General features: G+C 49.2%; 41 protein-coding genes and 5 tRNA genes (2 of these 46 cut by a window edge). 23 read left to right on the forward strand and 23 right to left on the reverse strand.

The window, feature by feature from the left end; all coding sequences use genetic code 11:
• Together fadA and fadB are read right to left on the reverse strand one after the other, a co-directional pair.
• On the reverse strand, positions 1 to 911 hold the 5' portion of the coding sequence (gene fadA / locus ACN0T0_RS08865) for an acetyl-CoA C-acyltransferase FadA (RefSeq protein ID WP_417225202.1). It extends 268 nt beyond the left edge of the window; 911 of the gene's 1,179 nt are visible here — the first part of the coding sequence; it begins with the start codon at positions 909 to 911; its stop codon lies off the left edge, out of view.
• Between the two features lie 13 nt (positions 912 to 924).
• Positions 925 to 3,084 (reverse strand): fatty acid oxidation complex subunit alpha FadB, encoded by a 2,160-nt coding sequence (gene fadB, locus ACN0T0_RS08870; protein ID WP_417225204.1) that lies wholly within the window; start codon positions 3,082 to 3,084, stop codon positions 925 to 927.
• A 397-nt stretch (positions 3,085 to 3,481) separates the two neighbouring features.
• Here fadB and ACN0T0_RS08875 point away from each other — a divergent pair, with 397 nt between their 5' ends.
• On the forward strand, positions 3,482 to 4,072 hold the full coding sequence (locus tag ACN0T0_RS08875; RefSeq protein WP_417225206.1) for a 1-acyl-sn-glycerol-3-phosphate acyltransferase: 591 nt from the start codon (positions 3,482 to 3,484) through the stop codon (positions 4,070 to 4,072).
• Positions 4,073 to 4,107: 35 nt separating this feature from the next.
• Here ACN0T0_RS08875 and ACN0T0_RS08880 read toward each other — a convergent pair whose 3' ends face one another.
• From ACN0T0_RS08880 to ACN0T0_RS08915, 8 genes are all read right to left on the reverse strand, one after another.
• The gene (locus tag ACN0T0_RS08880) at positions 4,108 to 4,878 is read right to left on the reverse strand and encodes an enoyl-CoA hydratase (RefSeq protein WP_417225208.1); all 771 of its coding nucleotides are present in this window, start codon (positions 4,876 to 4,878) and stop codon (positions 4,108 to 4,110) included.
• Between the two features lie 51 nt (positions 4,879 to 4,929).
• The gene (locus ACN0T0_RS08885) at positions 4,930 to 5,502 is read right to left on the reverse strand and encodes a DUF2889 domain-containing protein (RefSeq protein ID WP_417225210.1); all 573 of its coding nucleotides are present in this window, start codon (positions 5,500 to 5,502) and stop codon (positions 4,930 to 4,932) included.
• Between the two features lie 14 nt (positions 5,503 to 5,516).
• Positions 5,517 to 7,181 (reverse strand): AMP-binding protein, encoded by a 1,665-nt coding sequence (locus tag ACN0T0_RS08890; protein ID WP_417225212.1) that lies wholly within the window; start codon positions 7,179 to 7,181, stop codon positions 5,517 to 5,519.
• Between the two features lie 142 nt (positions 7,182 to 7,323).
• A complete protein-coding gene (locus ACN0T0_RS08895; protein WP_417225213.1) occupies positions 7,324 to 7,779 on the reverse strand; it encodes an SCP2 sterol-binding domain-containing protein in 456 nt (151 codons plus the stop codon).
• A gap of 19 nt (positions 7,780 to 7,798) precedes the next feature.
• Positions 7,799 to 9,598 (reverse strand): acyl-CoA dehydrogenase C-terminal domain-containing protein, encoded by a 1,800-nt coding sequence (locus ACN0T0_RS08900; protein ID WP_417225215.1) that lies wholly within the window; start codon positions 9,596 to 9,598, stop codon positions 7,799 to 7,801.
• A gap of 274 nt (positions 9,599 to 9,872) precedes the next feature.
• A complete protein-coding gene (locus ACN0T0_RS08905) occupies positions 9,873 to 10,709 on the reverse strand; it encodes a universal stress protein (protein WP_417225217.1) in 837 nt (278 codons plus the stop codon).
• Complete coding sequence (locus ACN0T0_RS08910) at positions 10,696 to 13,089, reverse strand: efflux RND transporter permease subunit (RefSeq protein ID WP_417225218.1); 2,394 nt, start codon at positions 13,087 to 13,089, stop codon at positions 10,696 to 10,698. The genes ACN0T0_RS08905 and ACN0T0_RS08910 overlap by 14 nt, the downstream gene beginning before the upstream one ends.
• Positions 13,082 to 14,188, reverse strand: coding sequence for a WD40/YVTN/BNR-like repeat-containing protein (locus tag ACN0T0_RS08915; protein WP_417225220.1), 1,107 nt, complete (start codon positions 14,186 to 14,188; stop codon positions 13,082 to 13,084). The genes ACN0T0_RS08910 and ACN0T0_RS08915 overlap by 8 nt, the downstream gene beginning before the upstream one ends.
• Positions 14,189 to 14,577: 389 nt before the next feature.
• On the opposite strand from ACN0T0_RS08915, the gene ACN0T0_RS08920 reads away from it, so the two are divergent.
• The 10 genes from ACN0T0_RS08920 to ACN0T0_RS08965 all read left to right on the forward strand — a co-directional run bounded on the left by ACN0T0_RS08920 (position 14,578) and on the right by ACN0T0_RS08965 (position 25,773).
• A complete protein-coding gene (locus tag ACN0T0_RS08920) occupies positions 14,578 to 15,696 on the forward strand; it encodes a high-affinity branched-chain amino acid ABC transporter substrate-binding protein (RefSeq protein ID WP_417225222.1) in 1,119 nt (372 codons plus the stop codon).
• Between the two features lie 116 nt (positions 15,697 to 15,812).
• On the forward strand, positions 15,813 to 16,739 hold the full coding sequence (livH, locus tag ACN0T0_RS08925; RefSeq protein ID WP_417225224.1) for a high-affinity branched-chain amino acid ABC transporter permease LivH: 927 nt from the start codon (positions 15,813 to 15,815) through the stop codon (positions 16,737 to 16,739).
• The gene (locus ACN0T0_RS08930; RefSeq protein WP_417225226.1) at positions 16,736 to 17,998 is read left to right on the forward strand and encodes a high-affinity branched-chain amino acid ABC transporter permease LivM; all 1,263 of its coding nucleotides are present in this window, start codon (positions 16,736 to 16,738) and stop codon (positions 17,996 to 17,998) included. The genes livH and ACN0T0_RS08930 overlap by 4 nt, the downstream gene beginning before the upstream one ends.
• The gene (gene livG / locus ACN0T0_RS08935; protein ID WP_417225228.1) at positions 17,995 to 18,762 is read left to right on the forward strand and encodes a high-affinity branched-chain amino acid ABC transporter ATP-binding protein LivG; all 768 of its coding nucleotides are present in this window, start codon (positions 17,995 to 17,997) and stop codon (positions 18,760 to 18,762) included. The genes ACN0T0_RS08930 and livG overlap by 4 nt, the downstream gene beginning before the upstream one ends.
• A 1-nt stretch (position 18,763) precedes the next feature.
• Complete coding sequence (locus ACN0T0_RS08940) at positions 18,764 to 19,465, forward strand: ABC transporter ATP-binding protein (RefSeq protein ID WP_417225230.1); 702 nt, start codon at positions 18,764 to 18,766, stop codon at positions 19,463 to 19,465.
• A gap of 653 nt (positions 19,466 to 20,118) precedes the next feature.
• Positions 20,119 to 21,480 carry a sigma-54 interaction domain-containing protein gene (locus tag ACN0T0_RS08945; RefSeq protein WP_417225232.1) on the forward strand — a complete coding sequence of 454 codons (1,362 nt, stop codon included), beginning with the start codon at positions 20,119 to 20,121 and terminating at the stop codon, positions 21,478 to 21,480.
• Positions 21,481 to 21,675: 195 nt separating this feature from the next.
• On the forward strand, positions 21,676 to 23,319 hold the full coding sequence (locus ACN0T0_RS08950) for an acyl CoA:acetate/3-ketoacid CoA transferase (RefSeq protein WP_417225234.1): 1,644 nt from the start codon (positions 21,676 to 21,678) through the stop codon (positions 23,317 to 23,319).
• Positions 23,320 to 23,391: 72 nt separating this feature from the next.
• Complete coding sequence (locus ACN0T0_RS08955) at positions 23,392 to 23,886, forward strand: SixA phosphatase family protein (protein WP_417225236.1); 495 nt, start codon at positions 23,392 to 23,394, stop codon at positions 23,884 to 23,886.
• A gap of 90 nt (positions 23,887 to 23,976) precedes the next feature.
• Entirely contained in the window at positions 23,977 to 24,933 is a 957-nt protein-coding gene (locus tag ACN0T0_RS08960) for an AEC family transporter (protein WP_417225238.1), read from the forward strand.
• Positions 24,934 to 25,146: 213 nt separating this feature from the next.
• Positions 25,147 to 25,773 carry a hypothetical protein gene (locus ACN0T0_RS08965; protein ID WP_417225240.1) on the forward strand — a complete coding sequence of 209 codons (627 nt, stop codon included), beginning with the start codon at positions 25,147 to 25,149 and terminating at the stop codon, positions 25,771 to 25,773.
• 14 nt (positions 25,774 to 25,787) lie between these two features.
• Here the strand turns inward: ACN0T0_RS08965 and ACN0T0_RS08970 are convergent, their stop codons facing one another.
• From ACN0T0_RS08970 to hemA, 6 genes are all read right to left on the reverse strand, one after another.
• Positions 25,788 to 26,141: a RidA family protein gene (locus ACN0T0_RS08970; RefSeq protein WP_320136034.1), complete on the reverse strand. Its 354-nt coding sequence runs from the start codon at positions 26,139 to 26,141 to the stop codon at positions 25,788 to 25,790.
• 168 nt (positions 26,142 to 26,309) lie between these two features.
• On the reverse strand, positions 26,310 to 26,705 hold the full coding sequence (locus tag ACN0T0_RS08975; protein WP_417225242.1) for a CoA-binding protein: 396 nt from the start codon (positions 26,703 to 26,705) through the stop codon (positions 26,310 to 26,312).
• A gap of 16 nt (positions 26,706 to 26,721) precedes the next feature.
• Complete coding sequence (locus tag ACN0T0_RS08980) at positions 26,722 to 27,477, reverse strand: HesA/MoeB/ThiF family protein (protein WP_417225244.1); 756 nt, start codon at positions 27,475 to 27,477, stop codon at positions 26,722 to 26,724.
• Entirely contained in the window at positions 27,467 to 28,333 is an 867-nt protein-coding gene (gene prmC, locus ACN0T0_RS08985) for a peptide chain release factor N(5)-glutamine methyltransferase (protein WP_417225246.1), read from the reverse strand. The genes ACN0T0_RS08980 and prmC overlap by 11 nt, the downstream gene beginning before the upstream one ends.
• 11 nt (positions 28,334 to 28,344) lie before the next feature.
• Positions 28,345 to 29,433 carry a peptide chain release factor 1 gene (gene prfA / locus ACN0T0_RS08990; protein WP_417225248.1) on the reverse strand — a complete coding sequence of 363 codons (1,089 nt, stop codon included), beginning with the start codon at positions 29,431 to 29,433 and terminating at the stop codon, positions 28,345 to 28,347.
• 6 nt (positions 29,434 to 29,439) lie between these two features.
• The gene (gene hemA, locus ACN0T0_RS08995) at positions 29,440 to 30,708 is read right to left on the reverse strand and encodes a glutamyl-tRNA reductase (RefSeq protein WP_417225250.1); all 1,269 of its coding nucleotides are present in this window, start codon (positions 30,706 to 30,708) and stop codon (positions 29,440 to 29,442) included.
• Positions 30,709 to 30,901: 193 nt separating this feature from the next.
• On the opposite strand from hemA, the gene ACN0T0_RS09000 reads away from it, so the two are divergent.
• The 12 genes from ACN0T0_RS09000 (at position 30,902) to ACN0T0_RS09055 (ending at position 40,109) form a co-directional block, all read left to right on the forward strand.
• Positions 30,902 to 32,641: a tetratricopeptide repeat protein gene (locus ACN0T0_RS09000; RefSeq protein WP_417225252.1), complete on the forward strand. Its 1,740-nt coding sequence runs from the start codon at positions 30,902 to 30,904 to the stop codon at positions 32,639 to 32,641.
• 3 nt (positions 32,642 to 32,644) lie between these two features.
• Positions 32,645 to 33,238 (forward strand): lipoprotein insertase outer membrane protein LolB, encoded by a 594-nt coding sequence (gene lolB, locus ACN0T0_RS09005; RefSeq protein ID WP_417225254.1) that lies wholly within the window; start codon positions 32,645 to 32,647, stop codon positions 33,236 to 33,238.
• 96 nt (positions 33,239 to 33,334) lie between these two features.
• Positions 33,335 to 33,409: transfer RNA gene (locus ACN0T0_RS09010), tRNA-Gln, on the forward strand.
• A gap of 153 nt (positions 33,410 to 33,562) precedes the next feature.
• Positions 33,563 to 34,504 (forward strand): ribose-phosphate pyrophosphokinase, encoded by a 942-nt coding sequence (locus ACN0T0_RS09015; protein WP_417225256.1) that lies wholly within the window; start codon positions 33,563 to 33,565, stop codon positions 34,502 to 34,504.
• 129 nt (positions 34,505 to 34,633) lie between these two features.
• The gene (locus tag ACN0T0_RS09020; RefSeq protein WP_417225258.1) at positions 34,634 to 35,233 is read left to right on the forward strand and encodes a 50S ribosomal protein L25/general stress protein Ctc; all 600 of its coding nucleotides are present in this window, start codon (positions 34,634 to 34,636) and stop codon (positions 35,231 to 35,233) included.
• 21 nt (positions 35,234 to 35,254) lie between these two features.
• The gene (pth, locus tag ACN0T0_RS09025; RefSeq protein ID WP_417225260.1) at positions 35,255 to 35,848 is read left to right on the forward strand and encodes an aminoacyl-tRNA hydrolase; all 594 of its coding nucleotides are present in this window, start codon (positions 35,255 to 35,257) and stop codon (positions 35,846 to 35,848) included.
• Positions 35,849 to 35,864: 16 nt separating this feature from the next.
• Positions 35,865 to 36,956 carry a redox-regulated ATPase YchF gene (gene ychF, locus ACN0T0_RS09030; protein WP_417225262.1) on the forward strand — a complete coding sequence of 364 codons (1,092 nt, stop codon included), beginning with the start codon at positions 35,865 to 35,867 and terminating at the stop codon, positions 36,954 to 36,956.
• A gap of 189 nt (positions 36,957 to 37,145) precedes the next feature.
• Positions 37,146 to 37,222, forward strand: a tRNA-Met gene (locus tag ACN0T0_RS09035).
• Positions 37,223 to 37,230: 8 nt separating this feature from the next.
• Positions 37,231 to 37,305: transfer RNA gene (locus tag ACN0T0_RS09040), tRNA-Gln, on the forward strand.
• A gap of 112 nt (positions 37,306 to 37,417) precedes the next feature.
• A tRNA-Met gene (locus ACN0T0_RS09045) sits at positions 37,418 to 37,494 on the forward strand.
• Positions 37,495 to 37,502: 8 nt separating this feature from the next.
• A tRNA-Gln gene (locus tag ACN0T0_RS09050) sits at positions 37,503 to 37,577 on the forward strand.
• 396 nt (positions 37,578 to 37,973) lie between these two features.
• Positions 37,974 to 40,109, forward strand: a complete 2,136-nt coding sequence (locus tag ACN0T0_RS09055) for an EAL domain-containing protein (protein ID WP_417225264.1) — start codon at positions 37,974 to 37,976, stop codon at positions 40,107 to 40,109.
• A 56-nt stretch (positions 40,110 to 40,165) separates the two neighbouring features.
• Here the strand turns inward: ACN0T0_RS09055 and serB are convergent, their stop codons facing one another.
• The 7 genes from serB to ACN0T0_RS09090 all read right to left on the reverse strand — a co-directional run.
• A complete protein-coding gene (serB, locus tag ACN0T0_RS09060; protein WP_417225266.1) occupies positions 40,166 to 41,392 on the reverse strand; it encodes a phosphoserine phosphatase SerB in 1,227 nt (408 codons plus the stop codon).
• 166 nt (positions 41,393 to 41,558) lie between these two features.
• Positions 41,559 to 42,305 (reverse strand): efflux RND transporter periplasmic adaptor subunit, encoded by a 747-nt coding sequence (locus ACN0T0_RS09065; protein WP_417225268.1) that lies wholly within the window; start codon positions 42,303 to 42,305, stop codon positions 41,559 to 41,561.
• Complete coding sequence (locus tag ACN0T0_RS09070; protein ID WP_417225270.1) at positions 42,302 to 44,296, reverse strand: prepilin peptidase; 1,995 nt, start codon at positions 44,294 to 44,296, stop codon at positions 42,302 to 42,304. The genes ACN0T0_RS09065 and ACN0T0_RS09070 overlap by 4 nt, the downstream gene beginning before the upstream one ends.
• Entirely contained in the window at positions 44,289 to 46,436 is a 2,148-nt protein-coding gene (locus ACN0T0_RS09075) for a peptidase M50 (RefSeq protein ID WP_417225272.1), read from the reverse strand. The genes ACN0T0_RS09070 and ACN0T0_RS09075 overlap by 8 nt, the downstream gene beginning before the upstream one ends.
• 33 nt (positions 46,437 to 46,469) lie before the next feature.
• On the reverse strand, positions 46,470 to 48,293 hold the full coding sequence (locus ACN0T0_RS09080) for an HlyD family efflux transporter periplasmic adaptor subunit (RefSeq protein ID WP_417225274.1): 1,824 nt from the start codon (positions 48,291 to 48,293) through the stop codon (positions 46,470 to 46,472).
• Between the two features lie 93 nt (positions 48,294 to 48,386).
• The gene (locus tag ACN0T0_RS09085; protein ID WP_417225275.1) at positions 48,387 to 48,692 is read right to left on the reverse strand and encodes a DUF3467 domain-containing protein; all 306 of its coding nucleotides are present in this window, start codon (positions 48,690 to 48,692) and stop codon (positions 48,387 to 48,389) included.
• 38 nt (positions 48,693 to 48,730) lie between these two features.
• Positions 48,731 to 57,671: the 3' end of a DUF4347 domain-containing protein gene (locus ACN0T0_RS09090; protein ID WP_417225277.1), read on the reverse strand. It continues 28,832 nt past the right edge of the window; only the last 8,941 of its 37,773 coding nucleotides appear in the window; its start codon lies off the right edge, out of view — the gene reads right to left on this strand; the stop codon is at positions 48,731 to 48,733.

Genomic DNA, 57,671 nt, shown 5'->3' on the forward strand with positions numbered 1-57,671 from the left:
TCAATGCGCAATCCAGCTCGTTTCAAAGCTTTCTGGCTTGCGGGTACCGGACCATAACCCATGATTGAAGGATCACACCCCGCGACCGCCATTGAACGAATCTTCGCCCGTGGCTTGAGTCCCAACGCCTGCGCTTTGGCCGCCGACATAATTAACATCCCAGAAGCACCATCAGAAAATGCCGAGGAAGTTCCCGCAGTCACCGTACCAACCTTCGGTACAAACACGGGTTTTAGCTGTCCTAGGGTTTCCACAGTAGATTCGGGACGGATAACTTCATCCTGCTCCAGCAACGATTTAAAACCGTTTTCATCATGCCCTTCAACTGGCACGATCTCATTATCAAAACGGCCTTCACGGCGAGCTTCATCAGCTAGACGGTGAGAACGGGCACCAAAGGCGTCCTGCTGTTCCCGACTGATACCGTTCATTTTACCCAGCATTTCAGCAGTTAGACCCATCATCATCGCCGCTTTGGCAACCTGAGTGCTCATCTGCGGGTTGATATCGATCCCGTGAAGAATATCTAAGTGGCCCATATGCTCGACGCCACCAACCATAAACTGATCGCCGTTGCCGGTCATGATCGCTTGGGCCGCGGTATGCAGCGCCGCCATAGAGGAGCCACACAGACGGTTAATCGTCTGCCCTGCAACACTATGAGGTAAGCCCGCTAATACCGACGCATTACGCGCAATATTAAAACCCTGCTCTTTGGTTTGGTTAACACATCCCCAGATCACATCCTCAATATCAGCAGGATTGACGTTCGGGTTACGTGTCAGCAAGCCATTCATCACGCTGGCCGATAATGCTTCAGCCCGGACATTCCGGAAGGAACCGCCTTTGGACTTACCCATTGGGGTACGTACCGCATCGACGATGACTACATCATTTGGATTCAGACTCATCTTCGATTCCTCCTTAGTGAGCTGTGTTATTTAAGTAAGTCGAGCCAGCAGCGGCCATCTTCTGCATCGTCTCAGTAGGCTGATACAGGGGTCCTAACTCAGCGTACTTAGCCGTCATTTCACAGAATGCTGCAAGTCCCATCTCATCAAGGTAATGGAACACACCGCCGCGGAATGGCGGGAAGCCAATACCGTAGATCATTGCCATATCGGCTTCTGCCGGAGAGGCAACAACACCCTCTTCTAGACAACGTACCGTCTCGATACACAGAGGAATCATCATCCGTTCAATAATTTCTTGTTCATCGAAGTCGCGTCCAGTTCCGACTACACCTTCGATTAATGAATCGACTTCAGCATCCGGCAGCTTAGCCTGCTTGCCTTTTCGATCCAGTTCGTAGCGATAGAAACCTTTGTTATTCTTCTGACCGAAACGCTCCAGTGAGAACATCCGGTCAATGACCGATTCGCCCTCATGGGACATACGCTCAGGGAACCCTGCGGCCATCACCTGATCCGCATGATGGGCCGTATCGATACCGACCACATCCAATAGATAAGCAGGCCCCATTGGCCAACCAAAACGTTCCATCACCTTATCCACCTGACGGAAATCAGCACCATCCTGCAATAAGCCACTGAAACCACCGAAATAAGGGAATAGCACTCGGTTCACCAAGAACCCAGGACAATCATTAACCACAATCGGAGTTTTACCCATCGCCGAGGCATAAGCGACCGTTCGTGCGATGGTCGCATCGGAGGTTTTTTCACCCCGAATGACTTCCACCAGCGGCATCATATGCACCGGGTTAAAGAAGTGCATACCGCAGAAATTTTCCGGCCGCTTAAGTGATTTAGCCAAGGCATTAATAGAGATCGTCGAGGTGTTAGATGCCAATACCGCATCTTCAGCGATATGCTGCTCGGTTTCTGCCAGCACCATCGCTTTAACTTTTTGGTTCTCAACCACGGCTTCAACCACCAGATCGACCGTCGCAAAATCACCATAGCTCAAGGTCGGACGAATACGGTTGATGGTCGCAGCCATCTTCGCAGCATCAATCCGGCCCCGTTTAAGCTGACCGGCGAGTAATTTATTTGCCTCATCCAGCCCCAATTGAATGGCCGCTTCATTGATATCCTTCATCAAGATCGGCACCCCTTTAGAGGCCGACTGATAAGCTACGCCGCCGCCCATGATACCGGCACCCAAAACCGCCGCCTGCTGCACTTTGTCTGCTTTCGCTTCAAAGCCACGACTAACTTTTTTGACATACTGGTCTTTCATAAACAGACCCACCAGCGCTTTCACAACCGGACCGGAGGCCAGTTTAGCAACGCCTTGGGCTTCTGCCAGAATCGCCTTATCACGACTCATGCCGCAGGATTTCTGGATCGTTTTAACCGCTTGTAAAGGTGCTGGGTAATGTGGGCCCGCTTTTGCACCGATCATGCCTTTAGCGGTTTCAAACGCCATCATCTGCTCAATCTGATTGAGCTTCACAGGACTTTGTTTAACCTGACGACGCGCGGCGTAATCAAACTTACCGGCAGCGCACTGGTGCAATAGGTTAATACCCGCTTCGCGCACTTGATCTTGTTCTACAACCGCATCCACCGCACCATCTTTCAGAGCCGCCGCCGCGCGTTTTTCAACGCCGGTGCAGATCCACTCATGGGCGTTATCAATACCGATCAGACGAGGCAAACGAACAATACCTCCCCACCCTGGGTTGATGCCTAATTTCACTTCCGGCAAGCCAACTTTCGCCTTGTTGCCCATCACTCGATAATCGGTCGACAAACATAATTCAAAACCACCACCGAGGGCTAAACCATTGATCGCTGTTACCGTCGGACAAGGCAGATCTTCTACCGCATTAAAAATCCCGTGGGTTTCCAACAAAGCGGCAATCAAGCCCTCTTCGCCTTGATCGAACAGCGAACTAAATTCTGTGATATCTGCGCCAACGATGAAGCAGTCTTTAGCACTACTGAACAACACCCCTTGGATGCCTTCAACTGCGCTGAGCTGAGTCACCGCCTCTTTCAACTCACCTAGGGTCAGTCGATTAAACTTATTAACTGGCTCATTGTTCAGATCGAATGTCAGCTCATAAAAACCGCTGTCGATCTCCTGAACCCGAATAGCCTTTCCTTCAAATTGCATGGTGCACTCCATACTCAGGATAATTATTGTTAGTCATAGTAAGGAACCTGACTCCTCTTCCGTACGCCGGACTGCCACATCAAAAAAACAGGGAGATAACACTGCGTACAGCTCAGGCTTATTAATACTAGTCTCAGGTGATTTTCCAGCAATAACAAAAATGGCCTTATTCAATAACATAATCGTTTATACGAGCTTTATACCTATAAAAAACAGTGTTTTAGATAAAAAGATATAAATAACATTTTTGAGCAACAAAGACATAAACAGGTTATTTACACGATTTTGGCACGCAGCCTAGGGGTTCCACGACGGACAATAAAGGGCATTTCGTATCCGATTAGGCCAAATAACACTACAATGCTTGATAAAGTCGCTAACGTTTCCTGATCATTCCATGCATTCAACTATTTTTAACAGCACACTGTTTCATCCGCCACTGCGTTGGTTATCGCGCCAATTTCTAAAAATGAAAGGCTGGCAGGTGGATTTTTCAGCGATTGAAGGGATCGATAAATGCGTTCTCATCGGGGCACCCCACACCAGTAACTGGGATCTTCCCTATGCCCTGATGCTGGGGTTTAGTCAGGATCTACCGATCTATTGGATGGGAAAGGTACAGATTTTCAAATTTCCCTTCCGGCACCTTATGATGTGGCTCGGTGGTATCCCCATCGATCGCTCAAAGTCGGTGAATGTCGTCTCTCAGGCGGCAGCTCAGCTACAACAGGCAGATCAGCTCTACCTCGTGATCGCTCCAGAAGGCACCCGCTCGCAGGTGGATGAATGGAAGAGTGGTTTTTATCATATTGCTCATCAAGCCGGGGTTCCGGTGATGGCGACCTATATCGATTGGCGCACCCGCCGTGCAGGTATCTACACGGCGTATTACACCAGCGGTGATGCGGACAAAGATATTGCCGAAATTAAAGCCCTTTACGGTGACTTACTGCTGCGCCACAAGGGCAATCAGCAGGGTCATTCGTAAGGACGATACAGCATGCGAGCAACCGAGACTGACGGTTAAAAGCGGGAGAAGTCCGGCGCACGTTTCTCCATAAAGGCCATCAATGCTTCGCGGGCCTCATCGGAGGTAAGCCGCTCGGCAAACTGATTAACCTCGGCAACCAACACCGCTTCCAACTGCGATTGAGTGTGGCTACGCAGCATCGCTTTACTCTGGCGCACCGCTTCCGGCGCCAACGCAGCCAATTTGGTCGCTTCATCCAACGCCCGTGTTTGCAGCGTATCCGGTGTCACAACCCAGTTGACCAACCCCAAGTCACTAGCGGTCTCCGCACTGAAGGAATCCCCCAGCACCAGTAGCTCAAAAGCGCGGCGATGACCGACTAATTGAGGCATCAACAGACTCGAGCCTCCCTCAGGCACCAAGCCCAAGCGAGCAAATGGCAGCTGAAAACGCGCCTGATCACTGGCAACTACCAGGTCGCAATGCAATAACACCGTGCTACCGATACCCACCGCAGCTCCCGGCACCGCCGCAATCAGCGGCGTTTTCAATGCGGCGAGAGTCTGCAAAAAGAACAACGGCACTTTAATGGCATCCGGACGGCTCACCGCCGCGATAAAATCGGCGATATCATTACCGGCACAGAAACTATCGCCAGTCGAGCCAAGGATAATAACCCTAACCTCCGGATTGTTATCCGCGGCGATCATCGCATCCGTCAGCCCCTGATACATCTCAAGGGTCAGGGCATTTTTTTTCTCTGGGCGGTTCATTAAAACCTGACAAACACGATCCTGAAGGGTTACTTTTAATATGTCGTTCACAGAGAGCTCCTAGTTAATTCGCGGCTTGATTGGCACTATCAATTAGCGCTATCAATCAGCACTATCGGGGGCAACGCTTTCGGGGGCCACAGCATTATAATGTTCCGGCAATAATACCTTAATCACCTCACTGTTTTGCGCCCAACTATGGCAACTATTGATCATCAACGGCGCGCCTAATTTCATAACATCAGCATCAATGCTAGGCCAAAGGGTCTGCACCGCGGTCGTCGCAACAACCGGCAACAACTCATTCAGATGAGTACAGCCTCGATGCCCTCCCAATAGTGTTTTACACTGCCGCGACCAACCCGCCCCGATACGCGTGCCTTCCAGTTTTTTAAAAGCAACAGCAATATTAGGACAGATCGGAAAAGGTGAGGCATCAATAAACGCCTCAACCTCATGGATTAAAAATTGTTGATCGAGGGTGATTCGTAAACCCAAATCATGAAAGGGCTCACCCGCAGCCACATCCCCACGGATAGGCAGCGCCACAGTGTCGGTTTTAATATCGGTCATACGCGCTTCGATATCCCACAGACCATCATCGCGAGCATAACCATAACATTCGACGTTACGACGGTGCTGCAGCGCCCGTCGCACAGGCTTCGATAAAGACATGATCACCTCCGGTTTTAGGCTGCACTACTACCGGGGCTATCTTTACGCAGACAACGTCGCAGTATTTTACCCACATTGGACTTGGGCAGGTCATCGGTAAATTCAATGATTTTCGGAACTTTATAAGGTGTCAGTCGCTCTTTACACCAGTCACGGATATCCTCACTACTGAGTTCATCCTTTGCCACCACAAACAGCTTAACGATTTCGCCACTATGCTCATCGGGCATACCGATCGCAGCACACTCAATCACACCCGGATGCAGGGTAACAATATCTTCAATCTCATTGGGATAGACGTTAAAACCAGAGACATTGATCATATCTTTAGCCCGATCAACAATCCGCAAATAACCATCGCTATCCATAACGGCCACATCTCCGGTGATAAAATAGCCATCATCGGTAAAGCAACTACGGGTCGCCTGCTCTTTCTGCCAGTAACCCAGCATCACCTGAGGCCCCTTCACGCAGAGTTCACCCACTTCACCGACCGCCATCGATTGACCATCAACCCCAACGATTTTCACATCGGTCTCAGCCACCGGAGGCCCTATCGTACCGACCCGGATATTAGCCGGTGGGTTCATCGCTACCGCAGGTGAAGTTTCCGTCAGACCATAGGCTTCTAATACCTCACAACCGGTCATTTTTTGCCACGCTGTGGCGGCTGACAACGTCAGCGCCATGCCGCCGGACAGAGTCACCTTCAAGCGACTAAAATCAATTTTATCGCTGTCTTGGTGATTACAAATCGCCACAAACAGGGTATTCAGGCCAATAAAGGCAGAAAATGCATTCTTTTGCAGCTCTTTGACAAACCCGTTGATATCCCGGGGGTTGGCAATCAGTAGATTATTCCCCCCCAGTTCCAACACGGCCATCGATAGAGTAAAGGCATAGATATGATACAGCGGTAATGGTGAAACCACCGTTTCGGCCCAATGTTTATCCGCATCAGAGATCAACTTGACCCCCTGCAAGAAATTCGAGATCAGATTGGCATGAGTCAGCATCGCGCCTTTCGAGATACCTGTGGTGCCACCGGTATATTGTAGAACAGCAATATCACTGCACTGCTTAGCCACGGTCTGTGGTTTCTGGCCCGCCTTTTTCGCTAACGCTTGACGCAATTCAATCGCCTGGGGCAAATGATACGCAGGCTCCATTTTTTTGACGTATTTCGCCACCGAATTAATCAACAGCCGCTTTAGCGGAGGATGCAGATCGGCAATTTGGGTGGTGAATACATATTTGAGGTTGGTATTGGCAATAATTTTATCGACGTTATGTGCCACCCCCTTAAAGACCACCAGCGCTCGCGCACCGGAATCCTTAAACTGATTTTCCAGTTCACGGGAAGTGTACAGCGGATTAGTATTCACAATCACCAACCCAGCCTTCAACGCACCAAACATAATCACGGGATATTGATTAAGGTTCGGTAACTGGATAGCAATCCGGTCACCCGGCTGTAGATCGGTTTCCTGCTGCAGATATACCGCAAACGCATCCGATAGCCGTCCCAGCTCGGCATAGCTCATCGCATAACCAAAACTGGTAAATGCGGTTTTATCGGCATAATCGCCCACCATCCGCGCAATAACGTCGGTCAGTGTTTGATAGCCCCGTGGATTCAGACTGTCAGGAATCCAATCGCCACGTGTTTTATGATCCATGTTCAGATCCTGTCTGTTGTTATTTTTTTATCTTGTTTATGCAGGATTCAATGTCCAACCCGTTTACTGCAGCATAAATGCTCAGATAAAAAAGTCGAATAGAATCAGCAGCAACTATGATCTGATGCTGCTGATAATGCCATTAGCTAACGGGAAATAACGATTCCAGTCGAGTTGCCAGCATAATGTCGCCTTCGGCACGGATACGACCGGCCATAAAGGCCTGCATGCCGTTCGTCTCGCCATTCAGAACCTCTTTAAAGGTTTCTGTATCCATCAATAAAATCACGCTCGGCTCATCATGTTCACCTTCGCCAAGTGTGCATTCACCGTTAGAGATCGCGGCATAATGTGCATCGCCCTCATCTAGGCGGTACTGAAAGACAGCTTCTAGGCCGGCCGCAGCGGCACTATCAAAACGTCCCACCATCTGCTCGAACAATCCTTGAATATCACTCATATTTGCACTCTCCTGACTTTCGCTCGTTTGCGCGGAACCCTTGGTCAACCGTCGCAAACGATAATTTAATGTTAGCAGGCCAGAAATGACTGCTCGGCCTACTTTACTTTTTATGGCTTTAGATTGAAGTCGCTGCATCAGATTCGATTCAACGGGATCAATTAGAGAATTCAGCGATATCCATCGCCAACAGATTGTCCGCGCCGGAATCGATGGTCGCTTCTAAGGTTTTGGTTCGCGGCAAGATACGTTCAAAATAGAAACGTGCTGTTTTCAGCTTGGCCTGATAAAAACGCTGATCACCTACGCCGGCATCCAGTTTTTCCTGCGCTACAACGGCCATTCGAGCCCATAGGTATGCCATGGTGACATAGCCGGAATACATCAGGTAATCGACCGATGCAGCACCTACTTCTTCGCGGTTTTGCATCGCTTTCATACCAATACGCATGGTTAGATCACCCCATTCACGATTCAAGCGCGCCAGCGGGCTGATAAACTCGGTAACGGCGCTGTTGCCAGCCTGCGCTTCGCAGAAACGATGCACCACTTTCGTGAAAGATCGCAGCGATTCCCCCTGAGTCATCAACACTTTACGACCCAATAGGTCGAGTGCCTGGATGCCGGTGGTACCTTCATACAGCATCGAAATACGGCTATCACGAACGTTCTGTTCCATTCCCCATTCACTGATATAGCCATGACCACCAAAGATCTGCATACCGAGGTTAGCGGATTCAAAACCGGTTTCAGTTAAAAATGCTTTCGCGATGGGAGTCAGGAATGCCAACTGGGTTTCTGCTTCCTGTCGAGCATCATTATCCGCCGTAAGATGCGCTTTATCGACCAACTGAGCACAGTAGTAAATCAGCGCCCGACCGCCTTCAGCAAAGGCTTTCTGGGTTAGCAGCATACGCCGCACATCAGGGTGTACGATAATAGGGTCGGCGGCTTTGTCCGGGTACGCAGGGCCATTGAGTGCTCGCATCTGTAACCGATCACGCGCATACGCTAGTGAATTCTGATAACCCCACTCTGTGTGCGCCAAGCCCTGCAGCGCCGTACCGATACGGGCGGTGTTCATAAAGGTGAACATGCAGTTCAGGCCTTTATTTTCGGGTCCAATCAGATAACCGGTCGCACCATCGAAATTCATCACGCACGTGGCGTTACCGTGGATACCCATTTTATGTTCCAACGCACCACAACTGAGGCTGTTACGTTCACCCACCGCACCGGCGGTATCAGGCACAAACTTAGGCACGATAAACAGCGAGATACCTTTAGTGCCTTGTGGCGCATCCGGTAGCCGCGCCAGTACGATATGGACAATGTTATCAGCCATGTCGTGCTCACCAGCGGAGATAAAGATTTTAGTGCCGCTAATTTTATAGCTGCCATCGGCCTGAGGTTCCGCTTTGGTGCGCAACATGCCCAGATCGGTGCCGCAATGGGATTCGGTCAAGCACATGGTGCCGGTCCATTCGCCACTGATCAGCTTGGTCAGATAGGTTTGTTTCTGCGTTTCAGTACCATGGGCTTCAATCGTATTCATTGCTCCGTGACTTAGACCAGGATACATACTCCATGACCAGTTAGCCGAGCCAACCAACTCATTTAAGATAATACCAATCGATTCAGGCAACCCTTGTCCACCCCATTGAGGGTCATGGGGCAGTGACGGCCAGCCGCCCTCAACAAACTGCTGATAAGCTTCTTTAAAGCCGGTTGGCGTGGTCACAACGCCATCATTCAACTGACAACCTTCTTGATCACCCACCTGATTCAATGGAGCTAAGACACGCTCTGCAAATTTAGCACCCTCATCTAGAATAGCAGCCACCATATCGGGGGTTGCTTCTTCACAGCCAGGCAGGCTCTGATAATGTTGTTCGCTTTGCAGCATTTCATCCAGTACGAACTGAATATCTCTTAAGGGCGCTTTGTATTCCGGCATGATGACACCTCGATAGATCCTGTAACGCTACCTGTAGCTTAGATACAGATGTATCGTTGATACAGGTAAGTTTGGTTATTTATTGTATGCACCAAGGATCTATTAACCGTCCGCCTTTACCAATAACAAAACCTTCCATTATCACTAACACAAAAAATCACGACCTTGATAGCGGAAAATTAATCTTTAAAAATCAATATATTAAAAACAATCAACCGTTAAACTTTATTAACAAAAAAGCCCGGAAAAACGGGCTTTTAAGAAAACATTAACATCATTGTTTTAATACGGGCACCACCTCATCCGCGAGCCCAATCCTCAAGACTAAGATATCGCAATCGAGCCGCGATAAGATCCGTTCCGCCGTGTTACCAATCAACGCCCCTTTCAAGCCGCCACGGGCTCGCGTGCCAATCACGATCAGCCGAGCCGTGAGCTGCGCGGCGGCTTCCGGAAGCCAATACTCCGCTGGACCTTCCCCCACCGCCACCGCTTTAGCCGTCAAAGACAACCGACTTAACTGCGCCTCGAGAGCTTGCTGAGCCTTCTCTTGAATTAGATTCTCAGACTGCAATACCGGATCGGCTCCCATCATCGCCGAAGGGCATGCCACCGCTGCCGTCAACGCCGATTCAGTGGCCTCGGCAATCTGCGCCGCGATAGTTAACACATCATCATTAAGCTGCCGTTGATGCGCATCTTCGGTCAAAGCATCAACCGCCGCCATCACTACACCCGCCTGCCATAGCTGGTCTCCTTTAACCAACAACACCGGACAGGGAAGATCACGCAAGATATGCCCATCCAGCGACGTCATAAAGCCCGATTGACGCGGATCAGAACTTTTAATTAATAGACCAAACGGCTGCTGTGACAACAACTTAGCGAGCAGCTTTAACAGTTTATTACGTGGGCACTGATGCAGTGTGACGTCGATGCCATCCGCTTCAAGCTGTGCTACCGCCTGTTGCGCCTTAGCCGGATCATCGCCTAACCAGACCATCGTCACTGGACTATGAAGACGACTGGCGATGAGATGACAACGCTGTAGCGCCAGACAGGCTTGATTTTGTTGATCAAGCACTAGTAATAATCGCTTATTTAACAGCATCTTTTACCTCCCGTTGAGTCGCGCCTGCGGCCCCGACACCGGTGGCACCACAGTTAAGCAAACAAGCCAGCGCTGGAATCAATACCAGTGCGCCGAGCATATTCCAAAGGAACATAAAGGTTAGCAAAATGCCCATATCCGCCTGAAACTTAATCGGCGAAAAGACCCAAAGCACCACGCCAATACCCAATGTTAAGCCCGTAAAGGCAACCGACTTACCGGTGGTTTTAAGGGTATTGAGATACGCTTCTGGCAGTGCCATGCCCTGCACCAGGTAGGTGTTCAGTTTAGAATAGATATAGATACCATAGTCCACTCCGATACCCACCCCCAAGGCAATCACCGGCAGTGTTGCCACCTTCACGCCAATACCGAGACTTGCCATCAGCGCCTGACACAACAAGGAAGTCAGCGCTAAGGGAGCAATAATACACACCAATGTTTTAAATGAACGGAAGGTCAGCAAGCAGAGTAAACCCACCACGCCATAGACCCAAGCCAGCATTTGATACTGGGCGGTGCCGATCACCTCATTGGTGGCCGCTTCAAAGCCGGAGTTGCCTGCCGCCATTTCAAAACGTATCTGATCAGAATCATAGCGGGCAGCAAACTGCTCAATCTGCGCGGTTAGGCCTTGTAAGGTTTCGGCCTTGTGATCATCGAGAAAGATAATAACCGGCAGCAGCGAGCAGGAAGGATTCATCAGACCTGCAGGCACATAAGACAGCGAGGCATTGATCACCAACTGGTTACGGCTGATGGTCCGCCATTTAAGATTGCCTTCGTTAAGACCCGACGTTACCCGTTTGGATACATCCACCAATGAAACACTCGACTGCACCCCGTCTATATTGGTCAGGTAGTACTGAAAGCGATCCACCAGCGCCAGCGTATTAAAGCTCGAACAGTGATCTTTTTCTGTCCCCACCATCACCACGAAAATATCGCTGGAGGTTGAATAATGTTGGGTAATAAAGCGGTTATCGACGTTATAACGGGAATCGGCTCGCAACTCCGGCGCACCACTATCCAAGTCGCCAATTTGCAATTTTTGCCCCTGATATAGACCGCCGACCAGCAACACGGCCGCCACAATGACGGCAGTCCAAGCACCTACCGGAGTCGCAAACCATGTAAGACGATCCCAGACGCTATTCTGTTTCTGTTCGGCACTCAAGGCACGTTGCGTTGCCCGCTCCCCAATCCCGAGCAATGACATGATTACCGGCAGCAAGAACAGGTTCGTCAGAATAATGACCGCTATACCCAGTGAAGCGGCGATGGCTAAATCCTGAATCACGCGGATATCGATTACCATCAGCGTTACAAAACCGATGCCATCAGACAGCAACGCCGTTAATCCAGGAATATACAGTGCCCGAAACGCTCGACGGGCGGCCAGCCAACTGTCGGCCCCGCGGGCGCTTTCCAAAGCGATCGTATTGACGATTTGCACCCCGTGACTGACGGCGATGGCAAACACCAAAAACGGCACCAGCATGGAATAGGGATCTAGGCCAAAACCCAATAGTTTCAGCAACCCTAGCTGCCAGATTACCGCAATCACCGAGCAAGCTAACGGCACCAAGGTGCCAGTAATACTGCGGGAATAGAGATACAGCAGCACGAGAGTAATCAGCAACGCGATACCAAAGAATACCGCCACCTGCGCGGCACCATCGATCAGATCGCCAACAATTTTGGCAAAACCAGTAATATGAACGGTGATTTTATCAGACTGATATTTATCCCGAATAAGAGTCTCTAACTGTTGTGATAACGCCTGATAGTCGAGTTTTTCGCCGGTATCCGGGTGTTTATCAAACAGGGGGACCTGCACAATCGCCGAACGAAAATCGTTCGCTACCAGTCGGCCAACCTGTCCAGAACGCAAAATATTCAATTTCACCTGTTCAAGGCTGGCTGCAGAACCATCATAATCCGGTGGAATCACAGGTCCGCCGACAAAGCCCTCTTCGGTGACTTCAGTCCAACGGACGTTCGGCGTCCAGATGGATGTCAGTGCCGAGCGATCAACGCCCGGAATAAAAAACAGTTCGTCAGTGATTTTTTGCAGCGTCTGTTGATACTCGGCGGTAAAGATATCCCCCTCATTAACCGCCACCGCAACCCGGACACTATTGCCCAGTCCAGCTAAATCATCACGGTTTTTAAGATAGTTCTCCACATAGGGGTGAGAGGTAGGGATCATTTTTACAAAACTGGCATCGGGACGAATCTGCACCGCCTGCCAAGCGAGAAATAGCGTCAGCGCTGCAAACACCAATAACACCGGCAAACGCCGATGAAACAGAAACCGTTCGGCAAACTCTTCAGAACTTTTAATCGGCGCCAGCAATAACTTGGATAACTTATTCATCTGCGGCCTCCAGGCTCAGCAATCCACCTTCACCCACGAGAATATAGGCGCCATCAACCGCAACACCGGCACTGAGGGAGCGCCGCCCACCACTGTCTATGGGTGTGAAGTGCTGACCATCCGAACTTTCTAGAATCAAGCCACCCTGTCCTAATAACACCAGTTTTTGCGTATCCGCAACGGCGCTCAGCAGGGTCGCGTTATAGCCGGTATCAACCGTCTGCCAATCCAGACCATCGACAGAACGATACAGATGTCCCCGTAACCCCATCAAAAACAGCTGCTGTTTAAATTCAGTGATACTAAAAAATGAACCATCATAAGGGGTTTCAATACGGCTCCAACTATCGCCACCGTCCTGTGAGCGAAACAGTAGTCCCGCTTCTCCGGCGATATACAGATCACCTCGGTGATCCGCCATCATCGCATTGAGGTGGAAATTATCGGGATTATCGAGACGATCTCCCCAATACGCCCAGTGTTGACCGCCATCCTCGGTTTTTAACAATAAACCATAGCCACCCAGCGCAAAGCCTCGATGTTCATTGGCAAACCAAACATCCAACAAGGGCACGCTAGGCCCCTCTTCCACCGCCACCGCAGCATCATCGGCATACCATAAAGCATTATCCAATTGCTCCGCTAACAAGGCGTTATCCGGCTCGGCATCCGCCAAGCTTTGCAGCTCGGCGACCCGTTCTTGCAAGCGCTGCAGGCGTAGTTGGTTAACTTGATTGCCATCTAATAACGGTGTCCAGCTAATACCACCGTCGCGACTCGCAGCCAGCAGCCCATCATGTCCGGTTAACCAGGCATGTTGTGCATCTGAGAAAAAAATCGAGGTAAGCATGACGCTGAACGGTGTTGGCTGCTGCTGCCAATGCTGCCCCTGATCGGTGGAGCGCATCACCACCCCCTGATCGCCTACTGCGACCAACGCCTGATCGGCGGCGATATCGAGCATCAATGCCTGCCCCGCGCGATAGGAGATCAACGACGGGGTTTTAAGGCGGTCAGCGGCCTGCTCAGCGGAGGCGCTCGCGGCAAAAACAAATATTGCTAGCACCACACTGTGAATTAGTGATCTGATCGGATCCATACTCTTCCCAATTCTTATCATTATATAGGAACCTGCTTTTTCTCTGTCGTTAGCATGATCTAACGCCGGGGAAATATTCTGCTTAGTGTAGGAATCATTAACAAAAACGGTCAGATGCTCAATAACAAATACTGGCAATATTATTAACACTTTTTGCCAACCGCTCTAAAAACTACTTCAACAGTAACAAAATCTTGATAAAACCTCGTTACTTAGATTGCATTTACCAGATCGGCAGAGGTAGAGTTAGAGACTGCGACAGAGGACGATATGTCTGGTATAAAAACGGCTAGGTTGCTCAACCCATTTATGGGCCGATTAGCTAGCCACAGACGATTACATTGCCCATAAGGGGTCCTCTGCAAGAACAATAAATGGAGATAAGCTGGATGAATCAATTTCGCAAAACATTACTGGGCCTGAGTACCGCTGTTTGTATCATGGGCTTAACTGCCGCAGCACAAGCTGAAACGCTTAAAATTGGTCTTGCAGGCCCGGCTACAGGCCCTGTTGCACAGTATGGCGATATGCAAAAAATCGGTGTAATGGCCGCGATTGACGATATCAACAAAGCGGGCGGCATCAACGGTATGATGCTTGAAGGCGTTATCTATGATGATGCATGTGATCCTAAACAAGCAGTCGCTGTTGCCAACAAGATCGTTAATGATGGTATCACTCAAGTTGTTGGTCACCTGTGCTCTTCATCAACTGAACCCGCTACCGACATCTATGATGAAGAAGGTATCCTGATGATCACTGCGGCGTCTACCTCGCCATCGATCACTGAGAAAGGCTACAAAACAATCTTCCGTACTATCGGTCTAGACAGCCTGCAAGGCTCTATGGCTGCTGAGTACATCCTCAACAATGCCAAGCCTAAGCGTATCGCCGTTATCCATGATAAGCAGCAATACGGTGAAGGCCTTGCCACTTCTGTACGTGACCTGCTCGCCGAGAAAGGCGTTAAAGCAGCGATGTTTGAAGGTGTTACACCTGGCGATAAAGACTTCTCAGCACTGATTGCCAAGCTGAAAAAAGAGAACGTTGACTTCGTTTATTACGGTGGTTATCACCCAGAACTGGGGCTGATCCTGCGTCAATCTGCTGAAAAAGGCTTTAATGCTCAGTTTATGGGACCTGAAGGTGTCGTAAACTCTGATCTCGCCAAAATTGCGGGTAAAGCGTCTGAAGGTGTTCTGGCTACAGCGCCAAAAAGCTTCGATCAAAACCCAATCAACGAAACCCGCGTAGCGGCGATCAAAGCGAAGGGTGAAGACCCAACAGGCCCGTTCGTATTCACTGCCTACGCTGCCGTTGAAGTAATGACCGATGCGATGACCGCGACTAAATCAACCGATGCTGAAGTACTGTCTGACTACATCCGTGGACACGACTTCGATACCGCTATTGGTAAAGTCAAATACGACGAGAAAGGCGACCTGACTGAATCTACCTTCTTAGTCTACCGTCTGCATCAGGATGGCTCTAAGACGCCAGCTGAGTAATCTGTCTTAATAACAATGGTTTAACGAGCCTCGGCATGATCCGTTGAGGTTCGTCAATCCCGACTCCCTGGTGCCGTGATCCGGCACCGGGGATTCGTTTTATTGGGTCCCTGCAAATGTCAGAATTTTCGCTTTATCTGTTGCAACAGCTCATTAACGGGCTAACCATCGGTTCCACCTATGCTCTGATAGCCATCGGCTACACGATGGTTTACGGCATCATAGGTATGATTAACTTTGCCCACGGCGAGATCTATATGATCGGCTCCTACGTGACATTTATTGTTATCGCAGGTTTGATGGGTATGGGAATAGCAAGTCTCCCTATCCTCCTTGTCATTGCCTTGGTCGTTGCCATTTTCATCTCAAGCACTTATGGCTGGACGGTGGAACGTGTGGCTTACCGCCCCTTACGAGGCACGAACCGACTTATTCCGCTGATCTCCGCGATCGGTATGTCTATTTTCCTGCAGAACTTTGTGGTTCTGTCTCAGGGTTCACGTGATGTCGCTTTACCACCGCAAATTACCGGCGGTTGGAACTTTGGCGACCCGAGTCTATTTGAAGTGTCGCTCTCCTATATGCAGGTGCTGATCTTTGCTATCACCTTCATCAGTATGACGCTCTTAACCCTGTTTATCTCCCGTTCACGCATGGGCCGCGCCTGTCGCGCTTGTTCGGAAGATTTGGGCATGACGAACCTGCTGGGAATTGATACCAATAAGATTATCGCCCTAACCTTTATTGTTGGTGCAGCACTGGCCGCTATTGCCGGTTTATTGCTCGGCCTGTATTACGGTGTGGTGAACCCCTTTGTCGGCTTTATCGCTGGTTTGAAGGCCTTTACCGCTGCGGTATTAGGCGGCATTGGCTCGATTCCAGGCGCAATGCTCGGTGGTTTGATTCTCGGTGTTACCGAGGCAATGACCTCGGCGTTCTTCCCATCAGAATACAAAGATGTTGTCTCATTCGGGTTATTGGTCACCATCCTACTGTTCCGTCCAAGTGGACTTCTAGGTAAACCGGAGGTAGAAAAAGTATGACCTCTAGTAAACTTTATAATGCGATATTTGCCGCAGGTATCTCACTGATACTGGCATGCCTGATGATCGGCGTAAAACTGGATACCGATGGCTCTACACTGGCGGTTAAAGGTGCTACCACCGAGCAGTGGATGTGGATTTTCGGCGGTATTAGTGTGGTATTCCTATCACAGCTATTCAGCGCTCAGGTCGACGCTCTGTTTGGCGTGATACCTAAACCTAACTTCAAGGCCATTCTTCCCCAGGGCGAAAAAATGGCCGCGCTGAAACCCTGGCTGATCGCCGCCATTATTGTGGTGATGCTGGTCTGGCCATTTATGGTATCTCGGGGTTCGGTTGATTTAGCCACACTGACGCTGATCTACATCATGTTGGGGCTAGGCCTCAATATCGTGGTTGGCCTCGCGGGCTTGCTCGACCTCGGTTTTGTTGCCTTCTATGCCGTAGGCGCTTACACCTATGCCTTGCTGTCACAGTATTTTGGTATGTCCTTCTGGGCCTGCTTGCCAATTTCTGCGGCCATGGCGGCAGCTTTCGGCTTTGTGCTCGGCTTCCCGGTACTGCGGTTGCGCGGTGATTATCTTGCCATCGTGACCCTAGGCTTCGGGGAAATTATCCGAATATTACTGAATAACTGGACCTCCCTCACCGGCGGTCCGAATGGTATTTCAGGCATCGCCAAACCAGGCCTATTTGGCTTAGAGTTTAACCGTCGGGCGAAAGAAGAAGGCGCGGTCACCTTCCATGAATACTTTGATATGGATTATTCCAGCTCATACAAAGTAATCTTTCTTTACCTGATCGCGGTATTGCTGGTGATTGGTGTAATCTACCTGATCAACCGGCTGATGCGGATGCCCATCGGACGCGCATGGGAAGCTCTGCGTGAAGATGAGATCGCCTGTCGCTCGCTAGGTTTAAACCGTACCGCGATAAAACTATCCGCGTTTACCTTAGGAGCATCGACCGCAGGCTTTGCCGGCTGCTTCTTTGCCGCTCGACAGGGCTTTATCAGCCCGGAATCCTTCGTCTTTATTGAATCAGCCATTATTTTGGCGATTGTGGTACTCGGCGGGATGGGATCGCAGATGGGGATTATCTTTGCCGCCATCATAATGACCATTCTGCCCGAGCTAGCGCGGGAATTCTCCGAATACCGCATGCTACTTTTCGGCCTATTGATGGTCGTAATGATGCGCTGGCGTCCTGAAGGACTGGTCCCCATGAAACGTCCACATCTGGAGTTGAAACAACAATGAGTCAGTTACTGCTAGATGTAAACGGCCTGACTATGCGCTTCGGCGGTCTGGTAGCGGTAAACGGCGTAAACCTGAAGGTTAAGAATCGCCAGATTGTTTCTGTTATCGGCCCTAATGGTGCGGGTAAAACCACGGTATTTAACTGTTTATCCGGTTTTTATATCCCCACCGAAGGCAGCGTCATGCTGAAAGACAAGCAGATTGCCGGCTTGAAGGACTATCAAATTTCCCGCAAGGGGCTGGTACGTACCTTTCAGCATGTCCGCTTGTTTCAGAAAATGACCGTGATTGAGAATATGCTGGTCGCTCAGCACCGTCATATGAATACCAATCTTCTGTCTGGTCTATTAAAAACGCCTAACTATCGTCGTTTAGAAAAAGACGCGATGAACCATGCTGCCCACTGGCTAGAAGAAGTCGGTCTGCAGGAGTTTGCCAACCGGGAGGCCGGCAACCTGTCTTACGGCCAGCAACGTCGCCTTGAAATTGCGCGCTGCATGGTCACTCAGCCGGAACTGCTTATGCTGGATGAACCGGCCGCGGGTCTAAACCCGAATGAGACCAAAGAGCTGGATGAACTGATCATCAAGCTACGTGACGAGCATGAAATTTCCATTCTGCTGATTGAGCATGATATGAGTCTGGTGATGGGTATCTCCGATCATATCTATGTGATTGCACAGGGCACCCCCTTGGCTAACGGCACTGCCGAACAGATCAAAGGGAACCCCGACGTTATCAAAGCCTATCTCGGAGAGGAATAAGATGCTGCTGATCGAAAATGTAAACACTCATTACGGGCAGATTCAGGCGCTCCACGATGTTAGCGTCCAGATTAATCAAGGTGAGATCATCACCCTGATTGGCGCCAACGGTGCGGGTAAAACAACCCTGATGATGACCATCTGTGGCGACCCTAAAGCATCCTCCGGCAAGATCACCTTTGAAGGTGAAGAGCTCAGTGGGTTCAATACTCCGGATATCATGCGCAAAGGCCTCGCCATTGTGCCTGAAGGACGGCGGGTCTTCAGTGCCATGACAGTTGAAGAAAACCTCTTTATGGGATCTTACTTCCGCACCAACGAGCAGGCGGCAGAAACAGCCAAATATGTGCTCGACCTGTTCCCTCGTTTGGAAGAGCGCTATAAGCAGCGGGCCGGCACTATGTCTGGCGGTGAACAACAGATGTTGGCGATTGGCCGAGCGCTCATGAGTAAACCGCGCTTGTTGCTCTTAGATGAGCCCTCCCTCGGACTAGCACCGATTATCATCCAGCAGATTTTTGATATTATCGAACGTCTGCGGGATGAGGGCGTCACCATCTTCCTCGTTGAGCAAAATGCCAACCAAGCGTTACGCATCGCCGACCGGGGTTATGTGCTTGAAAACGGGCGAATTGTTAAAACCGATACCGGCACCAATCTGTTAACGGATGAATCCGTTCGCCAGGCTTATTTAGGGGGATAACCCCAACTAAACACAACGCTCATGTCACTGAACAGCGACAACAAAACCAGCCAGTCGGCTGGTTTTTCTATTTATAGTCTATAATTTAACCAATGTGATTAAAAAAGCCATCGGGAAATATTACCTAGTAATATTTATTCATTTATAAACAGACACTTAAGCAAATTTTCTTAAACTGTCCTTTTATGCTAAAATTAGTCGCATAACTACGACACAAAAAGATCACCTAGTGACGCTTTTTTATTACAAACACAAAAATAATGAGCCCTTCACCATCGCTATTTGAATGTCTGCGAGTACGAGGACTCCTCCCTATCCAATATCAGTTTTGAGGTCACACAAATGACATGTCTATGCCCACAGTGCAAGTCACTACTGGAACATCAAAGCATCAGCCTACACAGCGGGCTGGTTGAGGTTAAACATATACATAACAATACCCTGTATATGTGCAGGGACTGCACGGCCCAAATTGGGCTGATCAGCGTCCCCCATAGTTGGCAGCTGCTCAATTACACGCCAGGCCAACAGGTCGCCTGAAAGCCCCCTAGTGAGCCACCGCTTCACTGATGTTCACAACACGCTCATGCCTCTGCCATTAGCCGTTTAAATCTGGCACACTGTACTGCCTCGATCAGCAGTGCAGGTATGCTATGAGCCAGCTTGAAACCCTCATCAAAAACAGCAATGAAAACCTGTTTACCCTGCTCTCTAGCCTCTGCCAGGGAGCCATTGCTGTCGACCAACAATGCCGTATAGTCTGGTTAAGTAAACCTTATCGCGAATTACTTGAGCTGGCCGACGACAGTGTGCTCACCGGTCAGCCGGTCGAAAACATCTTACCAACGACCCAACTCCCCCGGGTTGTCAAAACCGGCCTGCCCAGTTTTTTAGATCTCATGCAGATTAATAATCGCTGGTGCGCAGTGACCCGCTTGCCGCTGAAAAACCCTGACGGCTCAGTCTTTGGCGCTATCGGCTTTATCTTTTATGACAACCTAAACAACCTTCAGCCACTGTTCGATAAGTTCGCGCGGCTAAAAAAACAACTCGTCTGTGAAAATCTGCTGCGTACCAGTAAATATGAACTGGACGACCTCGTCGGCCACTCAGCCCCCTTGCTTAAAGTGAAGCGCCAAGCGCTCAGGGCAGCACAGCTCGACACCACTATTTTATTACTGGGCGAAACCGGCACCGGAAAAGAGCTGTTAGCTCAGGGAATTCATACCGCCTCCCCCCGTCGCGATGGCCCTTTTGTCGGTATCAATATGGCAGCCCTCCCTGAATCACTAGTTGAATCAGAGCTATTTGGGGCGGTGGCTGGGGCTTTTACTGGTGCCAGTAAGAATGGCCGCCAGGGAAAAATTCAGCTAGCTGCGGGTGGCACCCTATTCCTCGATGAAATCGCCGATATTTCCGCCGCCATTCAGGCGAAACTTTTACGGGTATTACAGGAAAGGGAAGTCGAAGCACTGGGATCAAACCGATTAGAAAAGGTTGATGTCAGAATTATCGCTGCAACCTCCAAGAACCTTAAACAGCTGGTTGATGATGGGCTTTTCCGGGAAGACCTATACTACCGCCTCAATGTGCTACCACTCCAACTACCGGCGCTTCGCGATAGAGATAGCGATATCCCCGACCTCTGCCACCATCTGATGCAAAAAATCGCTCAAGAATCAGGTCTACCCGCACTGCAGTTGAGCACCGAGGCGATGGCTTGGCTACAACAATATCACTGGCCGGGTAATGTCCGAGAACTGCATAATCGACTGGAGCGCGCCTGTGTCATGGCTGAAGCAGACGCTATTTATCCCCAAGACCTTGGCGCCGAGGAAGTAATACTATCAAGCCGGCCACTGGTCGATGACTTGGCTCATAGCCGAAACGCTGCCGAGCGAAACGCCTTACAACAAGCGTTGCGCCAATGTCAGTACAATAAAACCAAAGCGGCAAAGTTACTGGGCATCTCCAGAGCGACCCTCTACAATCGCATTAAACGTCTAAAACTGTAACAACCTGCACAGATCAGACAGACAAAACAATACAAACTGTCTAACAAAATAGACAAAACTTGTTTAATTACATCGAAACCTCGCCACAAGACAGCATTAAGCCATTGATTTAATACGACTAATAACTAATGGCCTAAGCTTTGCTACGTTATTCCAACCCGCTCAAACAACAATAATAATGACAGGCCCAGCAATATGTCCAAGCAGATTAGTGCAGCACAAGCCGCACAGCTCATCCCGGATAACGCCACTATCGCCACCGGCGGCTTTATCGGCATCGGTTTCGCCGAAAGCCTAGCCATTGCCATCGAACAACGCTTTATCGCTTCACAGCACCCTCAGCAACTGGCATTGGTCTACGCCGCCGGACAGGGCGATGCTCAAACCCGCGGGCTGAATCATTTTGCCCATGAGGGTATGGTACGCAAAGTGATCGGTGGTCACTGGGGGTTAGCGCCAGGGCTTGGCAAACTCGCCACCGACAACCGTATCGAAGCCTATAACCTCCCCCAAGGGGTTATCTGCCACCTTTACCGCGATATCGCCGCCGGACGACCCGGCACACTCACTAAAGTAGGCTTAAATACCTTTGTTGACCCGCGCCAAGACGGCGGAAAAATAAACACCTGTACCCGTGCCGATCTCGTCGAATTGATCGATCTAAACGGCCAAGAGTATCTATTCTACAAAGCCTTTCCAATTGATATTGCACTGCTACGTGGCACTACCGCTGATGCCGACGGTAATATATCCATGGAGCGAGAAGCCCTGCCACTGGAAGCACTGGCGATCGCCCAAGCGACTCATAACAGTGGTGGCTTAGTGATAGTGCAAGTTGAACGCACCACCCACCAACATCACCTCACACCCGACCGGGTGAAAATCCCCGGTATACTGGTCGATCACATTGTCGTCGCCGACGCGGTAGATCACCCGCAAACCTTTGCAGAACCGTTCAATCCGGCTTACTGTGGCGATATCGTTGCCGTTATGGGGCAAGAGAATGTACCGCTATCGGTACGCAAAGTCATTGGTCGCCGAGCACTCATGGCACTGCAACCTAACGCGGTGGTCAACCTCGGCATCGGCATGCCCGAGATGGTGTCGACGGTGGCCGCAGAAGAAAAAATGCTCAACGATTTCACCCTCACAGTTGAGCCCGGCGGCATTGGCGGCCAACCCGCCAGTGGCCTTAGCTTCGGCGCCGTCAGTAACGCCGCGGCGATTATCGACCAACCAGCCCAGTTTGATTTTTATGATGGCGGCGGCTTAGATCAAGCGTTTTTAGGGCTGGCGGAAACCTGTCCCGAGGGACATATCAACGTGAGTCGCTTTGGCAGTAAGCTGGCCGGCGCCGGCGGGTTTATCAATATTACCCAGAACACTCGCGATCTTTACTTTCTAGGCACCTTTACCTCTGGGCCACAACAGATTGACATTGATAATGGCGCGATAAAAATCATAAGCAACGGGCCGATCAAAAAATTTCTAAAACAAGTACAGCAAATCACCTTCAATGGTGAATATGCGATTCAGCAAGGCCACCGCGTCACCTTTATCACAGAACGAGCCGTGTTTGTGCTCACGGCCCAAGGACTCAAGCTCACTGAGATAGCTCCCGGCATTGATCTGCAAAAAGATATTCTCGATCAAATGGACTTTATGCCCATCATGAATGACCAACCAATACTCATGGACCCTCGCCTCTTTAACCCGGGACCGATGAACCTACAACATTCTGGCAGCCATCCTGCAGGACATATGCGTAAAGTCTGGTGCCAACTCATCGCCGACAAACAGGATGATCAGGATGCAGGCGATAACTGTATTGCCAGCTAACCAATGGCTTTTCCGGCAGCCTTAGTTAATACTGAGACTACCATTGCTGAGATAAGAGTTAAGGAACAGTCCATGAGAATGCTGACACTGGTACGACACGCTAAATCCAGCTGGAAAGACCCAGAGCTGTCTGACTTTAACCGCCCACTCAATAAACGTGGCAAACGTGATCTTCCACTTATGGCCACCCGCTTACAGGCGTTGCAGATTCAACCGGACCTGATACTTAGCAGTGGCGCCCGCCGCGCGATCACTACTGCTGAACAGATAGCCCTGACGCTGGACTACCCTGCCAGTAAGATCATTGAAGTACCTGAACTCTACCACGCGCGAGTAGAGACGCTAATCAACCTACTGCAGGGCCAGTCCGATCACTATCGTCATATTATGGTGGTTGGCCACAATCCGACATTAGAGCTGGCAGGCTATTACCTGACCCAAGAAAATATCAATAACCTACCCACCTGCGGCGTTATGCAGATCGCCTTGAGCGTTACCCGCTGGGAAGAGTTATCGGAATCCTGCGGCACCCTTGAGCGCTTCGATTATCCAAAACTTTATCAATAAAGCGTTAACTGAATATCAGCATAAGACCAGAAAATGGTAGACTCCTGCTAACGCCCACCGATCAGCAGTTAGCGTAACGGACATACAGCCTTGAACCTCTATCTAGATACACTGATTTTTACTAGCAACATTGTTACGCCCATCTTTTTTATCGTGTCACTGGGCTATCTGCTCATACGGCTCGGGGTTATTGATCAGGGTTTTGTTGATACCTCATCTAAACTCGTGTTTAACATCACCCTACCGATGCTCGTTTTTATGAGTATCTCCACAATGGATTTTCAGGCCGTTTTCAACCCCGGCCTGCTCGGGTATTTCATCATCACCACACTGATCAGCGTAGTGGTCATCTGGCACATCAGTAAGCTTTTCATCAAGAAACCGGAAGACCTCGGAGTCTTTATTCAAGGTTCGTTTCGTAGCAACTTTGGCATCCTAGGCTTGGCCATTAGCTTTAATATGTTTGGTAGCAACGGCTTAGCACTCGCATCGTTACTACTAGCCTGCGTCATTCCGCTCTATAACGTTTTGTCAGTTCTTGTGTTATCACTTCCCATGCAACACCGAGATGGCCCTAGCTTCACCGCCCCCCTCAAAGCAATTGCCCGTAACCCCCTGATCATCTCAGTTCTGCTGGCACTGCCATTTTCATATTTTGGCTGGGCGCTACCGGAGGTGGGCGATAAAATTGGCCATTACCTTGCGAACCTAACACTCCCCTTAGCATTGCTTGCGATCGGTGGCTCACTCAACCTCAAAAGCCTAAGAGACACCTCGGGTCAATCCAGTTGGGCCACGCTGATTAAGCTGATCATCATCCCCTTAGTACTCACCATCGGTGCATGGCTATATGGCTTTGAAAACCAAGAGCTTGGTGTTCTATTTGTGTTATTTGGCTGCCCAACCGCCGCCGCCAGCTTTATTATGGCGAAAGCAATGCAGGGTAATGCGCAACTTGCCGCCAATATTATTTTGACCACAACGCTAGGCTCATTGTTTACCCTCAGCGGTGGTATCTACCTTTTGCGCTTATTAAGTTTAATCTAATTAAGATAAACCTAAACAGATAGACGGGGGTGGCAATATTACAGACGCCCTCGGACAACGGGCTAACGGCTTTTTTCGATGTCGTTAAAGCCTAAGCGACTATCCTCAGAAGGTTTTTATGCCGACAACATGGATCGCCGCTACGGTACTCCCCCTACCTGCTACCAAACCATTACGCCGGCTTGCCTGGCACTACAAGAGTGTTAGTTTCCCATGAGTTTTTTTACCCGACGCAACCTCAATAAGTTACAACAGGCGGTCACCGAAGGGGATCTTAACCGGCTAAAGAAACAGTTTAATAAACTGGATCAAGCGCTGCTGACAGAAGCCTCTTTTAGTCACCAAAACCAACCCTGCAATCTGCCGGAACTTGCCATTTATGCGGGCCAAGCAAAAGCTTTAGAACACCTTCTACAAGCCGGCTGCGCTATGACCGCCAGCCGAACAGAACCACTGCTCTATCAGGCCATACAACAACCACAGCAAAGCCTCGCACTGATGACTGTGCTGCTACAGGCGGATATTCCGTTGGCGTACCCAGACAACGACCCACAACATGCCCTGTTTGCCTGTTTTAGATTTTGCCCCATCAACCAACTCATGCTACATCTGAGTCGCTTAAATGAATATGGTGCGGATCTCAACCTACCAAACGCGCAGGGTCATACCGCCCTGTTGTTGGCGTTACAACTAGAACATAAAGCGTTGATACAGATGTTAATTAACAGTGGAGCACTGCTACCAGAGACAATACCAGAGGGGTTATGCGGGGATGAGATCATCGGCTATGCTAAACGACTCGCCGATGACCTGCGTATTAGACAGATGATGCTGGGTTAAATCAGCCTGACAGGCTATTTTTTCAGCGCAGCAACAACCGAAATTTCTACCAATAATTCTGGACGCGCCATACGCGCTTCAACACAGGCACGCGCGGGTGCATGACCTTCGGGTACCCAGCTATCCCAGACAGCATTCATCGCCGCAAAATCTTTCATATCACGGATATACAGGGTTGCCGACAAGATATGCTCTCGATCGCTGCCCGCTTGCTGTAGCAATGCATCGACTTTATCCAGCATCGTTGCCGTCTGCTCAGTAATTCCGTCATTGGCATCTTTAGCCACCTGACCACAAAGATAAACAGTATCGTTATGAATAACGATGCGACTCATGCGCTGAGCCGTTTCCTGACGTTCAATAGACATAGTTTTCACCCTTAATAAAATCAGCCATTGTATGCGATCGACCTGCAGACACCAGACAGATCTGCCTGAAATAGCGCTTAGCGGCAACAGAAAGCGAGGTAGTCGACGATTTTGCAGAAAATAATACTGCTGCCAGTGGATTCATCACCGCTGGCAGCGAAGACCTCTTCAGAGGCGGGGGATTTCAATCGCCGGACAGCGATCCATAACGACCTTCAAGCCAGCAGCTTCAGCCTTTTCCGCGGCCGGCTCATTCACCACACCGAGCTGCATCCACACGGCTTTAGCATGTACCGCAATCGCTTCATCAACCACATCGCCAGCCTCAGCGGAATTCCGGAAGATATCCACCATATCGATCGGCTCTTTGATATCCGCCAAGGAAGACACCACCTCGCGGCCATGAATTTTTTCACCCGCTTTGAGCGGGTTAACCGGAATCACGTTATAACCTTTAGCTAACAGGAAATGCATCACCTGATTACTCGCACGGTGCGGCTTAGGACTAGCCCCCACCATCGCAATGGTTTTACTTTGCTCTAAGATCTGACGAATAGCGTCCATTGAACCCGGTACCTCTTTAATTATTGTTATGTCCGCAACAAGGGCACTCTGGGTCCCGTCGCAGTTTCAGTGTTCGCCAATCCATATGGCGACCGTCTAAAAGTAATAGTTTTCCGACCAGCGGTTCACCAATATCCGCTAGCACTTTTAAAGCTTCCATCGCCTGTACTGAACCGATAATACCCACCAGCGGCGCAAGCACCCCGCTTTCAGAACAGGTTAGGCTTTCTTCATCACCGTCGCGATAGAGACAACGGTAACAGGGGGCATCTTCTCGGCGTGGATCAAACACAGCCACCTGCCCCTCTAATCGTATCGCCGCCCCTGATACTAGCGGCGTTTTATGTTTTACACAGGCATCATTCAGTGCAAAGCGGGTATCAAAGTTATCGCTGCAATCGACCACTAAATCAACCGCAGCGACCTGCTCTTCGAGATCAGCCCCGCTCAGTCGGCCATTGATCACATCAACCTGTACATCCGGGTTCAGTGCGGCTAATGCCGCTTTTGCCGATACCACCTTAGGCTGGCCAATCGTGTCAGTACGGTGAACAATCTGGCGCTGCAAATTGGTTAACTCGACATCATCATCGTCCACTAATACCAATCGGCCAACACCCGCGGCAGCCAAATACATCGCCACCGGACTGCCCAAACCTCCGACACCAATAATCAACACCGACGCCTTTAGCCAAGCCTCCTGCCCAGCAATATCCACTTCGGGTAACATAATTTGCCGGCTATAACGCAATAGCTGGTCATCATTCAGCATTTTGTTTCGTCTCTTGTTCTGCCACTGGGTTATGCCAACTGGCCCAAGTTATACGGTCATTGCCGCCATAATCCTGAGCCGATTCTATATCGCTATACCGTAGTTCAGCCAATAACTGCCGCACAGCCTCAGCCTGATCGTAGCCGTGTTCGAACAGTAATATACCACCCGTCACCAGAAACGCCCGGGCATGGGTGGCGATATAACGAATATCGGCTAAACCATGCTCTTCGGCCACCAAAGCACTAAGTGGTTCGAAACGCACATCACCTTGGTCGAGGTGGGGGTCCTGTGGATCGATATAGGGAGGATTACTCACTATCAGATCGAACACCCCATCAACCGGTTCAAACCAACTGCCCTGTAACACGCGAACATTAGCCAACCCGGTACGCTGACGGTTGCGTTCAGCCAAAGCCACCGCATCCGCCACCCGGTCAACCGCCAACAGTGACCATGCGGGACACTCAGAAGCCAATGCCAAGGCTATCGCCCCAGTGCCGGTGCCTAAGTCTAATACTCTGGCCGCAGAAGGCGGAATAAGTTCCAACGCTTTCTCCACCAGACACTCAGTATCGGGGCGGGGAATAAGCGTTGTCGCATTCACCTCAAGATCTAGGCTCCAAAACCCACGGACACCGGTCAAATGGGCAATAGGCTCGCCCGCTAGGCGTCGCTGTAACAGCTGCTCAAACTGCCACTGCTGCACCTCACTCAAGACATGTTCACGACGGGTAAATAGAAAGGTACGATCGCACTCAAGGATATGACAGAGCAATAATTCCACATCCGCTGCAGGGCTATCGCTACAGGCAGAAAGCCGGGCAGCACAGCCCTGAGCTTCAAGTATATTCATAATAAGTCAGACTAGCCCTCTTCGGACAACGCCCCGAGCAGCTCAGCCTGATATTCATTGACTAGCGGATCAACCACAGCACCCAGCGCGCCTTCCATAACCTCTTGCAGCTTATAGAGCGTCAGATTGATGCGGTGATCGGTAATCCGCCCTTGCGGGAAGTTATAGGTGCGAATCCGTTCGGAACGATCACCACTGCCGACTAATGATTTTCGCGTACTGGCCTGAGCCGCCGCATGACGCTCCCGTTCAGCCGCTTGCAGACGAGAAGCCAGCAATGACATCGCCTTAGCACGGTTCTTATGCTGCGAACGCTCTTCCTGACACTCTACCACCACACCGGTGGGAATATGGGTTAATCGAATCGCTGAATCCGTTTTGTTAACGTGCTGACCACCGGCCCCGGATGAACGGAAAGTATCAACTCGCAGGTCGGCTTTATTGATCTGGATATCACTGACTTCGTCCATTTCAGGCATCACCGCGACAGTGCAGGCAGAGGTATGGATACGCCCTTGTGATTCGGTTTCTGGCACCCGCTGTACCCGATGGGCACCGGATTCGAATTTCAGACGGGAATACACATCCTTACCGATAATCCGGGTGATCACCTCTTTATAGCCACCATGTTCACCTTCGTTGGCGCTGATAATTTCAAGCTTCCACCCCTGGGTTTCAGCAAAGCGGGTGTACATGCGTAACAAGTCACCGGAGAAGATCGCCGCTTCATCACCACCAGTGCCGGCACGGACTTCAAGAAACACGTTGTGTGAATCATTAGGATCTTTTGGCAGCAGCAGTATTTGTAACTCCTGCTCCAGTGCTTCAATATTGTCCTTAGCTGCGGAAAATTCTTCCTTCGCCATCTCCCGCATATCTGGATCAGAATCATCCAGCATCAAACGTGCTTCTTCTAAATCAGCTTCGGCGGCCTGATAGGACTGAAAGCATTTCACGACGGGTTCTAGCTCGGCATATTCCATCGAATAAGCACGAAACTTATCCTGATTAGAGATTACCCCGGCATCCCCCAGCAACGCCGCCAGTTCTTCATAACGGTCCGCTAGGCTTTCGAGTTTGAGGGTTATCGATTCTTTCATCACTAATCAGTCTTCTTTCGCAGTAGGAGATAGCTGATATAAATCCTGGGCTATCTCAAGATAATCATCACGTCCCTCAGCACTGGCTTTACGCAACTGCACTGTCGGGCTATGAATTAATTTATTCGTTAAACCACGGGCTAGGTTGTTCAACACCGAGGCGGCATCCTTACCGTTACTCAATTGCCGCAGGGCTTTATCCAGTTCAACATCGCGCAACGCTTCAGCCTGCTGACGCAGGGACATCACCGTTTCAACCGCGCCTAACGAGCGCAGTTGACGGATAAACTCCATCGCCCCCACTTCAACCAGCGCTTCCGCTTCACGGGCCGCACTTTCGCGGCTACGTACATTTTCCTCGATCACCTCTTTGAGGTCATCAACGGTATAGAGATAAACATCATCGAGGTCGGCTACTTCATGCTCAATATCCCGTGGCACGGCAATATCGACCATAAATACCGGTCGGTGCTTACGTTTTTTCAACGCAGATTCTACTGCACCTTTACCTAGAATAGGCAATTGGCTCGCAGTGGAAGAGATAACAATGTCGGCATCTTCTAAGGCTTCGGGAATATCACCGAGCAATATAGCCTTAGCATCAAACTCCGCCGCGAGGGCTTCGGCACGTACCAATGTACGGTTAGCCACAGTCATCTGTTGCACACCAGCTTCGGACAGATGTCGGGCGACCAATTCGATGGTTTCACCCGCCCCAATCAATAACGCCTTACTCTGGCTCAAATCAGCAAAAATATGCTGCGCCAGACTCACCGAGGCATAGGCAACCGAGACCGGATTTTCACCAATCGCCGTATCGGTCCGCACCTTCTTCGCCACAGCAAAGGTTTGCTGAAACAATCGATCCAGTTCTGCACCCACAACACCCGCGCTCTGGGACACCGCATAACAGGATTTAAGCTGCCCGAGAATCTGCGGTTCGCCCAGCACCAAAGAATCCAGCCCGCTGGCGACCCGCATCATATGCTGCGCCGCTTCTTGCCCCCAATGGGCATAGCTACAAACCTGTAACTCATCAGGATCGAGGCTATGATAACTCCCCAGCCACTCTAGCAGTGCACGGGTTCCTTCAAGTTCTGTCGAGCAATAAAGCTCTGTCCGGTTACAGGTCGAGAGAATCGCCACCTCTTTCAGATGTGCGAGTTGACAGGCCTGTGCCAGCGCATCAGCCATCTGTTCCGGTGCAAACGCAACCTTCTCGCGGACCGATACCGATGCTGTCTTGTGATTAATGCCTAACGCGAGCAAAGCCATATAGGAAAATAACACCCAGGTTGAAAATAGCGCGTAATGATACACTTTATTCGCTCAAAGGTTAAAAAACCCAGCACGGATCAGATCAATTTTTTGCGAAATACAGCCATATATGACAACACCCCTGCGATTAATCTATAGTGGAGCCATCAATCTCTTTGCGACAGCTAATATCAGCAGAATGAAAGTACCCATGTCCCTACCCGTATCAGCCACCAACGTGGTAACACCCTTTACTGCCACACTAATGGCCATATTATTGAGTTTAAGCGGCTGTAGCAGTCAGCAAAGCCAACCCGTTGCACAACCGACGGCAGAACCGCTGCCGAACGTAGAATACCGTCCGGGTGAACTCAACCGAGAGACTCTTTACGATTTGATCGTGGCGGAAATTGCCGGGCAGCGTAAAGTGTTTGATCTGTCACTCGAGAACTACCTGCATCAAGCGCAGTTAACCGGCGACCCCGTGATCGCTGAACGCGCCACCTATATCGCCCAGTATTTACAACGCCCCGACGAACTGTTGCAAGCCGCCAGTCTGTGGCAAAAAGCCGATCCGCAAAACCCCGAACCCTACCAGATAGCTGCAAGCTTACTGCTCCACAAGGGCGATTTTGCGGCGGCCTTACCGCTGCTGCGTCAGGCTCTGAGTCAATCGGACAAACAAACGCTGATCGTTATTAGCGCCCAGGCCGATCAATTCAGCCTTGAAGAAACCAATGCCTATATAGAGCTATTGGAAGAGTATGCCCAGCAAGACGCTAGCGCGACCCTATTAACGACACTAGGTATTCTGTATACCCAGCAGGGCAACAACGTTAAGGCCCTGCAACGCTTTAACGCCGCTATCCTAGATGATCCGGATCATATGGAAGCGATTCTACAAAAAGCAGAACTGCTTCGGTCGCAAGGCGCTTTTCGCCAAGCGATTGCGGTACTCGAACCTCATCTGGAAGCGGAACAGCCTAATCAGCAACTCTTTACTCTTTATGTGCAACTGTTATTTCAATCAAAACAACCTAAAAAAGGTGTTCAGCAAGCCTTATTACTGGTTGAAACCTTTCCCGAAGAGCCGCAGTTAACCTTCTATGCGGCGCTCTTGCTACTGGAAAATGATCAGGTCGCTCAAAGCCGCAAGATTATGCAGGAGTTACTGCTACGCTACCCCGACAACACCACGCCACACTATTACCTTGGACTGATTGACCAACATGATGGCAATGTCGAATCCGCTATCAAGCATTTTCTCAATGTTAAAGACAACAATAATATTCTGCCCGCCTATAGACGTATTGCGGCACTGCTGGATCATTCAGAGAATCGCGATCGACTGCAAAGCATTTTGCAGGATGCCCGTAGCAACATGCCTGAAGCCGATATTCAGTTCTATGCGATCGAAGCCGAATGGCTCAACCTGCATGATTTCAAAGATGAAGCGTTAAGCATTCTCGATGAAGCGCTGCAGCAGCATCGCGACGATGCCAGCCTGCTGTACACCCGAGCAATGACCCTTGCGCCCCAAGATATCGACCTGATTGAGAAAGATCTGCGACAGGTCATAAAACTTGAACCCGACAACAGCATGGCACTCAATGCTCTGGGTTACACCCTATCGCTCTACACCGACCGTTTTGATGAAGCCTATGATCTAGTCGACGCTGCATTAACCTTATCCCCTGACGACCCGTCCATTCTCGATAGTATGGGCTGGATACTGCTTAAACAGGGTAAAGCAAAAGCTGCCGTGGATTTTCTACAACAAGCCTATCAACGCTTTCCCGATCCCGAAGTCAGTGCGCACCTGATTCAGGCCTACCATGCCGCCGGACAGCCACAACGAGCATTATCGCTATTGAAAAAAGAGCAGCTCAAGCACCCTGATAATGAATATTTACGCCAAGCGGCACTCACGATCAACGCCCCTCAGGACTAAATCATGCGCTTAGCAAGTTTTATCATCCTCGCGCTGCTGCTCTCTGGCTGTTCAGGTCTAACGCCGCAACAGCAGCAACCGATAACCGAACGCCCTTGGAGCGAGCATTACCAGGCGCTATTGGCTGCAGATAGCTGGCAGCTCAGCGGTAAGATTGGCATCCGCAGCCCCCAGGAAAGCCATAGCGCCAACCTCTTTTGGCAGCAGCTGCAACAGCATTACCTGATTGAACTAAGCGGCCCGCTAGGTCAAGGCGGCGCTCGTATCGAAGGTAATACGGATGGCATTAGCATCGATATCGCTGGCGAAGAGCCACTTTGGGCCGCCACACCGGAAGCATTAATGGAGCAGACTCTCGGCTGGCAGTTCCCAGTTCAAGACATACGCTATTGGGTGCGCGGCATCCCCGCCCCCGGTAGCTACTACGATCTTAGCCTTAAGCAACAACTGGCCCACAAACTGACCCAAAACGGCTGGGAAATCAGCTACTTACGATATAATTATCAAGATGAATTTGCCTTTCCTGAAAAATTAACGATTAGCCGAAACAACCTGCGATTGACCATAATCGCTAAAGAGTGGCAAAAACCACAGTAAAATTACTCCTTTTCGCAGCCATTCGTTTGACTTTAACGCACGCATCCGGGAAAATGTGCGCCTCATTTGCGGACCTGTTCCGTAAATTAGAATTACTGGGGTATCGCCAAGCGGTAAGGCAACGGGTTTTGATCTCGTCATGCGGAGGTTCGAATCCTCCTACCCCAGCCAATTTTAAGCTTGAGCTTATGGCTCGGCTTTGAAAGGACCCGGCCGGGAAGCGGCTCTGAGCCTTTATTTTGAGGTTTAAATAGAGTGCCAGCCCTGCCAAATAATATGAACAAATCTCAATTAAACGACTGCAGATCTGAGAAGGTAGACACCGTGTCTAAAATGATGGTCTTCACTGGCAATGCAAATCGCCAGCTGGCTGAAAGAGTTGTAGAACGCCTCGATATTCCAATGGGCGAAGCCACTGTAACGAAGTTCAGCGATGGTGAAATCAGCGTTGAGATTCATGCGAACGCGCGTGGTAAAGACGTATTTATAGTCCAATCCACCTGCGCGCCAACCAATGATAACCTGATGGAACTGATCGTCATGGCTGACGCTCTGCGTCGTGGCTCTGCCAGTCGGATTACCGCGGTTATCCCTTATTATGGCTATGCCCGTCAAGATCGTCGTCCACGATCTGCTCGTGTTGCCATCAGCGCTAAAGTGGTTGCCGATATGTTGGCCGGTGTCGGTATCGACCGGGTATTAACCGTCGATCTACACGCGGATCAGATCCAGGGCTTCTTCGATGTCCCTGTAGATAACGTTTACGGCTCACCTGTCCTGCTAGATGAAATTGCCCGTCAGTGCTATGACAATCCGATTGTTGTTTCCCCTGATGTAGGCGGTGTTGTTCGTGCTCGTGCAGTGGCAAAACAACTGGATTGCGATCTGGCGATTATCGATAAGCGTCGCGAGAAAGCCAACGAAGCCCAGGTGATGAACCTGATCGGTGACGTTAAAGGCCGCACCTGCATCTTGGTTGACGACATGTGTGATACCGCGGGCACCTTATGCAAAGCTGCCGCAGCACTGAAAGCCAATGGCGCCGACAAAGTTGTGGCTTATGCCACCCACGCGGTGCTATCGGGTGCAGCGATCAGCAACATCACCGGTTCTGATCTCGATGAACTGGTTGTAACCGACACCATTCCGCTGAGCGAAGCCGCGCAGAAATGCAGTCAAATCCGTCAGTTAACACTGGCGCCGATGTTGGCCGAAGCGGTACGTCGCGTCTGCAACGAAGAATCTATTAGCGCAATGTTCCGCTAAGCCCGCGAGCTTAGTGGTAGCTGATAAACATCCCATACGGGAAAACGCGCCCATTACGGGCTTACTGAAATAACTGCAAAGACCTGGTCGCAAGGTGTTTGCAGTTTTGTTTTTACTGAAGGTATCAAAATGACCGATTTTGTATTGAATGCACAGCCTCGTACTGACGAAGGGAAAGGTGCGAGCCGCCGCCTACGTCATGCTGGTTTTGTTCCTGCTGTTGTTTACGGCGGAGACAAACGTAAAAAGCCTGTGTCTATCTCTCTGGAAAACCGCGTACTGGTTAAACAGCTTGAAGATCAAAGCTTCTTCTCTTCTATCCTGACTCTGAACCTGGAAGGCAAAGAAGAAAAAGTTATCGTTAAAGATCTGCAACGTCACCCAGCGAAAGACTCTGTAATGCACATTGACTTTCAACGTGTTACTAAATCTGCGCCAATCGAGATTGTTGTACCACTGAGCTTTGTTAACTTTCACCTGTCTCCAGCAGGTAAAGCGTCAGGTAAATACACTGTTCAACAGAACACTGCTAAAGTTCGCTGCTTAGCGGAAAAACTACCAGAAGTTCTGGAAGTTGACCTGTCTGGTGTTGATATGGATCAGGTTATTCACCTGTCTAATATCTCTCTGCCAGAAGGCGTTGAGATCGTACAACTGCGTCGCGGTGCTGACCGTGACCAAAGTATTGCTCAGGCTTACGCACCACGCGCAGCTAAAGCAGGCGCTTAATAGCTGACCACAGGCTTCGGTATGCAAGACCAGATACAACTGATCGTAGGCTTGGGTAACCCAGGCCAAAAATATGAGCAGACCCGTCACAACGCCGGAGCCGACTTCGTCGGGCAGCTTGCTGCCCGACATCTTATCCAACTCAAGCCAGAAACCAAGTTTCACGGCCTGTATGGAAAGATCAGCCTGAATGGCAAAGCCGTTCACCTACTGATCCCAACCACCTTTATGAATCTCAGTGGCCAGGCTGTTGCCTCGCTGGCTAACTTTTACAAGATTCCTGCTGAAAATATTCTTGTCGCTCACGATGAACTAGATCTTCCTCCCGGCGTTGCTCGTTTTAAATTGGGCGGTGGTCACGGTGGACACAACGGTTTACGCGACATTATCAGCAAACTAGGCAACAACAAGAATTTTTATCGTTTGCGCATCGGCATCGGACATCCGGGCAGCGCAAGCGAGGTTGTCGGTTTTGTCCTCAAAAAAGCACCGTCCTCTGAATTTAGTCTGACGGAAGCCGCTGGCGATGAAGCCTTACGCGTGCTGGAACAAGCCGCTGGTGGCGACTGGCACAAAGCGATGACCACTTTACACTCCTTTAAGCCGAACAACTGACGACAGGATCACAGCCATGGGTTTCAAATGCGGCATCGTAGGCTTGCCAAACGTAGGTAAATCTACTCTGTTTAACGCCCTGACCAAAGCAGGTATTGGTGCAGAGAACTTTCCTTTCTGTACGATTGAGCCAAACGCAGGCGTTGTACCTATGCCAGATCCCCGTCTGGATGCACTCGAAGCTATTGTTAAGCCAGAGCGCGTATTACCCACCACGATGGAATTCGTTGATATTGCCGGTCTCGTTGCTGGTGCCTCAAAGGGCGAAGGTCTGGGTAACAAGTTCCTCGCTAACATCCGCGAGACTGATGCAATTGCGCATGTTGTTCGCTGCTTTGAAGATGAAAACGTTATTCACGTTGCCAATAAGATCGATCCTATTGATGATATCGATATTATTAACACTGAATTAGCGTTGGCCGACCTTGAGTCGGTTGAAAAACAGCTGAATAAAGTGATGCGTGTAGCCAAAAGCGGCGACAAAGATGCACTGAAATCAAAAGTCATCTTGGAAAAAGTACTCGCCCAACTGGAACAGGGAAAACCTGTTCGCGCACTCGAGCTAAATGATGAAGAGCATGCAGAGATCCATCAGTTCCACCTGCTGACCATCAAACCGACGATGTATATTGCCAACGTGGCGGAAGACGGTTTCGAGAATAACCCACACCTAGACAAAGTAATCGCCTTAGCAGAAGAAGAAGGCGCGGCCGTCGTTGTTATCTGCAATAAGATGGAAGCGGAAATTTCTGAACTAGAAGATGAAGAGAAGCTCGAATTCTTGCAAGAGATGGGCATGGAAGAACCCGGTCTCGACCGGGTGATCCGAGCAGGCTACTCACTGCTAGGACTACACACCTACTTCACCGCCGGTGTTAAAGAAGTACGTGCCTGGACGGTTAAGCAAGGCGCTACCGCACCTGAAGGCGCCGGTGTTATCCATACCGACTTCCAGAAAGGCTTTATCCGCGCTGAAGTGATCGCCTATGAAGACTTTATTCAATATAAAGGTGAAGCGGGCGCCAAGGATGCTGGTAAATGGCGTCTTGAAGGTAAAGAATACATTCTTAAAGATGGTGACGTGGTGCATTTCCGGTTTAACGTTTAAATCCGAAAACGGCCGAATTTACAGCATTATCTAAAGTAAATTACCGTACAAAAAATAGCCATTCTGGAGTCATTCAGCATGGCTATTTTTTTGCCCCGCATAAGCGCGAGAAATTAACGGTTTTTTCCCTCTAATCAGTTGACATGATTACCAAAAAAGAGAATAATTCGCGGCCTTGATAAGTGCTAAGGCAATATAGCTCAGCTGGTTAGAGCATCGCATTCATAATGCGAGGGTCGCAGGTTCGAGTCCCGCTATTGCCACCATTTTTTGCTGGGGTATCGCCAAGCGGTAAGGCAACGGGTTTTGATCTCGTCATGCGGAGGTTCGAATCCTCCTACCCCAGCCATCTTCTTACGACTATTTAATAGTATTAAGAAAGATTGGTGAACATCAGGTGTAAGCCTGTTAATTATCGATCATATTTGTATAACGGTTATTAAACCCACTGTTATATAGATGGCAATATAGCTCAGCTGGTTAGAGCATCGCATTCATAATGCGAGGGTCGCAGGTTCGAGTCCCGCTATTGCCACCATTTTTTGCTGGGGTATCGCCAAGCGGTAAGGCAACGGGTTTTGATCTCGTCATGCGGAGGTTCGAATCCTCCTACCCCAGCCATTTCTTTTCTGTCTCATTGCTTTTCCTTTTAACTAAATCCTCAATAAATCTAACGTCTCAGCATTTAAGCCATACATGGCTTGCCGCTTGAAAAAACAGCTCAGTTTTAGCACACCAATCGAACCACAGTGTTACAAAACACTGACTCATTAAATCATCACCTGCTCAGTTAAAAAGCCTTTTCCTAGCGACGAACTAGACACGCTGTTTATAAACGTTTGAAACACAAACAACGCCTCTTAACCCTCTGCAATATTTGAGCAACGCCACTCTAAAAATCCCCATGACCTAATACCCAGCCCATAGCGGCAGTTTTTTACAACATTGCCCACTGACAGAGTGACTCAAAGCAGATACACTCGACCTACAAAGGGAGTTTTACAGTAGAAGAATACAATGAGTGGACAAGCAACAACGAGCGCTCCGAGTGGTCTATACAAAAGGATTATTTCAGAGAAGCGCCAACGATTACGCAAAAATGTACACATTCTATTTCTCAGCCTCACGGCCGAGGAAGTAGATCCTATTATCACGCTGTTACGCGGCGCGAGGCTGGCCCCTAGAGGTCAGCAGGTACACTCCGCTGAAGAGTTCAACACCGCGCTTAGCGAGCGCTCTTGGGATCTAATTCTAAGTCCGCAGATCGAGGGGACGTTTGGCGCCAAAGATGCGGCTCAAATTCTGCAACGACTGAATAAAGATATCCCCATCATTCAGTTAGTACCTGAAAGTAATAGCCAAGCACTTCTACAGGGTCTAAAAGCCCGGATGGCTGCGGTCATATCTTTAGATGAACAGGAACTGCTATTAATTCAGGTCCGTCGCCAATTAGAACAACTCGAAACGCGACGACGCTTACGTATCATCGAAGCAGAATTAGCGCAAACTGAAAAGCAGTGTCAGCACTTAGCCAGCCTTGCCAGTCTACCGATCATTTATCTCACGACCGACTTCATACCGATGTACAGCAATCCAGCCTTTGCCGATCTATTTGGACTGGATGACACTAACGGCTTACAACAGGAAACGCTGGATAAATTTACGGTTTTAAAAGATCGTGACCGCCTAAAAACCGCGTTACAGGACGCCCTCGATAACAACAATCATATTATCAAAACGGAACTCAAAGCCCGCCGTATCGATGGCACCAACTTCCAAGCGGCTTTTACGATTCAACATGCGCACTATCTAAATCAGGACTGCCTGCAAGTCATGATTAGTCCGGATAGTGAAAACATAGAAACCTCATTTGAGAACCTCGATCCGACAACCCGCCTGTATGATGGTAATTACATCGTCAACGCACTTGAACAAGCGGCTCACCGGGCGCTAATCGGCGGCTCAGATTGCAGCTTTCTCTATATCCGCTTTGATAACTACAGCGCACTGCAATCCGAGCTAGGCGTCACCGGTAGCGATATTGTGTTATCCGACGTCGCCGATCTCATGCGACAAAAAATCAATAAAACCCATATCTGCGCCCGTCTAGAAGAAGATGTGTTTGCTATTTTATTTCACGACCCTAGCCCCGATAAGGCGATGAAACTAGCTGACCTACTGTGTCGCTCGATTGCGCAGCTTAAAATTGAAGTCACCGGCACTACAGTACAAACAACCTGTAGCATCGGTGTCTGCACGATCAATGATAACGCCCCTCACTATGTCGAACTCATCAATCGAGCTCGCCTAGCCGCCGATGAGGCCCGTAACGATGGCCAACGGGGCAATGGGATCAAACTGTTTGAAACACCGGCTGATGAACAGGATGATATCGACGACGACTCCATCAAAATGATCCACGATGCGCTCGCTAACGATAAGTTCCGCATTCTGTTTCAACCGATTGTTGCGCTGGCCAGCGCCAATGGCTGGGGGAACTACGAAGTGTTCTTACGGCTGCAGGAAAATAAAGGTGAAGAAGGCTTATCACCTAATATCTTCCTCTCCACGATGGATCACGACGATACCAGTATTCAGCTCGATCGTTGGGTTATCGAGCACACCTTTATGCAGGTTGCAGAACAACTGAAAAAATCCCAGCGCAGCCGAGTATTTATCAACCTGACCGCTAGCTTCTATCAAGACCAAGAAGAACTCAGTTGGATCGCAGACAAACTCAAGGAGTATCGTATTCCCGCTGAGTTGATCGTTTTTCAAGCCAGCGAATCCGATTTAAGCACCAGCCAAGAACAAGCGGAACAATTTAGATTTGGGCTTAAGAAACTAGGCTGTAAGTTTTGTATCAAACATTTCGGCATTTCTGAAAATCGCGAGTTATTGCGAATTAAACTCAAGCCCGATCTAGTTAAGCTGGATGGTTCCTACATTCAGGACCTCAGTAGCTCAGCAGAATCGGATAAAGCCTTTGCCAAACTGATCAAAAATCTTAAGCACGCAGATATCGGTAATATCGCCCCGCTGGTTGAAGACACCCGTCTGATGGGCAAGCTGTGGAAGTTAGGTGTAGATTATATTCAGGGGTACTATCTACAACCACCCTCTGAAGAGATGAACTACGACTTCTTTGAATAGCAAAAAACCGCCAATTGGCGGTTTTTCACTTAATGCGTTCTTAACACACGGATGTGTTATAACCGATCCCGATCTCGAAAACCGATAAGATAAAGAATCCCATCGAGCCCCAAGGTAGAAATCGCCTGCTTAGCACTCTGACGCACCAAGGGTTTAGCCCTAAACGCGATCCCGAGACCCGCGATGGAGAGCATTGGCAGATCATTAGCACCATCACCCACGGCAATGGTCTGCTCTAAACGAATACCCTCTTTTTCAGCAATCTTACGTAGCAGTTCCGCTTTACGTTTACCGTCAACCACCGTACCAGTAACATTACCGGTAACCTTGCCATCAACGATTTCTAACTCATTTGCATAGACGTAGTCGAAACCCATCTTTTGTTGCAGATAATTGGCAAAGTAATTAAAGCCACCGGATAAGATCGCGGTTTTGAAGCCCAGCGCCTTCAACTTAGACACCAGTTCTTCTACCCCTTCAGTCAAGGGTAGGTTATGGGCAATACGCTCCAATACCAACTCATCTAGCCCTTTCAGCAGCGCCATACGCCGCTTAAAGCTCTCGGTGAAGTCGATCTCGCCACGCATCGCGGCCTCGGTAATCTCAGCCACCTGCTCACCAACACCCGCCTCTTTAGCCAGCTCATCGATCACTTCGGCTTCAATCAGAGTGGAGTCCATATCAAACACGACTAAGCGGCGGTTCCGCCGATAAATATCATCCTTCTGGAAGGCGATATCGACATCTAAATCGCTAGCAATCCGCAGAAACTCTTCGCGTAATTGCGCAGAATCGGCTGGTGCGCCCCGCACCGAAAATTCGACACAGGCCCGAGTCTTTTCACCGGTTTGTCCCTTCGAGACTTCATCAATAGACAAGCGGCCTGATAGACGACTGATATTATCGATATTTAAACCATGGTCAGCGGCAGTCTGAGTGACCTTGCCGATATGCTCTGCGGTGATTTTGCGGGCTAACAGGGTAATGATGTGCCGCGACTTACCCTGCTCATTCACCCAGCTTTGATATTCACTTTCAGTCACCGGCTCAAAACGGATATTCATATCCAGCTCATGGGCCTTAAACAACACATCCCGCAATAAGCTGGATGCTTCCGCCTTTTCAGGCACCCCAATAAGAATGCCCAATGACAGGGTGTTATGAATGACAGCCTGACCGATATCAAGAATATTAATATCAAACTGGGTCAAAATACGGGTGATAGACGATGTGACGCCCGGCTTATCTTGGCCGGAGATGTTAAGCAGGATGATCTCTTTCATGACCTATTCGCAATACGTGCTGAAGATGGGCAGATTATACCACCGCTATAATTTAATACTGTTAAAGATCGAAGCGGATACGGTATTTGATCCCGCTGTTTTAAGCATGTTCTCAGGCACTCAAAGTGCACTTCTCTCGACTGAAGCGAACACGCCTCAGGTTTCACTAGGGTTTGCTCACCAACTGAGCGGTACAGCGAAGACCCGCCGGAATTTTACCCTCAGGATTACGCATCACTAACTGCACCCGAAAAGTACCACTAGCGGAATCAATTAAAGGATCCACAATAATCACGGTAGCAGGGCTTGCATCGATCATCGCTGAGTCAGGTTTAATCAGCAACTCTTGCTTAAGCGAAACATGGCCAAAGTAATTAGCAGGCAATAGTAGGTCGACATGCAGTGGATCTAAGGTTGCGAGAGACAAAATAGGATCGGTGTTAACAAACTCACCGGCATTGTTGAAGCGGTTAACAACCACCCCTTTAATTGGGCTTGAAACCCTACGCAATGCAAGCTCCTGTTGTTTTAAACGAAGCTCAGACTGGGCGATCAACAATTCGGTCTCAATTTCATCCCGTTCACTGGCCGTTAAAATATCGTCATCATAGAGGTCTTGGTTACGTCGCTCTTTTCTTTTGGCAAACTCAGCCCTAACTTTAGCCAACTGGACCCCTACCTGTTCAACACCGGCTTTAAGCTGAAATAGCGACTGTCCCTTTTTAACGCTATCACCACGCTTCACCATCACCTTATCCAGCACCCCCATCACCGGTGAGCTTATATCCACCTTTTCACTTGGCTCTAACATGCAGCCCAAGGTTGATAGCGTTAATTCTTCAGCCTGGAGACTTTGGCTTTGAGTAAAGATAAAACCTAAGGCAGCCATAAACATCAGATGTTGTTTTTTCATTTTTTGTCTCCCGTAAACGCCAACGTTCGCTGACGTTGAGTATCCACTTTGATGAGTTGTATACGCTGCTTGTAATGGCTTCGTGAGAGTTTGTTCTGGCAACTTAACTGGATGCGATAACCCAACCGGTGAGGCAGCATAACACCGGTCGTGCTGATCAGTGTTATAAGCTTTTTCATTAACGGTCCCGCCATCCTTTTAACCAGCTGGTCTTCAAACGATAAGATTTCACTAACCACCCCGGGGTCGCCCTGACGTGCACTTCGACCGGCTAGCTGTCTATCTATCCTAGCAGCATCCTGCAGCTCGGTAATGACTACATGTAAACCACCGGCGGCACGGGTTTCATCCGTTAGCTTAATATCTGTTCCGCGTCCGGCCATACTGGTAGCAACCATGACCGCACCGGGGTGACCGGCGACAGAGACAATATCGGCTTCCTCTTGATCCTGTCGTGCGTTCAATATCTTATGCTCAATCGACGCAGCCGTCAGCACATCGCTGATGGCTTCCGACGAAGCCACCGAGTTGGTACCAATTAAGACCGCTTGCCCCTGAGCCACAAGTTCACGGGTTACCTCAGCAACCCGCTGCCACTTCGCCTGCTCAGTGATATACACCTCACAATAGCCTTTTTTTCTCTGACTTTTTTTCAGCAAGGGGATTGTCTCACTGCGCAACCGATAGACATCTAATAACTCACCCGCAACCTCACGAACAGTACCGGTCATGCCACATAAATGATGGTATTTTCTAAAAAAATTCTGATAACTTATTTCCGCGTTTGTTTCTCGCGGTTTCGTCAGCTCACAACCCTCTTTCATTTCTATCATTTGCTGCAGGCCCTGCCCCCAACTTCGTCCGGGCATCACACGGCCGGTATACAGATCAACAATTTGGATGGCACCCTCATCATCAATAATATAATCCCTATCGAGGTGATAAACATACAACGCGGCTAAAGCTTGCTTCACCAAGGGTTCACGATAAAAACTACTATTCCACAAGCCATCCAGCGGCTCGCAACAGGTCACTAATAGTGCTTGTCCTGCGGAAGTCAGATGGATCTGGGCGTTCTCGTCCTGCTTAAAATCGACCTCTTTTTTATACTTACCTGCGATATCCATCGCGGTCTTCAGCAGGCGCTCTTCCCGTTGACCAAATTTTTCTTGTCCTGAGATAATTAATGGAGTTCTCGCTTCATCAATAAAAACACTATCGGCTTCATCGACAATGGCAAAATGTAACCCTCGTAGCAATAAGTTATCCGCCCAGGACGAATCCCCGGTCAGTAACGATGCTTGCTGAATCCGCGTGGTTTTTCTGTGGGCTAATACCAAGCTGTCCTTTAAAAAATCAAAGGTGAGCTCTTTATTACTGCAATAACAGATATCGCAGGCATAAATCTCTCGCCGCTCATGTAACTCGCGTTCATGGATAATAATGCCAACGGTTAACCCCAATGCCTCATATAACGGCTGCATCTCTTCACCGTCTCGTTCCGCTAGATAGTCATTAATCGTCACCACATGCACCGGAATGCCCGCCAGAGCCGCCGTTGCCGCAGCTAAAGTGGCTGCTAAAGTTTTCCCCTCACCGGTCGACATTTCAGCGATCCCACCGCGCAACATCGCCAATGAGGTTCTAATCTGCGTATGATGATGACGCATACCGAGCACTCGACCACTGATCTCTCTTATAACGGAAAACGCTTCGATAATCGTTGCGGTACTGATGCCTTCCAAACGCAATGTCTGGCGAATACTAACCAACGCCAATTCAAGCTCTTGTGCTTCGTAATGTTCGAGTACCGCCGAACGCTTAAAAATGGCTGTCACAATCCGTTCATTACGGCGCAAAAGCTTGCCACTTATTTTTTTTGCCTGCTCTTTCGATTTCTTCAGAAAAGTATCGAGGCGATTACTATCTTGCCATTGATATTCATTGCGCAAGCCCGCGATAACCGGCTGTTTACTCGCATATTCAGACATCGAAGTACTCCAAGAAAGTACGACGGACCAACCGATAGAGCCGATAAATGACAGCTTCGGAGGGATGCTCAAACTTCAGATGAATGCGCTCTTCAACAAACACATTGGGAAAACGTTCAAATTCTAGTGCAACGATAAAGTATCGTCTCAATGACTGAGGAGTCCCCGTGGTAGAAGAGGAAGGGTCCATAATGATGCTACCACCCGCTGTTTCAGTCAGTATTCCGCTAACAGGCTCTTTGGTCACCGCCGGGAAAACAGACCAGCTTTTCGGCGTTAATTGGCTATCAAGATCGGATGTTTGCAGGGCTGAAATTGCCATCGATTTATCACGCACTAATTCAATATCCGCTTCCGGCACCATCCCAAGAATAGACACATTGTTATTGCTGATAACATGGCCGATCAGGTCTCCTCGTTTTAAAAACATCCCCGGTAGATCGGCAGGGTTTCTCAGCGACCAAATACCGTCGGCCTGAGCATAGAGGTTTAACGACGCTAACCGCGCTTCGCTTTCTTTCTGCTCGAGGCTTAAGCGCGCTAATTGGTCATCATATATTTTTAACTGTACAGGGTTGTTCCAAACCCCCTGACGTTCGGCGCTTGCCTCTAGGAACTGCTGCTGCAGCACGAGCTGTTCAGTATGCAATTGAGGATTGATACAGCTAACCAGTAAATCACCCTGGTGAACGATTGCACCGGACGGTTGATGCAATTGCTCAACAAAACAGTTCTCTTTCGCCAACACTCGACGTTGCTCATCCATCTGCACCACACCCTCAATACTGGTCGTCAAGGGTAGCGGCATGACACATAAAAGCAGCGCAACAATGCCCGCCGTCACGGGAATCATCACCGTAGGGCTGCGCCGTCCCGTACGAATATCGGAGTCTTGCCAGGCTTTTTTAAGCAGTTTGAAATTTGGCAGAATTAAAGTGCCAATCAACGCCCAAATCGCGAGCACAATACCAACAAAGAAATATTGCTGCGCCACAAATAGCACAATGGTGACCATCAAAAACATACGATAGATGTAGGAGGCAAAACCGTAAAAGAACAACCACAGTGCTTCGCGCCGGTCGTAGGCAGGTGAGGCCAAGCCGCCAACACCAAACATAAAGCGCTTGGTTAGCCATCCCCAATATTGATTCGAGCGTTGACCAAGATTAGGTATCTCAATCAAATCAGCCAGTATGTAATAACCATCGAACCTAAGCAGAGGGTTGCCGTTCACCATCACGGTGGATAATCCAGCGATAAAGATAATATTGTACGCGATAGATTTAACCATGCCGGGCTCAGCATTCACCCAGATAAACATCGCCACCGCAGCAATAAACAGCTCGACGATAATACCGGCAGACCCCACTAGAATGCGTTGTTTCTTGTCCGCAAAGGCATTGGTTGACGAGGCATCCACATAAGGCATGGGTAGCAGCACCAATAGCATCACGCCTAGTTCGTGGACTTCACCGCCCCCTCGTTTGACACAATAGCCGTGTCCCAGCTCATGGATGAGTTTTATCACGGGGTAGATAAACCATAAAAGCACTAGGTTATCCGCGGCTAACACTCTGTCAGTAACGTTCGCGGTTAACTCCTCCCAATGCTGGCCGACCATGAACAGCATACCGACAATCATCAGACACCAGACACATAGTGCCGTCATGGAGAAGAGAGGTCTTATATATTGTTGGGTGGCAACTAAGAAGCGTTCAGGATCCACTAATGGGATTTTAATTGACAGCGGTGACTTCAGTTTGGACATCCAGCGGGTTCTTTCTGCTTCTTTACCGCGCTCAAATAATTCACCGATATCGCCACTCGTGTCCATGCCAATAAGATTGGCTTGATACAGGCTTGCCAGTAATTGCAGCATCTCTTCATGCGTCGGCATCTCCTCACCAAGACGCTGGGATGATAGTTCCCATAACCGGTCGATAGTACGCTCACCGTTCATTAGACCGACGATGAGATAAGACTGGGGAGAAAGACGTCTTACCTGTCCCGTGACATGATCTTCAAGAACATACCAACGCCGTCCTCTATAACGGTGAGCATTCACCGTCACATGATGTCGTAGCCGGGGTTTCAATTCGGCAATTTGATACCAATCGCTGGAAAACAAATTAGCACTCATGCTACTTCCCTATCTGACCGTAACAGCACGGTACTATCCCCAGAAACGCCACCATTGAAGTTTCATCCAATCAATCATGCTGCGCGTCCAGATACTGATCAACAGACGTTCATCGACATATATCTGCGCCACCCCTTCAAGGCCAACACGTAACATCTCATCTTTGTTTTCAAAATCCGCTTCAACACGATACACAGTGGAACCTTCAAGCACTTCGGCCATAGGGTTGATACGTGTTACGGTAAAAGAAAACTTCTGGTCGGGTAGCGCCGCCAGCACCAACTGACCGGTTTGCCCTTGGCGGATATCATTAATCCTAAACTCATCCACATACATTGCTAACCTGAAGTTACGCCGAGGGGATAGTTCAAATAACACATCGCCTTGCCTAACCAGCGTGCCAATTCGCTGACTCAAATCACCCGACACAATTAATGCATCAAACGGTGCTTTCATGACCGCCTGCGATATCCGATACTCAAGCAGCTCAATTTCAGCCTGTGCCCGCTGACCCTGAGCATTATTGATCTGCACCTGGGTGCGTTCATTCCTCGCTAAAGCTTCTTCATACTTACGCCGCGATGTAGCCTCCTGGTTTACCCAACTCATCAACTGCAAACGTAATTCACGGGTATCCAGCTCGGCTAACAACGCCCCTTTTGTCAGCGTATCGCCCGCCCTAAACGTCGCGTTCTGTAAGTAGCCATCATAGGGTACAACGATCGAACGGATCTCCGCGCCCTCAATAACAGCATCAGCACTGATATTGTAGCGGCCGGGCATCAAGCTAAAAAAGAGGGATAAGAAGAGCAAACAAAACAGGGTGATTTTGCGGCCAAGATGACCCGGGCCAAGCAACAAACTCAATTGATTTTTAAAACTACGATAAACATAGGCATACAAGGGCAAACAAGACTGACGCTTTTCTTCGAGCACCACGCCGACAAAGTTCGTCAGTGCCTCAGCAGTGAGTTGCTCTTCTTGGCTAAACGGCCGATCTAACGGACGATCAAAAAGAACAGCACCATAACAGACTTCTTTATCGACTAAGGGAATCGTCATCAGGGCGCGCTGCCCTTTCTCACCGGCTAAAATACTATGTGCGTGCGTGACACGATTATGCTCATCCAAGGCCGGCCATAAGATCGATTCTTGTTGATCGACGGCTTCTTGCATAGCCTGAGTGGTTAACTTAACCAGCTCATGTTTCTTGCTATGGCCACTACTATTTGACTCAGAATGGACTTCTAACTCAGCATTTTTAACAAACCCGAGCACCACCCGCTCAGCATCTAACGACTGCCCCATCAAATTAACAAAGCGCAGCGCGGCATGGTCAAAATCGCGTTCACCCAGCACATGAGCAATACTGTCGATGACGATATGTTGCCGCTGATTATCCCGCGCAACCACATTTAACAAGTGACGGGATAACCGTAATTCAAGCCAGCCAGCGCAATATTCGATAACGGCTAATGCTTTGTGTAATTCATCTTCATCTGCGGCACTCAGTAGTACCGTGACGACGGCTCGTAACCGGCCATCAACAAACACGGGGTAACTACCAATATGATGTTTACCATCATCTAAGGGCATGATTAGCGGCTGTTTTTTCTTCAGTGTCTCATCAGCAGCATCAAGCAATAATTTATCCTGGGTGCCCACCTCTGGCCAGACGGCTAGCGAATGGAACTGTCCGTTTTGTGCTTCATCGGCGACAATTAATGCGACCCGAATCTGGGGTAGTTGGCTGCTCAACCACTCAAGCCAGGTAAAATGCCAATTATCATGCTGGGTATCTAGCAACCCATTCAGTTGCTGAATAGAGTCCGGCAACGAAGCTGTTATCTCACCCATAAATAAATTCTTTTTTTATTTTTCTAAATATAAAAATGCCCCGGCATGCCAAAACATACCGAAGCGTTTATAAACTCACTCACTCGCGACTCATTAATTTTTGTTTACGCCGACATCATCAAGCTTGCCAAAACGCTTTTCATACTCTTCCACGACACCATTCAACAACAGCGATAAACGCTTCGCCGCAAAAGGACTAACGATCATCCTATCCGTTAATTCGATACCGACTTCTTTCTGACCCGCTCGCCATGCTTGATTAGTACCAAATAACAGTGTCACTTCCTCGCGGGTGCTGGAAACATTACATACATTGGCGTAAGTACTACGCATCTTACTGTCGTCCCAACGAATTGTCGGTCCGCTGGTCTTCTTATTTTCTACCGTATCGCCAGACATCTCACTTCCTCAATGTTTTCGTTTAAATAACGTCATGTTTAGTCCTTTTTCTGCCACAGAGAATATCTCCGACTGGACTGTAGTTTTCGCAAATCCTGCAAATCGCCCTGAATAACATTGTCTTCATTACTTAAGCGGCCTAACCTCCATCCACGCTGCCCAGCCACATTCGCCGCCAACAGCAGGCCAATGGCTAATGAGTCAGATAAGGATTCACCCGAAGGTTCCGCATAGTCATGACTCGTCGCTTCACCCTCAACACTATGCTCCGAATAACGATCAGTTGGTAACGAAACTCCCTCTTTTTCTAACCATTGATCGATCAGAGCTACTGGGAGTATGGCATCTTCTGGCGCTACAGGTACAGTAGGTTTCTGCTCTCCATTCGGAACAGGTTCCGGAGCCGTTTGAGACGCATGCCCAGCCCCTCTTCGATGCTCAACACCGAGTAAAGGCAGATTCCGTAAAAATTCTTGCAACTCACTATCGGACAACCGAGAAAGCACTTCGCCGTTCAACAGTGGAGTTAAACGTAACGCGGTATCGGTTCGCAACGGCTCAACATCAGAGGAATAGCCATCCTCAAAGATATCATTGCCCTCCTCTCGCTCTAAGCCCGTATTAACACCATAGATGCTAAACAGACTAGAAGATATAACTTCTCGGCCGGTTGGGTCTGAAACAATCAAGAGAGAAGTGAAGTCGGCTGAATCCTGAATACGGGCATAGTTACCGATAATGACATCGGTGATTAAATTACCATCGAAATAATCAAAGTCGTTGCCACCTACGAGAATATCAAATCCATCTCCGCCCGACAGAATGTCACTCGCCCCGAAGGTCGGCAAGGTCGACTGGAAGTCCCTCAACCCTGACGTTGTGATCGAAATATCAACAAAGTCGCCAAAGATGGCATCCTCCCCCTCTTCACCACGAATCGAATCTGAACCGGCGCCACCGAGCCCTATATCGTCACCCGCACCTAAGTTGACAATATCATTACCCCCTAAAAGAGCGTCAATATCATTTCTAATTGATACGGCGGGCTCTGTCGTAAAGTTATAAGACAGAGCGCCGGTATCAGCAATAACGATGTCATTATCTGCGCCGGAGTTGATAACATCACTGCCCAAGCCGCCAAATATAATGTCATCGCCCGCATCAGTACTGATATTGTCATCATCACCACCCTCATTGCTGGTGATAATGCTTTGCAGTTGACCCGTTTCGAATAACACTTCACCGGTATCGCCTAGAACAACGTCTTCACCAACACCGGTAACAACCCTGTCCGCCCCTGGACCAGCCAAAATAACGTTATCACCATCTCCGCTTTGAATAGTGTCAGCACCACCGATTGAGGTTTTCGCTGACGTTACTCGCGTAATAACATTATTAACATAGATCAACTCACCGGCATCACCAAGAATGACATCCACACCATCGCCGGTGGTCACGTTATCGGCACTAAAGCCGCCGATCACGCGGTTACTGCCTTCGCCGGCATCAATGGTATCCAGACCGGTGGTTGTTGCATCGATATCCGTAGACACCAAACGCACCGCCAACCCATCCACATACTCAATCAGGCCGTTATCACCAAAGATATCATCATCACCGGCAGCCGCCGTGACTCGGTCATTCCCCTGACCCGCGAAAATAGTATTGTTACCACCCCCGGTGATAATGACATCATCACCGCCATTAATAATATTAGTGGTTTGCATTGTCTGGATAACGCCATCGTTGCCTATAACGATTTCACCGTTATCACCAATAATGCGGTCATGACCGACACTCGTCTCAACAAAGTCTGCGCCTTGGCCGCCCATCACAATATTATTACCTGAAAGACTTCCCACGCGGATATCATCATCACCACCCTGAGCGCTGCTTGAGCGAACTAAGGTAACAACGCCGGCGCTAAAGGCACTAACATCGGTATAACCAATTGCGCCTAGGTCACCCAGCACAATATTATCGCCGACCATATCAGTGACAACGTCACCACCTAAACCGGCTATGATGCGATCATTACCTTCACCACCATCAATCGTATCGCGGCCATCAGCACTGAAGTCAGCGCTGGTGATCAATGCGAGCGCATCCAGCTCACTGGCGAGCAAGTCATTGCCTGCAGCATCTTGTGCCGAGCCTCCTTCACCAAAGATGATGTCGTTACCGGTTTCACCTAAGATGAAGTCATCACCCGCATTACCTCTGATAATATCGTCCTCAGAACCGCCTTTTATTCTATCGTTACCCGCGTTGCCGTCTAATGTATCGCGCCCGGCATTACCGTAAACGATATCGTTACCCTCATTCGCGTAAATACGATCATCACCTTCATGACCATACAGTATGTCGTCGCCCTGGCTACCGAAGACTAGGTCATTATCTTCATTCCCGTAAACGCGGATAGCCATAGTCGCGGTGCCGGCATAAACTTCATCTTCACCTGTGTTACCAAAGATATCCAAACGTCGGGCTTCACTGTCTCCCAGTGACGCCAACGCTGCGTGAGCTGGATTCGACAAGTTATCGCTAGCCGTTACCCTAATAGTATCGTCGCCATCGTTAGCATATAGAGAGGTTACGCTAACGCCCTCAACATACACGCTGTTAACCAAGATTTGATCGGCACCTTTACCGGCCCAAATAACCAAGTCGTTATTATAATTACCACTGGTTGCTGTATAGGTAATATCACCTAAAGCCATGCCGCTAAGACGATCACGACTTAAGCTCGCGTTATCAGCATCAACATCATCAAAGTCACTGATATACAGTGCGTTCTCACCGCTGCCCGCATCAATATTCAACAAACCATTAATGCCATCCAAAGTACCGTGGGCATCAGGCTGATTGGTCAAGTCTGCGTTAGCATCGCTAGTAACGTAGATCGAATCTTCACCCACAAAGGTGTTAATACTGGTTTCAGTGTCCTGATGAGTTGATTGAACATTAACAACATCACTGCCACTGCCTAAGTTAATATCCAGCTGGCCAATGTTGTAATAGTTGATGCCAGCCATACGTTTCTCAACGGAGGCATCACCAACAACGCTCGTAATTTCAACACCTGCATATGCACCTTGGAACTGAATCAACCATTCATTACCCACCCGAATAACTGAAATATTATCCGTGTACGGTAAGAAATCCTGTTGATCTGATAGATCGTCATTAACTAACGACGCAGGTTTGTTATTAGGGTTTAAGATTGGGCGCAACGCTTCAATAATCTCCGCTTGTGTTGCCGTTACTGCGATCGACGCCGTTAACTGCCCTAATACTTCCAACTGATAAGTACCCGTTAATGCCGGTGTAAGCGTCTGAATCTGGCCGGTTTGTGCCGTTAATGCTCCCTGTCTAACCGTACTCGTTTTAACCTCAACGGTGGCATCGGCTGCAGCATTTAAACCCGTGATATCGGTAATTTCCAACTGAGGAATAGACTGACCTGCCATTTCACCACCAAAGGTAATGGTAAAGCTGTAGCCGTTAACAACCGCTTGGCGCTCAACCTCTAAACCGGGACCGGCACTGAAGTGAGTTTTCAAGGCCGTCAATAGCGTTACTTCTTCAAGATCAGGAATAGCTATCGCGGTACCATCAATATCCAAAATGTAATGACCAGACACTGCCCGTATATAGAGCGATTGCACCTCAGACAGGGACGGCATATCTAAGCCCGTTATGCTGTCATGAGTGACGAACAACTCATTGCTATCAGCATCACCAGAATCATTAACGATCAGTTGGTTATCACCTTCTCCACCATCAACCACTAACAATGCCGCGATCTCATCCGCTAGTTGTTGCTGGCTACCGACGGTAACAATGTCGTCGTCATCGCCTGTTTTCAGGGTCAGAGCACCAGCCACTGTTTCAACGCTAACGAGATCATCGCCTCCTCGGGTATCGATAGTTGTACTACCTGCATGAGTAGACTGAATCGTTAGATCATCAGCGCCATTGCCCAATTCAATCGACAGCGTTTCAAGGTTGGCATAACGAATACCACCTGCAATCTCTTCATCGCCCAGCCTGATGTTATCCCCCATACCAAAGCCAGTGATCGTATCCGCCGTTAATATGCCTTTTTCTGCTGCAGGGCTAGCGCTGTTATACAAATTAAGTACATCGACTTGGGTATCTTCAGTAACCCGAGTATTCATATTGACCGGGTTGATGTAATAGTCGCGCGCCATTGGCGCAACACCATTTGGCCAGTCTCCCGCTAGGGTGAAGGTTTGGCCATTTTGCGCAACGATCTCCATGGTGACCGTTTCGCCGCTAGCATTATCAACCATAACCAATTCAAACAGTCCGTTCTTAAGATCTAAATTAAAGCCGGGGTTGTGTTTAAATTCGTCTTTATCCCAATATTCAGCAGCACTGTCAGTCACCACTATATGGCCGCCAACATTATCAATCGATGTAAGCGTGCCTTCAATTTTGTACCAGTTATTTTCTTCCGGTAACAGCAGCGGATTATTAAGAGTTTGAGCGGCACTATCCGCCAAACCACCATCGATAGAGATCGGCCCGCGAATGCTATTAAGACGCTCGCCTAACGGAGCAAAGACTTGGGCATCACCGCCATCAATAATGTCGTCATCGGCCGCTGACAAGGTAATCGTTTGAATATCATCCCAAGCTACTTGGCCGGCACCGGGCGTACCACCTACAAAGGTAATACTCGATGTGTCTGTGCCTACCTGAACCTGATTATGCTCGGCCGTTTTACCGTCTTCGAAAGCGTAATTACTATGATAAGTCCGTGTTTCAATGCCGGCAAAATCAATGGTCACTAAATCCGGCACCAGCAAGCCCGTGACTGGATCAAGCACCATAGGTGCACCCGACAAGACCACTTGATAAGAGTCATCTTGCCAGCTTTCATTAGCGTAGCCATCCACACCGCTCATCAGATAACTCACTTCGAAACGATCACCTGCGCTCAACACCAGATTGGACTTGAGATTATAAGAATCGGTTAGCGCGTCATAGCTTTCGATAATGGCTGTCTGACCTGCGTTATCGCCCGACGTCACCGTCAATAACATGCCATCCATCTTCACATAGTTACTATCGGTGGCATGACCCTCGAGTGAAATATTCAGCTTATAGTTCTCTGTCATACCTTCTAGGTAGGTATTTGAATAACTATTGCCGTTAGTGGTTACCGATGTATTGGTAGTGGTATTAAATAACGATCGCTCTAACGTGGTAATTTCCGTGCGCACATTCACATCACTGGTATAGGTAACCGAATAACCCACTTCAACTCGATAAGTGCCTTTATTAGCAAACAGGAACTCCAACATAGGATCTCCCTGACTGCTGCTGCCGTTGTCCGCCAGCCAGCTAAAGTCTTTATCAAAGGTCATCTCTGTGCCATTAACAGCACCAGACGTCATATCAAACACTTTCATGTACGGCAAATAGGATTGCGTAGAGGTCACCCGTGTTTCTACTACACGCTTGGTCTCTGTGAGAGTCGTAAAAATATTACCTGAAGATGAAAATGACTCACTTTGATAGACGTTAGTCGAACTGTTACTAAAAGAAGAACCGTAATCGATATCGAACAAGCCCTGAACCTGAGTCTTACGTCCATTTGAAACAAGGGCATCATCGACCGTATCAATCAACACCCGATTGCCGATGGTTGTTACAGTGCTACTCAAGCCTGCAGCATGAAGCAGGTCCATCAAACCGGTAGCAACCTTGTCATTAATCGACTCAGGCGCATCAATATCAGTTTGGCTCACGAGATACGTATAAGTGATGCCATTAACCGTAATCGACCAAGCATCACCCACCGCGGGTAGAGCATCATCAGTAAGATCTAACGCATAGGTATCCCAACGATCTCTATCGTCGACCTGTGGGCCCTGTAGAGCTTCGATATTTTCAATACTCAAGCTCGCAGAGACGCGGCTCTCATCATCGGCAACAAATACTAAGGCACCCGTATCGACGGTTACCGTAATCCCAGCTAAGCCATTGGTCAGTGCTGTCGCTACACCCCCTAATCCACCAGCTGCTCCAGCAGTGCCATAAATGGTCGACAATGAAGCGCCGCTGTATGAGACATCATCACCGTTACTATCCTTAACCGTTACTGTCCAAACATCACTACTGCTATGGCTGTAACCAGAATCAATGGTTAAAGCCTGAGAATAAACCGTCACATTAACGGTGCTTTGAGACGCTTCGGTATCTTCAGTCACCATCGCGTTCAACGTCAAATCTGGGCTGGCACCATTATCTCGGGTTATCACCAGTGTATTGCTCGAGGCTTCATAATGAGCAACATAATCACCTGCGGTCAGCTGTGTAGCGAGATCCGCACCAACAATGTCTACATCGGTAGCTGAAGCATTACTGGCCACCGCACTAGCGCCCGACAATACGCGCCAGTTTTCAGCAGTAAGGGTGCTATCCAGCACCAGTTTTTGTTGATGTACTTCATTTGAAGTAGAGAAACGTGCATCGGATGTCGTCATGCCGTTGCCATCCGAACGTTTCACGACAAAGGATGTATTACCACTGGTATAGGTAATGCTGTAGCTACCATCTAACTTACTATCCAGTTGTGCTTGAATATTGTCAGTGACTGCAGCCAATGTTGGCGCATTAGCGGCACCGGTATAGTTACTTGTGTACTCAGCCGTTTGTCCATCGACAGTAACAGACCAAGTACGATTGTTGGCAACACCTGTGTCGATAGTGAACTTACGCTCAATTAACTGGGTTGAACCCGCATCAACAGAGCGATCATCTACCACGCGAACGCTGACTGCTTTGCTGGCATCGTCCGTCACGGTGAGGGTTTTGCTAGCATCGTCGTACTTAATACGATAATCAGTACCTAGCACAGCCTTAACCGCGCCAACTAAACCAGCGCCTACGGTATTAAGGTTGTTAGCACCGGACGATTTATCAAAGGTGTAATCCTGACCATCAATGGTGACTATCCAATCCTGTCCATTTCCCACACCAAATGATGGCGCTTTTAGCACGACATTGGTTTCTTGCAAAGAGATCGAGGTTTGATCAGCGGCATAAGCCGTCTCATGGGTAATAGACAGCTTAAAGCCGTTTTCGATATTCGTTATCACTACATCGTCGGCAGAACTCCCGATAGCTGCGGTAAAGAAGCTATCCAAGCCGTTCAGTTGAGTTAACAATGAGGCAGCCAGGTCAGCACCACTGGTGCCCATCGCCTCAACATCATAAGTCACACCAGAAACAGTCACATGCCACTGGTCTCCCACTTTAACCGACGCTGGGAAGTTTATACCCGCAGAGGTGTACCAACCGCTTTTACTGCCTAAGTTGGAGTCGTCCGCATGAACCGAGCCCGCGGGGCTGAACAACATATCATCCGTGACTTCGAAGAGGTAACTATCCGCTTTATAAGAGCCGCCACCTTCAATAGTAATATGCGACATAGTGTCATTAATGACACCGCCTACATCAGTATTACCAACCAGAATATTAGGATCGGTATACCAGCCCTTATTGTCAGTGCCCGTACCACTCACGCCATCAATATCACTGATAAGCTGACCGCCAGTGCCGTTATAGAAGGCTGTTTCATTCTCAGCTTCGAGCAGCGGTGACTGGGTAAAGTCGAACGCTGTCGTCACCTGCTCCTGCAAGCTGAGGTGCAGCTTATAATCGGTGCCTTCTGGCACACCTTCCCAAACGGGGCTATTGCGATTGATATTACCTTCAACCTCGACAAAATAGGTGCCCGCATCCGTGATGTTGTAATTAATGTAACTGTCGTTGTAATAAGTAACCGGCAGCACCGACGTTTTACCCTGATCTAATGTCAACAGGTTCGTTTTACTCTGCCAGTAAACACTATCACCTGCAGCATAATCGGAATCCACATCGGCCCAGAAATCAATGCCAGCAGAGCCTGCATCATCAATCATCGTTTGAGTAACGGTGAATTTGAAGTAATCCTTCGAGCCATCACCACGGCCATTAACAGTAATGTGCGGAAGTGCTTTAGAGTTTGCGATGGTTGGATCTGTAGCGGTTGTCCAGCGGGCAGCACTTAAATCCTGCGCTGATTTCACGCTATCATTGCCTTGCAACTCGTTCACTTCAGCCAAACCAAAACTCGCCTGAACCGAAAGCCCCGTGCTATCAACCAACACCATACCTTCACCGAGGACACCCGCAGCATCGGTTTCTGTCACCTGCGCACGACCATTCTCCTGAATGATCAGCAGCGAGGGCGATTCATCATCCGCGATCGTGACGTCGACCACACTCATCGTCAGATCATCGTAATACGGATCAGCACTGCTAACGGTATGGCTTAAACGACCGTAATGAATGCCTTCAACATCGGCATCGTCGATAGCCGTAAAGGTAACCGTTTGCGCCTCACTCCAATTACCTGGCGTAAATGTCAACTCAGTCACATCGGTGGCTAACTGACCATCGCTCGCAATGGTAATCGTCACATTGTCAGACGGTTGATGGCTTAACATCACCTCATAGCTATCACTGCGCAAAGCGGCTACCGCTTCAGCAACCAACGGTTCACTACTACTCTTAGCGATTAAGATGGTTGGCGATACCGAGCGCACATCGATGCTGCCCATGACCTGCCCACTAAAGAAGGCATCATCGGTAATCACTAAGTGAGAAATCAGACCATCCGGTGCGCCACCACTCGCATCACTGTAGGCGACCACTTGTGGCCCCCAATCTGCTGCAGTAAAGGTTAACGTTGTTTTATCCGTCTCCATTGAGTCTGGCGTTTCGATCTCTATCACAACGTCCGCCGTAGGCGCTTGCGATAACGCAACCTCATAACGATTATTGCTCATTAAGGTCACGGCAACATCGGGGTTGGCATCAATCACTTTATGGGATGTTAAATCATCATCCACCACTTCTGCTGTAATCTGCCCCACCAGAATACGATCATACTCATCGCCA

The organism is Amphritea sp., assembly GCF_048266285.1.
Classification (GTDB): Bacteria; Pseudomonadota; Gammaproteobacteria; order Pseudomonadales; family Balneatricaceae; genus Amphritea.

What these genes read in the sequence shown, in the direction of transcription:
- fadB (WP_417225204.1), bottom strand. Translation starts at nt 3,084, where the DNA reads ATGCAATTTGAAGGAAAGGCTATTCGGGTTCAGGAGATCGACAGCGGT.
- ACN0T0_RS08875 (WP_417225206.1), top strand. Translation starts at nt 3,482, where the DNA reads ATGCATTCAACTATTTTTAACAGCACACTGTTTCATCCGCCACTGCGT.
- ACN0T0_RS08885 (WP_417225210.1), bottom strand. Translation starts at nt 5,502, where the DNA reads ATGTCTTTATCGAAGCCTGTGCGACGGGCGCTGCAGCACCGTCGTAAC.
- ACN0T0_RS08890 (WP_417225212.1), bottom strand. Translation starts at nt 7,181, where the DNA reads ATGGATCATAAAACACGTGGCGATTGGATTCCTGACAGTCTGAATCCA.
- ACN0T0_RS08895 (WP_417225213.1), bottom strand. Translation starts at nt 7,779, where the DNA reads ATGCAGCGACTTCAATCTAAAGCCATAAAAAGTAAAGTAGGCCGAGCA.
- ACN0T0_RS08900 (WP_417225215.1), bottom strand. Translation starts at nt 9,598, where the DNA reads ATGCCGGAATACAAAGCGCCCTTAAGAGATATTCAGTTCGTACTGGAT.
- ACN0T0_RS08905 (WP_417225217.1), bottom strand. Translation starts at nt 10,709, where the DNA reads ATGCTGTTAAATAAGCGATTATTACTAGTGCTTGATCAACAAAATCAA.
- ACN0T0_RS08910 (WP_417225218.1), bottom strand. Translation starts at nt 13,089, where the DNA reads ATGAATAAGTTATCCAAGTTATTGCTGGCGCCGATTAAAAGTTCTGAA.
- ACN0T0_RS08915 (WP_417225220.1), bottom strand. Translation starts at nt 14,188, where the DNA reads ATGGATCCGATCAGATCACTAATTCACAGTGTGGTGCTAGCAATATTT.
- ACN0T0_RS08920 (WP_417225222.1), top strand. Translation starts at nt 14,578, where the DNA reads ATGAATCAATTTCGCAAAACATTACTGGGCCTGAGTACCGCTGTTTGT.
- livH (WP_417225224.1), top strand. Translation starts at nt 15,813, where the DNA reads ATGTCAGAATTTTCGCTTTATCTGTTGCAACAGCTCATTAACGGGCTA.
- ACN0T0_RS08930 (WP_417225226.1), top strand. Translation starts at nt 16,736, where the DNA reads ATGACCTCTAGTAAACTTTATAATGCGATATTTGCCGCAGGTATCTCA.
- livG (WP_417225228.1), top strand. Translation starts at nt 17,995, where the DNA reads ATGAGTCAGTTACTGCTAGATGTAAACGGCCTGACTATGCGCTTCGGC.
- ACN0T0_RS08940 (WP_417225230.1), top strand. Translation starts at nt 18,764, where the DNA reads ATGCTGCTGATCGAAAATGTAAACACTCATTACGGGCAGATTCAGGCG.
- ACN0T0_RS08945 (WP_417225232.1), top strand. Translation starts at nt 20,119, where the DNA reads ATGAGCCAGCTTGAAACCCTCATCAAAAACAGCAATGAAAACCTGTTT.
- ACN0T0_RS08950 (WP_417225234.1), top strand. Translation starts at nt 21,676, where the DNA reads ATGTCCAAGCAGATTAGTGCAGCACAAGCCGCACAGCTCATCCCGGAT.
- ACN0T0_RS08955 (WP_417225236.1), top strand. Translation starts at nt 23,392, where the DNA reads ATGAGAATGCTGACACTGGTACGACACGCTAAATCCAGCTGGAAAGAC.
- ACN0T0_RS08965 (WP_417225240.1), top strand. Translation starts at nt 25,147, where the DNA reads ATGAGTTTTTTTACCCGACGCAACCTCAATAAGTTACAACAGGCGGTC.
- ACN0T0_RS08970 (WP_320136034.1), bottom strand. Translation starts at nt 26,141, where the DNA reads ATGTCTATTGAACGTCAGGAAACGGCTCAGCGCATGAGTCGCATCGTT.
- ACN0T0_RS08975 (WP_417225242.1), bottom strand. Translation starts at nt 26,705, where the DNA reads ATGGACGCTATTCGTCAGATCTTAGAGCAAAGTAAAACCATTGCGATG.
- ACN0T0_RS08980 (WP_417225244.1), bottom strand. Translation starts at nt 27,477, where the DNA reads ATGCTGAATGATGACCAGCTATTGCGTTATAGCCGGCAAATTATGTTA.
- prmC (WP_417225246.1), bottom strand. Translation starts at nt 28,333, where the DNA reads ATGAATATACTTGAAGCTCAGGGCTGTGCTGCCCGGCTTTCTGCCTGT.
- prfA (WP_417225248.1), bottom strand. Translation starts at nt 29,433, where the DNA reads ATGAAAGAATCGATAACCCTCAAACTCGAAAGCCTAGCGGACCGTTAT.
- hemA (WP_417225250.1), bottom strand. Translation starts at nt 30,708, where the DNA reads ATGGCTTTGCTCGCGTTAGGCATTAATCACAAGACAGCATCGGTATCG.
- ACN0T0_RS09000 (WP_417225252.1), top strand. Translation starts at nt 30,902, where the DNA reads ATGTCCCTACCCGTATCAGCCACCAACGTGGTAACACCCTTTACTGCC.
- lolB (WP_417225254.1), top strand. Translation starts at nt 32,645, where the DNA reads ATGCGCTTAGCAAGTTTTATCATCCTCGCGCTGCTGCTCTCTGGCTGT.
- ACN0T0_RS09020 (WP_417225258.1), top strand. Translation starts at nt 34,634, where the DNA reads ATGACCGATTTTGTATTGAATGCACAGCCTCGTACTGACGAAGGGAAA.
- pth (WP_417225260.1), top strand. Translation starts at nt 35,255, where the DNA reads ATGCAAGACCAGATACAACTGATCGTAGGCTTGGGTAACCCAGGCCAA.
- ychF (WP_417225262.1), top strand. Translation starts at nt 35,865, where the DNA reads ATGGGTTTCAAATGCGGCATCGTAGGCTTGCCAAACGTAGGTAAATCT.
- ACN0T0_RS09055 (WP_417225264.1), top strand. Translation starts at nt 37,974, where the DNA reads ATGAGTGGACAAGCAACAACGAGCGCTCCGAGTGGTCTATACAAAAGG.
- serB (WP_417225266.1), bottom strand. Translation starts at nt 41,392, where the DNA reads ATGAAAGAGATCATCCTGCTTAACATCTCCGGCCAAGATAAGCCGGGC.
- ACN0T0_RS09065 (WP_417225268.1), bottom strand. Translation starts at nt 42,305, where the DNA reads ATGAAAAAACAACATCTGATGTTTATGGCTGCCTTAGGTTTTATCTTT.
- ACN0T0_RS09070 (WP_417225270.1), bottom strand. Translation starts at nt 44,296, where the DNA reads ATGTCTGAATATGCGAGTAAACAGCCGGTTATCGCGGGCTTGCGCAAT.
- ACN0T0_RS09075 (WP_417225272.1), bottom strand. Translation starts at nt 46,436, where the DNA reads ATGAGTGCTAATTTGTTTTCCAGCGATTGGTATCAAATTGCCGAATTG.
- ACN0T0_RS09080 (WP_417225274.1), bottom strand. Translation starts at nt 48,293, where the DNA reads ATGGGTGAGATAACAGCTTCGTTGCCGGACTCTATTCAGCAACTGAAT.
- ACN0T0_RS09085 (WP_417225275.1), bottom strand. Translation starts at nt 48,692, where the DNA reads ATGTCTGGCGATACGGTAGAAAATAAGAAGACCAGCGGACCGACAATT.